Annotated in this window: 50 protein-coding genes (2 of these 50 cut by a window edge); 34 read left to right on the top strand and 16 right to left on the bottom strand. The window is 53.1% G+C overall.

Translation table 11 applies throughout. The features are described 5' to 3' along the window. The 3 genes in view from thiB to thiQ are tightly spaced (each overlapping or abutting the next) and all read left to right on the top strand, a layout consistent with a single transcriptional unit that may run on beyond the window. Positions 1-885: the 3' portion of a thiamine ABC transporter substrate binding subunit gene (gene thiB, locus D6029_RS11280; RefSeq protein ID WP_120064848.1), read on the top strand. 99 nt of this gene lie to the left of the window's left edge; only the last 885 of its 984 coding nucleotides appear in the window; its start codon lies beyond the left edge, outside the window; the stop codon is at positions 883-885. Further along, the gene (thiP, locus tag D6029_RS11275; protein ID WP_120064847.1) at positions 861-2471 is read left to right on the top strand and encodes a thiamine/thiamine pyrophosphate ABC transporter permease ThiP; all 1611 of its coding nucleotides are present in this window, start codon (positions 861-863) and stop codon (positions 2469-2471) included. The genes thiB and thiP overlap by 25 nt, the downstream gene beginning before the upstream one ends. Continuing rightward, on the top strand, positions 2455-3159 hold the full coding sequence (gene thiQ / locus D6029_RS11270) for a thiamine ABC transporter ATP-binding protein ThiQ (protein WP_120064846.1): 705 nt from the start codon (positions 2455-2457) through the stop codon (positions 3157-3159). Before thiP ends, thiQ begins: the two co-directional genes overlap by 17 nt. Here the strand turns inward: thiQ and D6029_RS11265 are convergent. Both D6029_RS11265 and araC read right to left on the bottom strand, forming a co-directional pair. After that, complete coding sequence (locus D6029_RS11265; RefSeq protein ID WP_120064845.1) at positions 3143-3916, bottom strand: DedA family protein; 774 nt, start codon at positions 3914-3916, stop codon at positions 3143-3145. The two genes, thiQ and D6029_RS11265, sit on opposite strands and share 17 nt — an antisense overlap. A gap of 216 nt (positions 3917-4132) precedes the next feature. Continuing rightward, positions 4133-4978 carry an arabinose operon transcriptional regulator AraC gene (gene araC / locus D6029_RS11260; RefSeq protein WP_120064844.1) on the bottom strand — a complete coding sequence of 282 codons (846 nt, stop codon included), beginning with the start codon at positions 4976-4978 and terminating at the stop codon, positions 4133-4135. Between the two features lie 341 nt (positions 4979-5319). On the opposite strand from araC, the gene araB reads away from it, so the two are divergent. From araB to rluA, 6 genes are all read left to right on the top strand, one after another. Continuing rightward, entirely contained in the window at positions 5320-7026 is a 1707-nt protein-coding gene (gene araB / locus D6029_RS11250; RefSeq protein ID WP_120064842.1) for a ribulokinase, read from the top strand. A gap of 10 nt (positions 7027-7036) precedes the next feature. Then, positions 7037-8539 (top strand): L-arabinose isomerase, encoded by a 1503-nt coding sequence (gene araA / locus D6029_RS11245; RefSeq protein WP_120064841.1) that lies wholly within the window; start codon positions 7037-7039, stop codon positions 8537-8539. 106 nt (positions 8540-8645) lie between these two features. Further along, on the top strand, positions 8646-9341 hold the full coding sequence (gene araD, locus D6029_RS11240; RefSeq protein WP_120064840.1) for an L-ribulose-5-phosphate 4-epimerase: 696 nt from the start codon (positions 8646-8648) through the stop codon (positions 9339-9341). Between the two features lie 75 nt (positions 9342-9416). Then, positions 9417-11777 (top strand): DNA polymerase II, encoded by a 2361-nt coding sequence (gene polB / locus D6029_RS11235; RefSeq protein WP_120064839.1) that lies wholly within the window; start codon positions 9417-9419, stop codon positions 11775-11777. 144 nt (positions 11778-11921) lie between these two features. Continuing rightward, positions 11922-14828: an RNA polymerase-associated protein RapA gene (gene rapA / locus D6029_RS11230; RefSeq protein WP_120064838.1), complete on the top strand. Its 2907-nt coding sequence runs from the start codon at positions 11922-11924 to the stop codon at positions 14826-14828. A 137-nt stretch (positions 14829-14965) separates the two neighbouring features. After that, complete coding sequence (gene rluA / locus D6029_RS11225; protein ID WP_120064837.1) at positions 14966-15625, top strand: bifunctional tRNA pseudouridine(32) synthase/23S rRNA pseudouridine(746) synthase RluA; 660 nt, start codon at positions 14966-14968, stop codon at positions 15623-15625. Positions 15626-15718: 93 nt separating this feature from the next. On the opposite strand, the gene djlA is transcribed toward rluA, so the two are convergent. Beyond that, positions 15719-16528: a co-chaperone DjlA gene (gene djlA, locus D6029_RS11220; protein ID WP_120064836.1), complete on the bottom strand. Its 810-nt coding sequence runs from the start codon at positions 16526-16528 to the stop codon at positions 15719-15721. 183 nt (positions 16529-16711) lie between these two features. Here djlA and lptD point away from each other — a divergent pair, with 183 nt between their 5' ends. The 6 genes from lptD to apaH are packed head-to-tail and all read left to right on the top strand — an operon-like array spanning position 16712 to position 23464. Further along, positions 16712-19075 (top strand): LPS assembly protein LptD, encoded by a 2364-nt coding sequence (gene lptD / locus D6029_RS11215; RefSeq protein WP_120064835.1) that lies wholly within the window; start codon positions 16712-16714, stop codon positions 19073-19075. A 54-nt stretch (positions 19076-19129) separates the two neighbouring features. Beyond that, positions 19130-20422, top strand: a complete 1293-nt coding sequence (gene surA / locus D6029_RS11210; RefSeq protein WP_120064834.1) for a peptidylprolyl isomerase SurA — start codon at positions 19130-19132, stop codon at positions 20420-20422. Continuing rightward, entirely contained in the window at positions 20415-21404 is a 990-nt protein-coding gene (gene pdxA / locus D6029_RS11205) for a 4-hydroxythreonine-4-phosphate dehydrogenase PdxA (protein ID WP_120064833.1), read from the top strand. Before surA ends, pdxA begins: the two co-directional genes overlap by 8 nt. Then, positions 21401-22228 carry a 16S rRNA (adenine(1518)-N(6)/adenine(1519)-N(6))-dimethyltransferase RsmA gene (gene rsmA, locus D6029_RS11200; protein ID WP_034498450.1) on the top strand — a complete coding sequence of 276 codons (828 nt, stop codon included), beginning with the start codon at positions 21401-21403 and terminating at the stop codon, positions 22226-22228. Before pdxA ends, rsmA begins: the two co-directional genes overlap by 4 nt. 2 nt (positions 22229-22230) lie before the next feature. Next, positions 22231-22608: a Co2+/Mg2+ efflux protein ApaG gene (gene apaG, locus D6029_RS11195; protein ID WP_034498452.1), complete on the top strand. Its 378-nt coding sequence runs from the start codon at positions 22231-22233 to the stop codon at positions 22606-22608. 4 nt (positions 22609-22612) lie between these two features. Then, positions 22613-23464 (top strand): bis(5'-nucleosyl)-tetraphosphatase (symmetrical) ApaH, encoded by an 852-nt coding sequence (gene apaH / locus D6029_RS11190; RefSeq protein WP_120064832.1) that lies wholly within the window; start codon positions 22613-22615, stop codon positions 23462-23464. A gap of 43 nt (positions 23465-23507) precedes the next feature. On the opposite strand, the gene folA is transcribed toward apaH, so the two are convergent. After that, the gene (gene folA, locus D6029_RS11185; RefSeq protein WP_120064831.1) at positions 23508-23987 is read right to left on the bottom strand and encodes a type 3 dihydrofolate reductase; all 480 of its coding nucleotides are present in this window, start codon (positions 23985-23987) and stop codon (positions 23508-23510) included. Positions 23988-24270: 283 nt separating this feature from the next. Here folA and D6029_RS11180 point away from each other — a divergent pair, with 283 nt between their 5' ends. Further along, on the top strand, positions 24271-24885 hold the full coding sequence (locus tag D6029_RS11180) for a LysE family transporter (RefSeq protein ID WP_120064830.1): 615 nt from the start codon (positions 24271-24273) through the stop codon (positions 24883-24885). Between the two features lie 99 nt (positions 24886-24984). Here the strand turns inward: D6029_RS11180 and kefC are convergent, their stop codons facing one another. From kefC to D6029_RS11145, 7 genes are all read right to left on the bottom strand, one after another. Further along, on the bottom strand, positions 24985-26841 hold the full coding sequence (gene kefC, locus D6029_RS11175; RefSeq protein WP_120064829.1) for a glutathione-regulated potassium-efflux system protein KefC: 1857 nt from the start codon (positions 26839-26841) through the stop codon (positions 24985-24987). Beyond that, complete coding sequence (gene kefF / locus D6029_RS11170; RefSeq protein ID WP_120064828.1) at positions 26834-27364, bottom strand: glutathione-regulated potassium-efflux system oxidoreductase KefF; 531 nt, start codon at positions 27362-27364, stop codon at positions 26834-26836. Before kefF ends, kefC begins: the two co-directional genes overlap by 8 nt. Before the next feature lie 104 nt (positions 27365-27468). Next, complete coding sequence (locus D6029_RS11165; RefSeq protein WP_120064827.1) at positions 27469-27702, bottom strand: YgdI/YgdR family lipoprotein; 234 nt, start codon at positions 27700-27702, stop codon at positions 27469-27471. Between the two features lie 163 nt (positions 27703-27865). Then, a complete protein-coding gene (gene carB / locus D6029_RS11160; protein ID WP_120064826.1) occupies positions 27866-31090 on the bottom strand; it encodes a carbamoyl-phosphate synthase large subunit in 3225 nt (1074 codons plus the stop codon). 18 nt (positions 31091-31108) lie between these two features. Continuing rightward, entirely contained in the window at positions 31109-32269 is a 1161-nt protein-coding gene (gene carA, locus D6029_RS11155; RefSeq protein ID WP_120064825.1) for a glutamine-hydrolyzing carbamoyl-phosphate synthase small subunit, read from the bottom strand. 467 nt (positions 32270-32736) lie between these two features. Continuing rightward, positions 32737-33558 carry a 4-hydroxy-tetrahydrodipicolinate reductase gene (dapB, locus tag D6029_RS11150; protein ID WP_120064824.1) on the bottom strand — a complete coding sequence of 274 codons (822 nt, stop codon included), beginning with the start codon at positions 33556-33558 and terminating at the stop codon, positions 32737-32739. A gap of 150 nt (positions 33559-33708) precedes the next feature. After that, positions 33709-34776: a LacI family DNA-binding transcriptional regulator gene (locus tag D6029_RS11145; RefSeq protein WP_120064823.1), complete on the bottom strand. Its 1068-nt coding sequence runs from the start codon at positions 34774-34776 to the stop codon at positions 33709-33711. A 202-nt stretch (positions 34777-34978) separates the two neighbouring features. On the opposite strand from D6029_RS11145, the gene D6029_RS11140 reads away from it, so the two are divergent. From D6029_RS11140 to D6029_RS11125, 4 genes are read left to right on the top strand one after another with little or no spacing between them, the layout of a single operon-like run. Beyond that, positions 34979-36154, top strand: coding sequence for a Gfo/Idh/MocA family protein (locus tag D6029_RS11140; RefSeq protein WP_120064822.1), 1176 nt, complete (start codon positions 34979-34981; stop codon positions 36152-36154). Between the two features lie 2 nt (positions 36155-36156). Continuing rightward, complete coding sequence (locus tag D6029_RS11135) at positions 36157-37224, top strand: Gfo/Idh/MocA family protein (RefSeq protein ID WP_120064821.1); 1068 nt, start codon at positions 36157-36159, stop codon at positions 37222-37224. A 2-nt stretch (positions 37225-37226) separates the two neighbouring features. Then, the gene (locus D6029_RS11130) at positions 37227-38243 is read left to right on the top strand and encodes a Gfo/Idh/MocA family protein (RefSeq protein WP_120064820.1); all 1017 of its coding nucleotides are present in this window, start codon (positions 37227-37229) and stop codon (positions 38241-38243) included. A gap of 47 nt (positions 38244-38290) precedes the next feature. Continuing rightward, on the top strand, positions 38291-39832 hold the full coding sequence (locus D6029_RS11125) for an MFS transporter (protein WP_120064819.1): 1542 nt from the start codon (positions 38291-38293) through the stop codon (positions 39830-39832). Here the strand turns inward: D6029_RS11125 and D6029_RS11120 are convergent. Beyond that, positions 39824-40840, bottom strand: a complete 1017-nt coding sequence (locus D6029_RS11120) for a LacI family DNA-binding transcriptional regulator (protein WP_120064818.1) — start codon at positions 40838-40840, stop codon at positions 39824-39826. The two genes, D6029_RS11125 and D6029_RS11120, sit on opposite strands and share 9 nt — an antisense overlap. A 198-nt stretch (positions 40841-41038) precedes the next feature. Between D6029_RS11120 and D6029_RS11115 the strand changes: the two genes are divergently transcribed. The 5 genes from D6029_RS11115 to D6029_RS11095 are packed head-to-tail and all read left to right on the top strand — an operon-like array spanning position 41039 to position 45346. Next, positions 41039-42787 (top strand): class I mannose-6-phosphate isomerase, encoded by a 1749-nt coding sequence (locus D6029_RS11115; protein WP_120064817.1) that lies wholly within the window; start codon positions 41039-41041, stop codon positions 42785-42787. Between the two features lie 2 nt (positions 42788-42789). Next, positions 42790-43218, top strand: a complete 429-nt coding sequence (locus tag D6029_RS11110) for a PTS sugar transporter subunit IIA (protein WP_120064816.1) — start codon at positions 42790-42792, stop codon at positions 43216-43218. A gap of 9 nt (positions 43219-43227) precedes the next feature. Beyond that, complete coding sequence (locus tag D6029_RS11105) at positions 43228-43722, top strand: PTS sugar transporter subunit IIB (protein ID WP_120064815.1); 495 nt, start codon at positions 43228-43230, stop codon at positions 43720-43722. A gap of 11 nt (positions 43723-43733) precedes the next feature. Beyond that, positions 43734-44531: a PTS mannose/fructose/sorbose/N-acetylgalactosamine transporter subunit IIC gene (locus D6029_RS11100; protein WP_120064814.1), complete on the top strand. Its 798-nt coding sequence runs from the start codon at positions 43734-43736 to the stop codon at positions 44529-44531. Beyond that, the gene (locus D6029_RS11095; RefSeq protein WP_120064813.1) at positions 44531-45346 is read left to right on the top strand and encodes a PTS system mannose/fructose/sorbose family transporter subunit IID; all 816 of its coding nucleotides are present in this window, start codon (positions 44531-44533) and stop codon (positions 45344-45346) included. Before D6029_RS11100 ends, D6029_RS11095 begins: the two co-directional genes overlap by 1 nt. A gap of 207 nt (positions 45347-45553) precedes the next feature. Here the strand turns inward: D6029_RS11095 and D6029_RS11090 are convergent, their stop codons facing one another. The 3 genes from D6029_RS11090 to rihC all read right to left on the bottom strand — a co-directional run bounded on the left by D6029_RS11090 (position 45554) and on the right by rihC (position 47914). Further along, entirely contained in the window at positions 45554-46336 is a 783-nt protein-coding gene (locus D6029_RS11090; protein WP_120064812.1) for a glucose-6-phosphate isomerase family protein, read from the bottom strand. Beyond that, positions 46329-46892, bottom strand: a complete 564-nt coding sequence (locus D6029_RS11085; RefSeq protein ID WP_120064811.1) for a glucose-6-phosphate isomerase family protein — start codon at positions 46890-46892, stop codon at positions 46329-46331. The genes D6029_RS11090 and D6029_RS11085 overlap by 8 nt, the downstream gene beginning before the upstream one ends. 104 nt (positions 46893-46996) lie before the next feature. Beyond that, positions 46997-47914 (bottom strand): ribonucleoside hydrolase RihC, encoded by a 918-nt coding sequence (gene rihC / locus D6029_RS11080; protein ID WP_120064810.1) that lies wholly within the window; start codon positions 47912-47914, stop codon positions 46997-46999. Positions 47915-47998: 84 nt separating this feature from the next. Between rihC and D6029_RS11075 the strand changes: the two genes are divergently transcribed. The 9 genes from D6029_RS11075 to D6029_RS11035 all read left to right on the top strand — a co-directional run bounded on the left by D6029_RS11075 (position 47999) and on the right by D6029_RS11035 (position 57563). Continuing rightward, positions 47999-48730 (top strand): FadR/GntR family transcriptional regulator, encoded by a 732-nt coding sequence (locus tag D6029_RS11075; RefSeq protein ID WP_120064809.1) that lies wholly within the window; start codon positions 47999-48001, stop codon positions 48728-48730. Positions 48731-48827: 97 nt separating this feature from the next. Further along, entirely contained in the window at positions 48828-49730 is a 903-nt protein-coding gene (locus D6029_RS11070; RefSeq protein WP_120064808.1) for a 2-dehydro-3-deoxygalactonokinase, read from the top strand. Then, positions 49727-50374, top strand: coding sequence for a 2-dehydro-3-deoxy-6-phosphogalactonate aldolase (locus tag D6029_RS11065; protein WP_120064807.1), 648 nt, complete (start codon positions 49727-49729; stop codon positions 50372-50374). The genes D6029_RS11070 and D6029_RS11065 overlap by 4 nt, the downstream gene beginning before the upstream one ends. A gap of 3 nt (positions 50375-50377) precedes the next feature. Then, a complete protein-coding gene (locus D6029_RS11060; RefSeq protein WP_120064806.1) occupies positions 50378-51247 on the top strand; it encodes an SMP-30/gluconolactonase/LRE family protein in 870 nt (289 codons plus the stop codon). Between the two features lie 26 nt (positions 51248-51273). Beyond that, positions 51274-52698, top strand: a complete 1425-nt coding sequence (locus tag D6029_RS11055) for a sugar porter family MFS transporter (protein ID WP_120064805.1) — start codon at positions 51274-51276, stop codon at positions 52696-52698. A gap of 47 nt (positions 52699-52745) precedes the next feature. Next, positions 52746-54152, top strand: coding sequence for an MFS transporter (locus tag D6029_RS11050; protein WP_418230259.1), 1407 nt, complete (start codon positions 52746-52748; stop codon positions 54150-54152). 23 nt (positions 54153-54175) lie between these two features. Continuing rightward, positions 54176-55882, top strand: coding sequence for a dihydroxy-acid dehydratase (gene ilvD / locus D6029_RS11045; protein WP_120064803.1), 1707 nt, complete (start codon positions 54176-54178; stop codon positions 55880-55882). After that, positions 55882-56784, top strand: coding sequence for a dihydrodipicolinate synthase family protein (locus tag D6029_RS11040; protein ID WP_120064802.1), 903 nt, complete (start codon positions 55882-55884; stop codon positions 56782-56784). The genes ilvD and D6029_RS11040 overlap by 1 nt, the downstream gene beginning before the upstream one ends. Beyond that, on the top strand, positions 56781-57563 hold the full coding sequence (locus tag D6029_RS11035) for an SDR family NAD(P)-dependent oxidoreductase (RefSeq protein WP_120064801.1): 783 nt from the start codon (positions 56781-56783) through the stop codon (positions 57561-57563). Before D6029_RS11040 ends, D6029_RS11035 begins: the two co-directional genes overlap by 4 nt. A 53-nt stretch (positions 57564-57616) precedes the next feature. On the opposite strand, the gene ispH is transcribed toward D6029_RS11035, so the two are convergent. Beyond that, positions 57617-57671: the final stretch of a 4-hydroxy-3-methylbut-2-enyl diphosphate reductase gene (gene ispH, locus D6029_RS11030; protein WP_120064800.1), read on the bottom strand. It continues 896 nt past the right edge of the window; 55 of the gene's 951 nt are visible here — the last part of the coding sequence; the start codon falls outside the window, past its right edge; it ends in the stop codon at positions 57617-57619.

Below are 57671 nucleotides of genomic sequence, written 5' to 3'. Positions count from 1 at the left end.
TGGGGCCCTGGCCCGGCGGTGAAAAAAGCCTTTGAAGCAGACTGCAATTGCGAGCTGAAATTCGTCGCCCTCGAAGATGGCGTTTCGCTGCTAAACCGCCTGCGCATGGAAGGGAAAAACACCAAGGCCGACGTGGTTCTGGGGCTGGATAACAACCTGCTGGAAGCGGCTGCGCAAACCAAACTGTTCGCGCCATCAAACGTTGAAACCAGCGCTTTGAAAATTCCTGGCGGCTGGAACAACAATACTTTCGTGCCGTTCGACTACGGCTATTTCGCCTTTGTATACGACAAAAACAAGCTGAAAAACCCGCCGAAAAGCCTGAAAGAACTGGTTGAAAGCGACCAGAAATGGAAAGTGATTTATCAGGATCCGCGCACCAGCACGCCGGGTTTAGGCTTGCTGTTGTGGATGCAAAAAGTCTACGGCGACAAAACCCCTGAAGCCTGGGCGAAACTGGCGAAGAAAACCGTCACCGTCACTAAAGGCTGGTCTGAGGCTTACGGCCTGTTCCTCAAAGGCGAAGGTGATTTGGTGATGAGTTACACCACCTCTCCGGCTTATCACATCATCGAAGAGAAGAAAGACAACTACGCGGCGGCGAATTTCAGCGAAGGCCATTATTTACAAGTCGAAGTAGCGGGCCGCCTGGCGTCCAGCAAGCAGCCGGAACTAGCAGAAAAGTTCATGAAATTCATCACCTCGCCGGGCTTCCAGAACACCATCCCGACCGGCAACTGGATGTATCCAGTTACTGACGTGAAATTACCAGAAGGCTTTAATGGTCTGGTGAAACCGCAAACCACGCTGGAATACAGCGCACAAGATGTCTCGAAACAACGCGCCAACTGGATTAGTGAATGGCAACGCGCCGTCAGCCGCTGATTCCCGGCTGGCTGATTCCAGGGCTATGCGCCGCTACGTTGGTAGTGACAGTAGCCCTGGCAGCTTTTATTGCGCTGTGGTTTAACGCGCCGCAAACGGATATCCGCGCCCTCGCGCAGGATAGCTATTTGTGGCACGTGCTGCGATTCTCGTTCTGGCAGGCGTTTCTTTCGGCGGCCCTTTCGGTCTTCCCGGCGATTTTTCTCGCCCGCGCCCTTTACCGCCGCCGCTTCCCTGGGCGGCTTGCGCTGTTACGGCTGTGCGCCATGACGCTGGTGTTGCCGGTGCTCGTTGCGGTGTTCGGGATTCTGACGGTTTACGGGCGCGAAGGCTGGCTGGCCTCGCTTTGCGCGTGGTTGGGAATCGACTGGAGTTTCTCGCCTTACGGCCTAAAAGGCATTTTATTAGCCCACGTCTTTTTTAACCTGCCGATGGCGACACGCTTGCTGCTTCAGGCGCTGGAAAATATCCCCAGCGAGCAACGCCAGGTCGCCGCGCAACTGGGCATGCAGGGCTGGAACTTCTTTCGTTTTGTGGAGTGGCCGTGGCTACGCCGCCAGATTCTCCCCGCTGCCGCGCTGATTTTTATGCTCTGTTTCGCAAGCTTTGCCACGGTGCTTTCACTGGGCGGCGGGCCGCAGGCGACGACCATCGAGCTGGCAATTTTCCAGGCCCTGAGTTACGACTACGATCCCGCTCGCGCGGCATTGCTCGCCATGGTGCAAATGGTTTGCTGTTTAGGCCTGGTGTTGATGAGCCAACGCCTTAGCAAAGCAATTCCGGTGGGCATCAGCCATATGCAAGGCTGGCGCGACCCGCAGGATAATCCGCGTCGCAAACTGTGCGACGGGCTGTTAATTTCACTGGCGTTGTTGCTGTTACTGCCGCCGCTTTTGGCGGTCATCATTGATGGCATCAATAGTGGTTTTGGCGCGGTACTGTCGCAGCCCATTCTCTGGCAGGCATTATTCACTTCATTAAGAATTGCCGTTGGGGCAGGTTTTATCTGCGTGGTGATCACGGTGATGTTGCTATGGAGCTCGCGTGAACTGCGGCTGCGCAATCGCGCTTTTGCAGGCCAGGCGCTGGAACTGAGCGGCATGTTAATTCTGGCAATGCCGGGCATCGTGCTGGCGACCGGATTTTTCCTGCTGCTTAATAACACGGTCGGTTTGCCGCAAACGGCGGACGGCATCGTGATTTTCACCAATGCGCTGATGGCGATTCCTTACGCGCTGAAAGTGCTGGAAAACCCCATGCTGGACGTGGCGGAACGCTATAACAAACTGTGTCAGTCGCTGAATATCAGCGGCTTTAATCGCCTGCGCTTTATTGAATTGCGAGCGCTGAAACGCCCGTTAGCGCAGGCGCTGGCATTTGCCTGCGTGCTGTCGATTGGCGATTTTGGCGTCGTGGCGCTGTTTGGCAATGAAGATTTCCGCACGCTGCCGTTTTATCTCTATCAACAAATTGGTTCCTATCGCAGCCAGGACGGAGCCGTAACCGCGCTTATCCTGCTGATTCTGTGTTTTGCTTTATTCACTTTGATTGAAAAACTTCCGGGACGCCATGCTAACGCTGACTGATGTAACCTGGCTTTATCACCATTTGCCAATGCGTTTTTCGATGAAGATTAACGCCGGAGAACGCGTTGCGGTGCTGGGGCCGAGCGGTGCGGGGAAAAGTACGCTGCTCAGTTTGATTGCCGGTTTTCTGACGCCAGCCAGCGGGCAGATTACGCTGCATGGCGAAGATCATACGCGTACTGCGCCAGCCCAGCGCCCGGTGTCGATGCTGTTCCAGGAGAACAATCTTTTTAACCATCTGACGGTGCGTCAGAACATTGGCCTGGGGTTAAATCCAGGACTCAAACTTAGCGCGACCCAACAACAACGGCTGGCGACCATTGCCAGCCAGATGGCGATTAGCGATTTGCTCGACCGCCTGCCTTCACAGCTTTCCGGCGGCCAGCGCCAGCGCGTTGCCCTCGCCCGTTGTCTGGTACGCGAACAACCGATTTTGCTGCTCGATGAACCGTTTTCCGCACTCGACCCGGCGCTGCGCCAGGAAATGCTGCAACTGCTTGATGACCTGTGCCGCCAGCAACAACTGACGCTGCTGATGGTTTCACACAGTATTGAAGATGCGGCGCGGATTGCCGAAAGAAGCCTGGTGGTGGTCGATGGCCGCATCGCCTGGGATGGCGACACGACCACTTTATTGAGCGGGGAAGCGAGTGCCTCAGCTCTGTTAGGAATTAATGGTGCCCGGTGAGCACTTTCCACAAAATTTCGCGGTAAATCGGCATTAACGGGTGCATTTGAATCGCGACAAAACTGCCAATCGCCAGCACCGCCATAGTTGGCGCTAACCAATGCAAACGTCCACGCGGCAAATACTTCGTCAGGCTGTCGGTGCCTGATTTGCCGCTGCGCCACCAGCGCCAGCACAACCACGCCGCTAGCCAGATAACCAGCGCCACCGCAAGCAGCAGCCACTTAAAGCTGCCACTTTGCATATCCGCCGGGATATCAATCGCCGCACCCGCCAGAATCCCCGGCAAGAAATAGATCGGCGGCCAGAACACGCAGCCAATAATATTGGGGATGATAAATTTCGAAATGGGCAGGTCTAACATGCCCGCGACCATCGGCACCAGCGGGCGCGTCGGGCCAACAAAACGGCCTACCAAAATGGTGAACATGCTGTGCTGATGCAGCGCGTGCTCGGTTTTATCCAGCAGCGCTTTGTTCTTTTTCATGAATGACCAGCGATGCAGCGGCCCTTTGAAACGGCCACCCAGCCAGAACGAAATCCAGTCGCCCAACAAACAACCAACAATCCCCGCCGCCCAGGCGTGATAAAAACCGACCTGACCGCCACCAATCAACGCGCCAAGCCCTGCCATCATGACTGTACCAGGAAGGATTAGCCCGACCAGCGCGAGTGATTCCAGAAAGGCCACCAGCATCACCGCGAAAAGTGAATACGCCACTGACTGAGTAATAAAGTGTTCCAGCAAAGCTTCCATAAAGCATCCGTCGAGAAACGAGTGGGCGATTCTCCTGAGTGATGAGAGTAACGTCAAGACATCAATTGTATGAATATCCCCTTCATACTTCACGCTGTAGATGCGTTGACTGCACCCGCTCGCCCCAGTCACATAGTTTGCTATGCTCCTGAGGACTTACGGCCTGGTCGCCTTTCTACAACGCGAATTATTTTGGGGATAGATAAATAGTAGTACCTACTCGCAGCCCGCGCGGAACTCACTCGGGCTGGCACCGGTGCACTTCTTGAAAACCCTGGAAAAATAGAGCTGGTCTTCAAACCCCACGTTGCGCCCAACGCTGGCGATCGGCATCCGCGTGGTGCTCAATAACAGTTTTGCCTGGAGAATGCGTTGGTCTTCACGCCAGCTCAAAACGCTGACGCCAAGCTGCTGGCGAAACAGATGCGACAAGCGCGAAGGCGATAAACAGACATGCTGCGCGACACTGGCAATATCAAACTGGTTATCGGCCAGATGATCGCTGATGTACTGGCAGGCATCGCGCACACGGTTGTCGAGCGGCGGGTTGAGCGAGGCGTTTAATACTTCCATGCGCCGTAATAAAAGCTGCTCTAACAGATTGATTGCCAACAATTCTGCATAACGCCCTTCCGCCTGACCTGCCTCAATAATCTGCCCAAACAGCTGAGAAAAGTTTTGCTGGTGCGCGTCATCCGGACGGAAAAAACCCGTGTGGGCGAAGATCGGATCCCAGTTCAGCCACTCTTGCCAGTAAGCTCGCGGGCGGAAGTAAACCCACTGGTGATACCACTCTTTGCTGTCTGGCGAACGCCCGTAGTGATGCACTTCACCCGGCGGAAATAACAGAATATCCCCAGGACGGCAGATGTAGTTTTTCCCCTGATTGTTGATCACCCCTTCTCCGCGCACCGTTAAATTGAGGATGTAGCCTTTCATCCCAAGCGGCCTGTCGATGAAAAAATCCAGCGGACCTTCGGCCTCGATGGGCGTTAATCCGGCAACCAGATGGGCATTAAATGAATACCCTGGTAACAGGGGATCGTTTTGCAACTCAGGCATCAGCAAGCTCGCTATTCAGTTGGTACATCAGGAACAATTTGTCCATATCCACGTCATTCATCATCAGAACGCTATCGTCGAAACAATAAACAGCCCTGATTTCATCATAAAGCCGCAATTTACCTGCACCTATGCTTTTCACCTGACATTGGTAAGGTTTCAGTGAGATAACCAAAGTGTTTATAAAAGTAGCAGAAATGTCCACATCGATTATTTGCGGGGCGTCACACTTCTCAACGGCACAGCAATTTTCTCCATAACTACAGCGAATACGACCTGACGGTTTTCCGGCATAAAAACTAATGTCATTTCCATAGATAACCAGGTCAGGGAGTTAAAAAATGTCGATTGCGCTGGGCCTCGATTTTGGCAGTGATTCAGTTCGCGCTTTAGCCGTTGATTGCGAAAACGGTGCGGAACTGGCCACGAGTGTGGAATGGTATCCGCGCTGGCAAGAAGGCCAATATTGTGACGCCCCAAACAACCAGTTTCGCCATCATCCTCGCGATTACATTGAATCTATGGAACGTGCGGTAAAAACGGTTCTCGCCGAACTGACGGCTGAACAACGCGCCCGAGTTTGTGGCATTGGCGTCGACAGCACCGGCTCCACTCCCGCCCCGATTGACGCCAACGGCAACGTCCTCGCGCTCAATCCAGAATTTGCCGACAACCCGAATGCCATGTTCGTGTTGTGGAAAGATCACACCGCCGTCGAAGAAGCCGAAGCCATTACGCGCCTGTGCCATACGCCTGGGAAAAGCGATTATTCCCGCTACATTGGCGGCATTTATTCCAGCGAATGGTTCTGGGCAAAAATCCTGCATGTGACTCGCGCCGATCCCAAAGTGGCGCAGGCAGCTGCATCGTGGATTGAGCTGTGTGACTGGGTTCCCGCGCTGCTTTCTGGCACCACTCGTCCGCAAGATATCCGCCGTGGCCGTTGCAGCGCCGGGCATAAATCCCTGTGGCATGAAAGCTGGGGCGGCCTGCCTCCGGCCAGTTTCTTTGATGAGCTGGATCCGGTGATTAACCAGAATCTGGCTTACCCAATGTTTACCGAAACCTGGACGGCAGACATTCCGGTGGGGAATCTGTCTGCCGAATGGTCTGAACGCCTTGGCCTACCACAAAGCGTGGTGATTTCTGGCGGCGCGTTCGACTGCCATATGGGCGCGGTGGGTGCAGGGGCGCAACCCAACACGCTGGTGAAAGTCATCGGCACGTCGACCTGCGATATTTTGATTGCCGACAAACCGACCGTCGGCGAGCGCGCGGTAAAAGGCATTTGTGGGCAAGTCGACGGCAGCGTCGTGCCCGATTTTATCGGCCTCGAAGCCGGGCAATCGGCCTTTGGCGATATCTACGCCTGGTTTGGACGCGTACTGGGCTGGCCGCTGGAACAACTCGCGCAACAGCACCCGGAACTGCGCGAACAAATCAACGCCAGCAAAAAACAATTGCTGCCCGCACTGACCGAAGCCTGGGCAAAAAATCCTTCTCTTGAACATCTCCCGGTGGTGCTCGACTGGTTTAACGGCCGCCGCACACCGAATGCGAACCAACGCTTGAAAGGCGTGATCACCGACTTGAACCTGGCTACCGATGCACCTGCGTTGTTCGGCGGGCTGATTGCCGCCACCGCCTTTGGTGCGCGCGCGATTATGGAATGTTTTACCGAACAAGGGATCCCAGTCACCAACGTGATGGCGCTCGGCGGCATTGCGCGTAAATCGCCAGTGATTATGCAGGTGTGCTGCGATGTACTGAATCGCCCGTTACAGATTGTGGCATCCGATCAGTGCTGCGCATTAGGTGCGGCCATTTTTGCGGCGGTTGCCGCAGGAAAACACCCAAATATTTCAACGGCGCAGCAAGCGATGGCGAGCCAAATCGAAAGCACTTTGCAACCAATTTCTCAACGCGCCGAGCGCTTCGAGCAGCTTTACCGCCGTTACCAGCAATGGGCGGTTAGCGCGGAACAACATTATCTCCCTTCAGCCCCTGCCGCGACCTCTCGCGCAGCCCAGGCCACAGTGACCCATTAAGGACAAAACGATGAACATTTTTGAACAATATGAAGTGTGGTTTGTAATCGGCAGCCAGCATCTGTACGGCGCAGAAACGCTGCGCCAGGTGAATCAACATGCCGAGCAGGTGGTGAACGCACTCAATAAAGAAGCCAAACTGCCGTGCAAACTGGTGCTGAAACCGCTGGGAACCACGCCGGACGAAATCACCGCGATTTGCCGCGATGCCAGCTATAACGACAAATGTGCCGGGATGGTGGTGTGGCTGCACACCTTCTCGCCAGCCAAAATGTGGATCAACGGCCTGAGCATCCTGACCAAACCACTGCTGCAATTCCACACGCAATTTAATGCGCAGATCCCGTGGGGCAGCATTGATATGGACTTTATGAACCTGAACCAGACCGCGCACGGCGGCCGCGAGTTCGGTTTCATCGGCGCACGTATGCGCCAGCAACACACCGTTGTGACCGGGCACTGGCAAGATCCGCAAGCGCATCAGCGCATTGGTTCATGGATGCGCCAGGCGGTGTCTAAACAAGATACCCGTCAGCTGAAAGTGGTGCGTTTCGGCGACAACATGCGTGAAGTGGCGGTGACTGATGGCGATAAAGTCGCTGCGCAGATGAAGTTTGGTTTTGCGGTAAACACTTACGCCGTGGGCGATCTGGTGCAAGTGGTTAACGCCGTGAGCGATGGCGACGTGAATGCGCTGATCGACGAATACGAGAGCAGCTATCGCCTGACCGCCGCCGCGCAGATTAATGGCGATAAGCGCCAGAACGTGATTGATGCCGCGCGGATCGAACTGGGAATGAAGCAGTTCCTTGAGCAAGGCGGATTTAATGCTTTCACCACTACATTTGAAGACCTGCACGGCCTGAAACAACTTCCGGGTCTGGCAGTGCAACGCCTGATGCAGCAAGGCTACGGCTTTGCGGGCGAAGGCGACTGGAAAACCGCCGCCCTGCTGCGCATTATGAAGGTGATGTCGACGGGCCTTACGGGCGGCACCTCCTTTATGGAGGATTACACCTACCACTTCGAGAACGGCAACGACATGGTGCTTGGCTCCCACATGCTGGAAGTTTGCCCATCGATCGCCATAGCCGAGAAACCGATTCTGGATGTGCAACATCTGGGGATTGGCGGCAAAGACGATCCTGCGCGTTTGATCTTCTCAACCCAAACCGGCCCAGCACTTAATGCGAGTCTTATCGATCTGGGCGATCGTTTCCGCCTGCTGGTGAACTGCGTCGATACCGTCGAAGCACCGCATCAATTGCCAAAACTGCCGGTCGCCAATGCCTTGTGGAAAGCCCAACCGGATCTGCCAACCGCATCCGAAGCGTGGATTCTGGCAGGCGGCGCGCACCACACGGTGTTTAGCCAGTCCCTGAACCTTGACGATATGCGCCTGTTCAGCGAACTGCACGGCATTGAATTAACAGTGATTGATAACGACACCCGCCTGCCTGCGTTTAAAGATTCTCTTCGCTGGAACGAGGTTTATTACAGCTTTAAACGTTAATTCGGAGAAAGCGGTGGATGACGCTTGCGCTTATCCACCCTACAACGGCTTTCGTAGGTCGGATAAGCGCAAGCGCCATCCGACGTTAATTTGAGCGAGGTTTTATATGTTAGAAGATCTCAAACGCCAGGTGCTGGAAGCCAATCTCGCGCTGCCGAAACATAACCTGGTGACGCTCACCTGGGGCAACGTCAGCGCCGTCGATCGCGAGCGCGGTGTGCTGATCATCAAACCGTCGGGCGTCGATTACAGCGTGATGACGGCGGAAGATATGGTGGTGGTGAGCCTGGAAACCGGCGAAGTGGTGGAAGGCAATAAAAAACCGTCTTCCGATACGCCAACGCACCGCTTGCTGTACCTGCAATTCCCGCATATCGGCGGCATCGTTCACACCCATTCGCGCCACGCGACAATTTGGGCACAAGCCGGGAAATCGATCCCTGCAACCGGAACCACTCACGCAGACTACTTCTACGGCCCCATCCCTTGCACCCGCAAAATGACCGATGAAGAGATCAATGGCGATTACGAATGGCAAACTGGCGAAGTAATTGTGAAAACTTTTGCTGAACGTGGAATCGACGCCGCACAAATGCCCGGTGTACTGGTGCATTCCCACGGCCCCTTCGCCTGGGGAAAAGATCCGGTCGATGCGGTACACAATGCCATTGTGTTAGAAGAAGTGGCCTATATGGGCATATTCTGCCGCCAACTTTCGCCTGAATTACCGGATATGCAACAGACGCTGTTGGATAAACATTATTTGCGTAAACATGGTGCGAAGGCTTATTACGGGCAGTAAACACTGTACATAAAAGCAGTAAACCTGCATGAAGTGGTCTATAATCAGACCACTTTTCTTTTATGAGAATGCAGCGTGTCACAAGCTCGTCAGGGTTTCTTACTCACGCGTCACTGGCGAGATACCCCGCTCGGAACTGAAGTTGAATTTTGGCTGGCAACAGACGATGGCCCGATTAAGGTGCGTCTGCCGCGCCAGGAATCCGTCGCGTTTATACCGCAGTCACAACAGGCCGAAGCTGCACGTCTGCTGGCCGGCGAAAGCCAGTATCGCCTCACGCCATTGCCGCTCAAAGATTTCCATCGCCAGCCCGTTTGCGGCCTTTATTGCCGTCAGCATCGCCAACTTATGCGGATTGAAAAGCTGCTGCGTGATGGCGGTATTAAGGTTTACGAAGCCGATATTCGCCCACCAGAGCGCTTTTTAATGGAGCGCTTTATTACCGCCCCGGTGTGGTTTAGCGGCGAGCAGCGCAACAACTTGATGGTTGAAACGAAGCTGAAACCCGCGCCGGATTACCGCCCGCCGTTGAAATGGGTATCGCTGGATATCGAAACCACTCGCCATGGCGAACTGTATTGCATCGGCCTCGAAGGTTGCGGGCAGCGCATCGTTTATATGCTTGGCCCGGAAAATGGCGATGCCCGCGGGCTGGATTTTACGCTGGAATATGTTGCCAGCCGTCCTTTGCTTATCGAAAAACTGAATCAGTGGTTTGCTGAACACGATCCCGATGTGTTGATTGGCTGGAACGTGGTGCAGTTCGACCTGCGCGTGCTGCAAAAAATGGCCGAACGCTATCAGGTGCCGCTGCGGCTGGGACGTGAAAACAGTCTGCTGGAATGGCGCGAGCACGGTTTCAAAAAGGGTGTTTTCTTTGCGCAGGCGGCGGGGCGCGTGATCATCGATGGCATCGAAGCACTGCGATCTGCATTCTGGAATTTCTCATCTTTCTCGCTGGAATCTGTTTCTCAGGAACTGCTTGGAGAAGGCAAATCCATCGATAATCCGTGGCAGCGTATGGACGAAATTGACCGCCGTTTTGCCGAAGATAAACCCGCATTAGCGAAATACAATCTGAAAGACTGCGAGCTGGTGACGCGAATTTTCCACAAAACCGAGCTGATGCCGTTTCTGCTTGAGCGCGCGACAGTCAACGGTTTGCCACTGGATAAACACGGTGGTTCTGTTGCCGCATTTGGGCACCTTTATATTCCGCGTATGCATCGTGCCGGTTACGTAGCGCCGAATCTCGGAGAAGTGCCGCCGCAGGCGAGTCCTGGCGGATACGTGATGGACTCGCGTCCGGGATTGTATGACTCGGTGTTAGTTCTGGATTACAAAAGCCTTTATCCGTCGATTATCCGCACGTTTCTCATCGACCCGGTTGGGCTGGTCGAAGGAATGGCGCAGCCCAACGCTGAACATTCCGTTGAGGGTTTTCTGGGTGCGCATTTCTCAAGAACCACGCACTGTTTACCGGAGATCGTTGGGCAAATTTGGTCGGGTCGCGATGAAGCCAAACGACACGGTAATAAGCCGCTTTCGCAGGCGCTGAAGATCATTATGAATGCTTTTTATGGCGTGCTGGGCACCAGCGCGTGTCGTTTCTTTGATCCGCGCCTTGCTTCGTCGATCACTATGCGCGGGCATCAGATCATGCTGCAAACCAAAGCGTTGATCGAATCTCAGGGTTATGACGTGATTTATGGCGACACGGATTCCACTTTTGTCTGGCTCAAAAAGGCCCATTCAGAGGAAGATGCCGCACGCATCGGCAAGCAGTTGATGAACCATGTGAATGCGTGGTGGAAAACGCATTTGCAGGAGACTCAGCAACTCGACAGCAAGCTTGAACTGGAGTTTGAGTCGCATTTTTGTCGCTTCCTGATGCCGACGATTCGCGGCACCGTTGAAGGATCCAAAAAGCGGTATGCGGGAATGATCCAGGAAAATGACAAGCAACGCATGGTGTTTAAAGGGCTGGAAACCGTGCGCACGGATTGGACGCCGCTGGCTCAGGAGTTCCAGAAAACCCTTTATTTGCGCGTGTTCCGCAACGAGCCGTATCAGGATTACATCCGTGAAACTATCGCCAGCCTGATGGCGGGCGAACTTGATGATCAGCTGATTTACCGTAAACGCCTGCGCCGTCCGCTCAGTGAATATCAGAAAAACGTGCCGCCACATGTGCGTGCTGCACGTCTGGCTGATGAACATAATCAACGGCTTGGGCGTGCGCCGCAGTACCAGAACCGTGGAACCATTAAGTATGTGATTACCACCAACGGGCCAGAGCCGGTGGATTATCAGGAGTCGCCGCTGGATTACGATCATTACCTGACACGCCAGCTTCAACCTGTCGCTGAAGGAATTTTACCTTTCCTTGAGGATGACTTTGCTACACTGATGACAGGGCAATTAGGGCTATTTTGACGGTGACGAATCATTCGTGTTCCAGTACCATAGCGCCCTCTTAAATCATCCTTAAATCTACTTTTGAACTACCGCCCCCCTTTGCGCGCGGTCGTTTTACTATTGCCTGCAAATCTTAGTAACTGATAATAGAGCCGAAATCTTATGCCTTTTACACTTGGTCAACGTTGGATCAGCGATACCGAAAGCGAACTGGGACTGGGAACTGTGGTCGCTTTAGACCCACGAATGGTAACCCTGCTCTACCCTGCCACCGGTGAAAATCGTCTGTATTCCCGAAGTGACTCGCCTATCACGCGCGTGATGTTTAACCCGGGTGATACCGTCACCAGCCATGAAGGCTGGCAACTCAAAGTTGATGAAGTTAAAGAAGAAAACGGCTTACTTGCCTACATCGGTACCCGTCTTGATACCGAAGAAGCCGGTACGGTGCTGCGCGAAGTGTTCCTCGACAGCAAACTGGTGTTCAGCAAGCCGCAAGACCGCCTTTTTGCCGGGCAAATCGACCGCATGGATCGTTTCGCCCTGCGCTATCGTTCCCGCGTTTACCAGAGCGAACAGTATCGCCAACCGTGGAGCGGCCTGCGCGGTATGCGCACAAGCCTGATCCCGCACCAGCTGAATATCGCCCACGATGTCGGTCGTCGTCATGCGCCACGCGTGTTGCTGGCGGACGAAGTGGGTTTAGGTAAAACCATCGAAGCCGGGATGATTTTGCACCAGCAATTGCTGGCTGGCAGCGCTGAACGAGTGCTGATCGTGGTGCCGGAAACCCTGCAACACCAGTGGCTGGTTGAAATGCTGCGCCGCTTTAACCTGCGTTTCTCTCTGTTTGATGACGAGCGTTATGCCGAAGCCCAGCACGACAGCGATAACCCATTCGAAACAGAACAACTGGTTATCTGTTCGCTGGATTTCGTGCGCCGCAGCAAGCAACGCCTTGAGCACCTGTGCGAAGCCGAATGGGATTTGCTGGTGGTCGATGAAGCACACCATTTAGTGTGGAGCGAAAACGCGCCAAGCCGTGAATATCAGGCCATTGAACAACTTGCCGAGCATGTTCCGGGCATCCTGCTGTTGACCGCTACGCCTGAACAGCTGGGTATGGAAAGCCACTTCGCACGTTTGCGTTTGCTGGACCCGAGCCGTTTCCACGATTTCGAGCAATTTGTGGAAGAACAACAACATTACCGCCCGGTAGCTGATGCCGTTTCTTTATTACTGGCCGGCAATCACCTGAACAACGATCAGCTCAACATGCTCAGCGAACTGATTGGCGAGCAGGATATTGAGCCACTTCTGCAAACGGCAAACAGCAACCGCGAAGGCAGCGATGCGGCGCGTCAGGAACTGGTTTCCATGTTGATGGATCGCCACGGCACCAGCCGCGTGTTGTTCCGAAACACGCGTAATGGCGTTAAAGGTTTCCCGAAACGCGAGCTGCACACCATCCGTCTGCCACTGCCGATGCAGTATCAAACGGCGATTAAAGTGTCCGGCATTATGGCGGCGCGTAAATCTGTTGAAGAACGCGCGCGCGACATGCTGTATCCAGAACAGATTTATCAGGAATTTGAAGGCGATAGCGGCACCTGGTGGAACTTCGACCCGCGTGTTGAGTGGCTGATGGGCTATCTCACCAGCCATCGCTCGCAGAAGGTACTGGTGATTTGTGCGAAAGCCACCACCGCCTTGCAGCTTGAGCAAGTGCTGCGTGAACGCGAAGGTATTCGTGCTGCGGTGTTCCATGAGGGTATGTCGATTATCGAGCGTGACCGTGCTGCGGCCTGGTTTGCCGAAGAAGACACCGGTGCGCAAGTCTTGCTGTGTTCTGAAATTGGTTCCGAAGGCCGTAACTTCCAGTTCGCCAGCCAATTGGTAATGTTCGATTTGCCGTTTAACCCGGATTTGTTGGAACAACGTATTGGCCGTCTGGACCGTATCGGCCAGGCTCACGATATTCAGATTCACGTTCCTTACCTGGAAAAAACCGCGCAATCCGTGTTGGTGGATTGGTTCCACAAAGGTCTGGATGCTTTCGAGCATACTTGCCCAACCGGCCGCACGATTTACGACAGCGTTTATCCGCAACTGGTTGAGTATCTGGCCGCGCCGGAAAATACCGACGGTTTTGATGCACTGATCAAACAGTGCCGCGAACAGCACGATGCGCTCAAAATTCAGCTCGAACAGGGCCGTGACCGCCTGCTGGAAATCCACTCCAACGGCGGTGAAAAATCACAGGCGCTGGCTGAAGCGATTTCCGAGCAGGATAACGACACCAATCTGGTCAGTTTCGCGCTGAACTTGTTTGATATCGTCGGCATTAATCAGGATGACCGTGGCGACAACATGGTGGTGCTGACGCCTGGTGATCACATGCTGGTGCCTGATTTCCCTGGCCTGCCTGAAGATGGCTGCACCATTACGTTTGAGCGTGATGTGGCGTTGTCGCGTGAAGATGCGCAGTTCGTGACCTGGGAACACCCGATTATCCGTAATGGCCTGGATTTGATTCTTTCCAGTGACATCGGTAGTTGTGCGCTGTCTTTGTTGAAAAACAAAGCGCTGCCAGTGGGTACGCTGTTGCTTGAGCTGGTGTATGTGGTTGAAGCGAAAGCGCCAAAACAACTGCAACTTAACCGCTTCCTGCCGCCAACGCCGGTTCGTATGTTGGTCGACAAAAACGGCACTAACCTCGCCGCGCAAGTTGAGTTTGAAAGCTTTAACCGCCAGCTCAGCACGGTGAATCGCCATACCGGCAGCAAGCTGGTAAATGCGGTGCAGCAAGATGTCCACGCTATTTTGCAATTGGCCGAAGAGAAAGTGGAAGCCGCTGCGCAGGTGTTGATTAAAGCGGCGCGTGAAGAAGCGGATGAGAAGCTGAGTTCTGAGCTTTCCCGCCTCGAAGCGCTGAAAGCGGTGAACCCAAACATCCGTGATGACGAACTCGAAGCCATTGAAAGTAACCGTGAGCAAGTCATGGAAAGCCTCTCGCAGGCGAACTGGCGACTGGATGCGCTGCGTTTGATTGTGGTGACGCATCAGTAATTTCCAAACCGCTTTACTCAAATCATTCGAGTTGCAGCAAGGCGGCAAGAGAGAGAATCCCCAGGAGCTTACTAAAGTAAGTGACTGGGGTGAACGAAAGCAGCCAACGCCGCTGTAGCTTGAAGGATGCAGAGTAAATGATTATGGAACCCTACAACCCGCCAACCGATCCTTGGCTAATCGTCCTTTATCAGGATGAACACATCATGGTCGTCAACAAGCCTTCGGGCCTGCTGTCAGTCCCTGGCCGCCTGGATGAGCACAAAGACAGCGTGATGACGCGCATTCAGCGTGATTTCCCGCAGGCGGAATCGGTGCATCGTCTGGATATGGCGACCAGCGGCGTGATTGCCGTAGCGCTGACGAAAGCGGCAGAGCGAGAGCTGAAACGCCAGTTTCGTGAACGTGAGCCGAAGAAGCAGTATGTGGCGCGGATTTGGGGTCATCCACAACCGGAAGAAGGTCTGGTGGATTTACCACTGATTTGTGACTGGCCAAACCGGCCTAAACAGAAAGTGTGTTATGAAACCGGCAAAGCGGCGCAAACGGAATATCAGGTGCTGGAGTATGCGGCGGATAACACCGCCCGCGTGCTGCTAAAACCGATTACCGGGCGTTCGCATCAGTTACGTGTGCATATGCTGGCGATGGGTCATCCGATTTTAGGCGATCGTTTTTACGCATCACCCGAAGCGTTAACGATGGCGCCCCGTTTGCAGCTTCATGCGGAAATGCTGACGATTACTCACCCGGAGTATGGAACGCCGATGACGTTTCGCGCTCCGGCTGATTTCTAAATCCCCTCACCCCGACCCTCTCCCACAGGAGAGGGAGAAAACCGGACAATTCCCTCTCCTTTGGGGAGAGGGTTAGGGTGAGGGTCTCTTTTCTTACTTAAAACCTTTCGCCGTCTTAATCAGGTCATAGGCTTTCTGGATTTCCTGCGCCTTCTGCTTGGCCATTTCCATCATTTCTGGCGGTAGACCTTTGGCAACCAGTTTATCCGGGTGATGCTCGCTCATTAATTTGCGATACGCACGTTTAATAGCTGTGGCATCGTCACTACTTTTAACGCCTAACACGTTGCAGGCATCTTCAAGCGTTGGCCCACGTTGTTGCTGGAAACCGCCGCCCTGTGACTGATTGTATCCGCCACCAAACTGCTGGCCGCCTTCCATCATGCGCAAGAACTGGTCGAACTGCATGCGCGAAATGCCCAGCTCTTCGGCAATCACATACAGCACTTCTCGTTCGTTCGGATGCAAAGAACCATCGGCAAATGCGGCCTGAATCTGAATTTCAAGAAACATCCGAATCAGGTCAAAACGCCCGAAGCACACGCTTCTGAGCTGGCGCATTTTTTCACGCAGCGGGTAACCATTTTCTTTGCCCACACGGAATGCATGCTGTGCCGCGCTGCGTGCATCGCCGTGTAATTGCATGCGATCCATTAACAGCGAGGCTATCTGGATATCCGCTTCGGTCACGCGCCCTTTTGACTTGGTCAAATGGCCCATCACTTCAAATGTGGTGCTAAAAAAGAGTGACTGGCGCTGTTGTTGGTTAGAAAACCAGGATTGACGACGGCTACGCACCTTATCGATGGCATGACCAATCAGTAACCCAAATACCACACCCCAGAAGCCACCACCCATAATAAGTGCTATTGCGACACCGAGTACTTTTCCCCAATACTGCATATACTCCCCAAATCGTCATGCCGTCGGCTAGAATTTGCTTTATCATACCCGTCATTGATAGCGGTGCCTAACGGCAGACTGCTAAACGGACAGGATTAACACTAGCGCTGTGGTGATGAGTAAGTTAGTCTCTGACCGTTTGCCGACGCTAAGCCATTGATGATGGAACAACGAATAACACGTATGAAAAAACGTATTCCCACCTTGCTGGCCACTTTGATTGGCGCAGCGCTATATAGTCAACAAGGTATGGCTGCCGATCTTGCGTCGCAGTGTATGCTTGGTGTGCCAAGTTACAATCGCCCATTAATTGAAGGCGACACCAACAACCTGCCTGTCACTATAAATGCCGATCACGCAAAAGGAAATTATCCTGACGACGCGGTGTTCAGTGGCAATGTCGATATTCAGCAAGGCAATAGCCGCCTGCAATCCGACGAAGTCCTCCTACATCAGAAACAGGTCGAGGGTCAGCCTGATCCTGTTCGCACCGTTGATGCGGTTGGCAACGTTCATTACGACGATAATCAGGTCATTCTGAAAGGCCCAAAAGCCTGGTCGAATCTGAATACCAAAGATACCAACGTCTGGAAAGGTGACTACCAAATGGTAGACCGCCAGGGGCGTGGTACAGCCGATCTGATGAAACAGCGCGGGAATAATCGTTATACCATTCTGGAAAATGGCACATTTACTTCCTGCTTACCGGGTTCCAATACCTGGAGCGTTGTGGGGAGTGAAGTGATTCAGGATAGAGAAGAAGAACTCGCTGAAATCTGGAATGCTCGTTTTAAAATCGGGCCGGTTCCGGTGTTCTACAGTCCCTATTTGCAGTTACCGATTGGCGATAAACGCCGTTCAGGTTTCCTTATTCCCAATGCGAAATACAGTTCGAACAATGGTCTTGAGTTCAGTCTGCCGTATTACTGGAACATCGCACCGAACTTTGATGCCACTATCACTCCGCATTACATGGAAGAACGTGGCACACAGTGGCAGAACGAATTCCGTTATCTGACCAAAGCGGGTGCGGGTATCATGGAATTCGATTACCTGCTGTCAGATAAAGAATACAAAGACGACGTTGCTAAAAACCCAAGCGGTGATGAGCGACGTTGGTTGTTCTACTGGAATCATAGTGGCGTGATGGATCAGGTGTGGCGTTTTAATATCGACTACACCAAAGTCAGCGATCCCAATTATTTCAATGACTTCACTTCCCAATACGGTACCAGTACTGACGGCTACGCCACGCAGAAATTTAGCGTGGGTTACGCTGTAGAAAACTTTGACGCCACGCTTTCGACCAAACAGTTCCAGATATTTGATACCCAACGTAATAGTGGTGCAAATTCTTACAGCGCCCAACCCCAGTTGGATATGAACTATTATCAAAATGATGTCGGTCCGTTTGATACACGTGTTTATGGCCAGGCCGTTAAGTTTACTAACTTTAACAACAATATGCCTGAAGCGACGCGTCTGCACGTTGAGCCGGTTATTAGTCTGCCATTGTCCAACGGCTGGGCGAGCCTGAATACCGAAGCCAAATTTATGGCGACGCATTATCAGCAAGACAACCTCGAAAAATACGAAAAAAATGTCAACCCTAACAGCAAGTTAGAAGAAACCGTCAATCGCACCCTTCCGCAATTCAAAATGGACGGAAAGCTTATTTTCGACCGTTCGATGGATTCAGCGATGGGTTGGGAACAAACGCTGGAACCGCGCGTTCAGTATCTTTATGTACCGTACCGTGATCAAAGCAACATCAACAACTACGATTCGGCACTGTTACAATCTGACTACACTGGCTTGTTCCGCGATCGGACTTACGGTGGTCTTGACCGTATAGCCTCCGCCAATCAGGTGACAACCGGCCTCACCACTCGCATTTATGATGATGCGGCGGTTGAACGTTTTAATGCTTCTGTGGGTCAAATCTACTACTTCACTAAGTCTCGTACTGGTGATGAAAGTATCAATAGTGAAAAAGTCGACGAAACAGGTTCAGTGGTTTGGGCAGGCGACACCTATTGGCGTATGACTGACCGTTGGGGTTTACGTGGTGGGCTGCAATACGATACTCGTCTGGATAACGTAGCGACCGGTAACGGTGTTATCGAATATCGCAAAGATAACGATCGTTTAGTGCAATTTAACTACCGTTACGCAAGCCCTGAATACATTGGTGCGACCATCACGAACATTAACATCAATGCGCCACAGTATGAAAACGGCATCTCCCAGGTTGGGATGACCGCGAGTTGGCCTGTAGTTGACCGTTGGTCTGTGGTCGGTGCGTATTACTACGACACCAAGGCGCAGCAAACCGCTGACTCCATGCTGGCAGTGCAGTACAGCTCTTGCTGTTATGCGATTCGTGTAGGTTACGAGCGTAAAATTAACGGCTGGGAAAACAACGAAAGCAAATACGATAACGTAATTGGCTTTAACATCGAGTTACGTGGCCTGAGTTCCAACTACGGCCTGGGCACTCAGCAGATGTTGCGTTCTAACATTCTGCCTTATCAGAGCTCGATGTAATTCACTTTGACTAGAAATCGCAGTCCGCTTTGCGGCTAAGTAAATGGAAAAAGTATGAAGAATTGGAGAACGCTGCTTCTCGGTATCGTCTTTGCGGCGAATACCTCTTTCGCGGCCCCACAGGTGGTCGATAAAGTTGCAGCCGTAGTGAATAACGGTGTGGTACTGGAAAGCGACGTTGACGGCATGATGCAGTCAGTGAAACAAGGCGCGCAACAAGCCGGGCAACAGCTTCCTGACGACGCCACTTTGCGTCATCAAATTTTGGAACGTCTGATCATGGATCAAATCATGTTGCAGATGGGCCAGAAAATGGGCGTTAAAGTGTCCGATGAGCAAGTTGATAAAGCGATTGCTGATATCGCGGCACAAAACAAAATGAGCATGGACCAGATGCGCAGTCGTCTGGCCTATGACGGCGTTAACTACAATACTTACCGTGCTCAAATCCGCAAAGAGATGACGATTTCGGAAGTGCGTAATAACGAAGTGCGTCGTCGCGTCTCTATTCTGCCGCAAGAAGTTGATTCTCTTGCGCAGCAAGTGGGTAGCCAGAACGACAGCAGCACCGAGCTGAACTTAAGCCACATTCTGATTCCATTGCCAGAAAACCCATCATCTACTCAGGTCGATGATGCGGAAAAACAAGCGCGAGATATCGTCGCTCAGGCGCAAAGTGGTGGAGACTTCGGCAAACTGGCTATTACCTACTCCGCTGACCAACAAGCGCTGAAAGGCGGCCAAATGGGTTGGGGTCGTATTCAGGAACTGCCGTCTATTTTCGCACAAGCTTTAAGCACCGCGAAGAAAGGTGATGTTATCGGCCCAATTCGTTCAGGCGTCGGTTTCCACATTCTGAAAGTGAACGACCTGCGTGGTCAGAGCCAGAGCATTTCTGTGACTGAAGTTCATGCGCGTCACATCTTGCTGAAATCGTCACCTATTATGAATGACGATCAGGCTCGCGCTAAATTGAACCAGATTGCAGCGGATATTAAGAGCGGCAAAACCACCTTTGCTGCGGCAGCAAAATCCTTCTCTGAAGATCCAGGTTCAGCGAACCAGGGCGGCGATTTGGGTTGGGCGGCGACGGATATCTACGATCCTGCGTTCCGCGATGCTCTGTCAAAAATGCATAAAGGCGAGATGAGCGCACCTGTTCACTCCTCCTTCGGCTGGCATTTGATTGAACTTATGGATACTCGCAACGTTGATAAAACCGATGCTGCGCAGAAAGATCGTGCGTATCGCATGCTGTTCAACCGTAAGTTCTCTGAAGAAGCACAAACCTGGATGCAGGAACAACGTGCCTCTGCCTACGTAAAAGTTATCGGTAGCAATGGCTAATACCCATCGCGTGGTCATCACTCCCGGCGAACCCGCCGGGATTGGCCCCGACCTGGTCATCGCGCTGGCAAGCCGCGACTGGCCCGTAGAAATGGTTGTCGCGGCTTCGCCTGAACTCCTCCAGGAACGTGCTGCCTTACTCGGCCTTCCTCTCCAGATTAAAACTTACCAGCCTGGCACTCCCGCAAGCCCGCAAGTTGCCGGCACGCTCACCGTTCTTCCCATCGAATTACGCGCTCCAGTCGTCCCAGGACAACTGGATGTGAGAAACAGTGCCTATGTCGTTGAGATGCTGGCGCGTGCCTGTGACGGCTGTATTAACGGCGAATTTGCCGCACTGATTACCGGGCCAGTACACAAAGGCATTATTAACGATGCCGGTATCCCGTTTATCGGCCATACCGAGTTCTTTGAAGAGCGGTCGCACAGCGAAAAAGTCGTGATGATGCTGGCAACGGAAGAATTGCGCGTGGCGCTTGCAACGACGCATCTGCCGTTGAAAGCGATTTCTGACGCAATAACGCCAGAATTATTACGCCAGATAATCACCATCCTGTATCATGACCTGCAAACCAAGTTTGGTATCGCCGAGCCGCACGTGTTGGTTTGTGGCCTGAACCCCCATGCCGGGGAAGGTGGCCACATGGGCACGGAAGAAATTGATACCATCATTCCAGTACTGAATGAAATGCGCGCTAAAGGGGTGAAACTCTCTGGCCCGCTTCCGGCAGATACGCTGTTCCAGCCTAAATATCTCGATAATGCCGACGCAGTACTGGCGATGTACCACGATCAGGGCTTGCCGGTACTCAAATACCAGGGCTTTGGTCGCGCGGTGAATATCACGCTAGGCTTACCTTTTATCCGCACTTCGGTTGACCATGGCACCGCGCTAGAACTAGCCGGTCAGGGGAAAGCCGAGGTCGGCAGTTTTATTACGGCGCTTAATCTCGCCATCAAAATGATTGTTAATACTCAATGAATACTCGTGTCCACCAGGGCCATTTAGCCCGTAAACGTTTTGGACAAAACTTCCTTAATGACCAGTTCGTTATCGACAGTATTGTCTCTGCTATTAATCCACTAAAAGGCCAGGCGATGGTTGAAATCGGCCCCGGCCTCGGCGCATTAACCGAGCCTGTGGGTGAACGCCTGGATGAAATGACCGTCATCGAACTGGACCGCGATCTTGCAGCGCGCCTGCAAACGCATCCGTTCCTGGCACCAAAGCTGACGATTTATCAGCAAGATGCCATGACCATGGATTTTGGAGAGCTGTCGCAAAAAATCGGTCAGCCGTTGCGCGTATTTGGCAACCTGCCGTATAACATCTCCACGCCATTGATGTTCCATCTCTTTAGCTATACTGATGCCATTGCAGACATGCACTTTATGCTGCAAAAAGAGGTGGTAAACCGTTTAGTTGCTGGCCCGAACTGTAAAGCATATGGTCGTTTATCAGTGATGGCGCAGTATTATTGCAACGTGATCCCAGTGCTTGAAGTGCCGCCAACGGCCTTCACGCCAGCACCAAAGGTTGATTCAGCCGTTGTGCGTCTGGTTCCACACGCGGTCATTCCAAACCCTGTAAAAGAGCTACGTGTATTAAGCCGCATCACTACTGAAGCCTTTAATAAACGTCGCAAAACGATCCGTAACAGCCTGGGCCATCTGTTCAGCCCTGAAGTGATGGCTGAGCTTGGAATCGACGCAACCCTGCGTGCTGAGAACATCTCAGTCGCACAGTATTGCCAACTGGCAAACTATTTGGCTGAGCATCCACAGCAGCAGCCGAAGGAGAGTTAACGATGTTGAATTCGCCCCGCGTATGCATTCAGGTACAAAGCGTCTATATCGAATCACAGTCCTCACCTGAGAACGAACGTTTCGTCTTTGCTTATACCGTCACCATCCGTAACCTGGGGCGAACACCGGTGCAATTGCTTGGCCGTTACTGGCTTATCACCAACGGCAACGGCCATGAAACTGAAGTTCAGGGCGAGGGCGTGATAGGCGTCCAGCCGCATATTGAACCGGGCAACGAATACAGCTACACCAGCGGTGCCGTCCTTGAAACACCGCTTGGCACGATGCAAGGCCATTACGAAATGGTCGACTCTCAGGGCGATGCGTTCCGCGTCGCTATTCCCGTATTCCGTCTGGCTATTCCAGCCTTCATTCACTGATACGATGTCTACATACCTGATTGGCGACGTTCACGGTTGCTACGATGAACTGATAGCCCTACTGCAACAGGTTGAGTTTACGCCTGGCAAAGATACTTTATGGCTTACGGGCGATCTCGTCGCGCGTGGGCCAGGCTCGCTTGAAGTGCTGCGCTACGTGCGCAGTCTTGGCGACAGCGTGCGAATTGTGCTCGGCAATCACGATCTCCATCTTCTTGCGGTTTATGCCGGCATCAGCCGCAATAAACCGAAGGATCGCGTTTCACAATTACTGGAAGCGCCAGATGCCGACGAATTGCTGAACTGGTTGCGTCGCCAACCTCTGATTCAGGTTGATGAAGAGAAAAAACTGGTGATGGCACACGCCGGGATTACCCCGCAGTGGGATTTAACCACCGCAATGGCCTGCGCTCGTGATGTCGAAGCCGTATTATCCAGCGACAGCTATCCGCTGTTCCTCGACGCAATGTATGGCGATATGCCAAACAATTGGTCGCCAGAACTCTCCGGGTTAGCCCGTCTGCGTTTCATTACTAACTCTTTGACTCGTATGCGTTATTGCTTCCCGAACGGGCAACTGGATATGTACTGCAAAGACACGCCAGAAAGCGCACCTGCGCCGCTGAAACCGTGGTTTGCCATTCCTGGCCCCGTCACTGCTGAGTATTCCGTTATCTTCGGGCACTGGGCATCACTGGAAGGCAAAGGTACGCCTGAAGGGATTTACGGGCTGGATACCGGCTGCTGCTGGGGCGGTGAACTCACCTGCCTGCGCTGGGAAGATAAAACGTACTTTGTTCAGCCATCGAATCGTCAACAGGATGTTGGCGGTGGTGAAACGGCTATCGCTTCATAATAAAAACCCGGTAATTAACCGGGTTTTTTCATTCTTCAACGCCTTAACGACGTTCCAGAACCTCAAAACAATAACCGTGTGAGTTATTCTCATCGGCATCGTGGAATTCGCTAAACGTTGACTGCCACTCGTCCGGATCGTAATCCGGGAAGTGTGTGTCACCTTCCACTTCCGCATCAATGTGCGTCAGGTACAGGCGCTGAGCTTTCGGCAGGAACTGTTCGTAAATACGCCCGCCGCCAATCACCATAATCTCTTCCGCATCGCCACAGGCTTTAATCGCGTCTTCGATAGATGAAACCCACTCAACGCGGTCATCGGTGCCGGGCTTGCTGCTAATAACGATGTTCTTACGACCAGGCAGCGGACGACCGATGGATTCCCAGGTCAAACGCCCCATAACGACAGGCTTATTCAACGTATTACGTTTAAACCAGGCCAGATCGGCAGGTATTTCCCAGGGCATGGCGTTTTCCATGCCAATTACACGATCTACCGCTAATGCAGCAATCAGACTGATCATTCTATTAACCCAAGGGTGGTGAAAAAATTGCCGCCACTATACGGAAAGCGCATTCTTTCGTCGACTGTCCGCAAGCTTGTCGGTGAGAATATTTTTGTTCTGCGACTGTAAAGGCGTAACGCATTACTTCCTGATTGAGCAGGAACAATGAGTTAGCGTAAAAGCGTCAGAAGTAACGTAAAAGGTGACGTAAAAAATTCTTCACTGCACTTCGCCACCCACTATAAGTTTACGCAATAGCTGCGGTATAGTTCACGTTTCTTTGTCTGCACCGGATTACACCATGTTAGAAACCACGCTTTTTGTCGCCACCATTGCCACTTTGGGGATGCTTTCTCCGGGGCCTGATTTCTTCCTGGTTATTAAAAATGCGGCCCGTTATCCACGCGCTGCGGCGATGATGACGTCATTAGGTGTTATCAGCGGAGTCGCCACGCACATGACTTACTGTGTCGCGGGTTTAGCGGTGGTGATTACCACGACTCCGTGGTTGTTTGATGTCCTCAAATACGCCGGTGCGGCTTATCTGATTTGGATTGGTTTGCACGCGCTATTTGCTCGCGGCGGCAGCAAAATGGATGTCAGTCAGGTTGAACGCCAGCAAACCACACTCAAAAAAGCCTTCTTACAAGGCTATCTTTGCAACCTGCTGAACCCGAAAGCGACACTCTTTTTCCTTTCTGTTTTCACACAAGTTTTAAACGTGAATTCCGGCACTATGGAAAAGCTTTGGTACGCAGGCGTGATCCTGATGTTGTCAGTGGTCTGGTGGCCGGTATTAGTGGTGCTGATTCAAAGCGAACCGGTGCGTCGCGGCCTTGCTAAAGCACAGAAAATTGTCGATAAACTGCTGGGCGGAATGTTGATTGCGCTCGGGATTAAAGTGGCGTTGAGCTGATTTTATAAGGTGGATAAGCCGAAGGCGTCATCCACCATTTGCGCCGGAATAGTCGGATGACGCTGCCGCTTATCCGACCTACGAAAGAGAGCTTTTTCGTTATTCCGGTTTCACCGGCGGTTCATCGGCTAATTTCCCCGAATGAATCCCCTCTTCTGTTCCCTGCCAGCCGTGGCGCTGAATCACATTCAGATGCGAACGGTCTTCGTTAATGACCTCAGTCAGCATCGCACTAGTGCGTTTAAACACGTCAGCACGCGCCGACCAGTCCGCCGCCGGAACCATCTCTTCGACCATTTGCATATTGTAACGGCGGAAGTGATCGGCTCGTTCCCGGGCTTCGTAACTTCCCTCGCCGAGGAATTCCAGCGCTCGCCGCCCTACTTTCAGCGATCCTTCAAAGGTTTCACGCTCGGGTTGCTCAACACCAAGCTGGCGCAGACGGATAAAGTGGTCAAGGTCACGCGCGCGGGCAATCACTTTCAGATGCGGGAAATGCTCCTTCACCAGTTCCGCTAACTGCATATTGGCATCGGGATCGTCGATGGCGTTGATCAAAACCTCAGCTTTTGCCGCTCCGGCAGATTCCAGCAAATCCACACGCGTCGCATCGCCGTAAAACACTTTAGTACCAAACTTACGCAGCGTTTCAATGTGGTCCGGGTCGTGGTCAAGAACCACCATTTTTACCCCGCTGGTCAGCAACAAACGCCCGGCGATTTGCCCGAAACGCCCGAAGCCCGCGATGATCACGCGTGGCTGTTCTTCGTCGATTTCATCCGCTTCACGTGCCTGCTCTTTGCCGGATTTTTCCAGGCGATTGAGTAACACCAGCAGCAATGGCGTTGCCGCCATAGACAGCGCGACGGCTAGCGTCAGCGATTTTGCCCAACTGTCGTCCAGCACCTCAGCCATTCGCGCGGTGCCAAAAATCACAAAGGCAAATTCACTGCCCTGCCCGAGCAGAACGGCAAACCAGCGCCGCTGTTTACGCGGCACGTTGAGCGGTTTTGCCACCAGCCACAGCGTAATAATTTTAATCGCCAGGAAGCCGAATAGCAGCGCGACAATTCGTAGTGGGTTTTCCAGCAGCGTGCCGAAGTCTATCGACATGCCCACGCCGATGAAAAACAGCCCCAGCAGCAAACCCTTAAACGGTTCGATATCGCTTTCCAGCGCGTGGCGGTATTCGGAACTCGCCAGCAAAACCCCCGCCAGAAACGCGCCCATCGCCATCGAAAGTCCGGCCTCTTCGAGCAATAAACCGAAGCCAAACACCATAAATAAGGCCATGGCACTGAATACTTCACGCAGGCCGGAACGCGCTACAAAGCGCAGCAGCGGGCGAGTCACATAGCGCCCAAGTAATATTACAATCGCCAATGCGCCCACCACTTTCAGCGCCGAAATAGAAAACGCGGCAAACGTGGTGGTTGCGCCACTGGTAGCGAGTAACGGAATCATTGCCACCAGCGGAATGGCAGCGATATCCTGGAATAACAGCACGGCAAACGCACTGCGGCCCATTTGCGAAAGCGTCAGGTTACGTTCATTCATCGCCTGCATCGCAATGGCGGTGGAAGACAGCGCCAGCGTCAGCCCGATTAGCGCAGCCACTTGCCAGCGCAAACCTAAGAACATGCAGAACAAACCGAGCAACAGCCCGCACGCCACCATTTGCAACGCGCCGCCACCAAACACCGACGCACGTAGCGTCCACAAGCGGCGTGGGTCAAGTTCAAGGCCGATAACGAACAGCATCAGCACCACGCCGATTTCCGCAAAGTGCAGAATAGTTTCGGCATCGGTCACCAGCCTGAATCCCCACGGCCCGATAATGCACCCGGCAATCAGGTAGCCGAGCACCGATCCCAAGCCGAGCCTGACCGCAATCGGCACAATGATCGCCGCGGAGCCGAGGTAAATCAGCGCCTGAATCATGGTATGGCTATCCATGGTTTGCCTCCAGCCACTCGATCAAGCGTTGTTTATATTGTTCGGCCTGCACTTCAAGGGTGTTTTCGTCACAGACAAACGTGAAATGGATGGTGAAATGCGGCAGCCAGTTCATGCCGCAATACAGTGCCGTCGCCTGTAAAGGCTGCCCGAGCACATCAAAACCGGGATGGTCGCCAAGATCAAAATGGTGATCGCCACCGCCGGTCGTCACCGCCCACATCACCTGTTTTCCGCGCAGCGCCGTTCCGCCGTGACCGTACGCCCAGCCGTGAGCCAGTACCTTATCGATCCACAGTTTCATTAATGGCGGCATGCTGTACCACTGCATAGGATGCTGCCAGATAACCAAATCAGCGCGGTTTAATGCCTGCTGTTCAGCGGCAATATCAATGTTGAAATCGGGGTAAAGCTCATAGAGGGAGCGCACTTCTACATCGGGTAGAAGTGATGCTTGTTCGAGCATTTTCTTGTTGGCATGGGAGTGTTGCGGATAGGGGTGCGCATAAATAATTAAGATCATCAATTAGCCTGTTGTTTTACTGCTCTCTTTTCTCAAAGAGTGTAGTCAGTAATTCAACAGGCTAATAGTCATAATTCTTGACGGGCTAAGTGGGAAAACCTGAATTAGTTATCCAGTTCGCCCATAGATTTGACCTGATCGCGGTTAATCTGCTCGGTCTTGCCCGTTTCAGCATTTTTGTATGAAACCAGGCCCGTGTCGTCATCTACCTGCGGCTTGCCGTCGGTCACAATGGTTTTGCCATCGCTGGTTTTTACCGCCTGATTAGACGAACAGCCTGCAACAGTCATCAGCGTTGCAGCAGCGAATATGGACGCCAGCAGAATTTTGTTTTGCATGTGGTTCTCCCTGTTTGTAGTCATTTCTCATCTTCAGACTAAAAACTTTAGCAGGAATTTCCGGCCTCGCTGGCAAATACAGAACACTCTGAAGTGTCGCTCTCCAGGAACAATAAGCGAAAAAAAACCCGCCGCAGCGGGTTTTAAAAGTATCGAGATGCGATTACTTGGTGATTTGCGCGTGCATTTCCTGAACGGAAATCACTTTTTCAGTCGCGTCAGCATTGAGTGCCATCGCGGTCGCAAAACCACCGTTCAACGTGGTGTCGTAATGCACTTTGTATTGCAGTGCGCTACGGCGAATCAGCTTGGAATCTTCAATCGCCTGGCGGCCTGCCGTGGTGTTGATGATGTAGGTGTATTCGCCATTCTTGATACGGTCCTGAATGTGCGGACGACCTTCATGCACCTTGTTCACCAGGCGCGGGTTAATGCCCGCTTCGCCCAGCACCACCGCAGTACCGTGAGTCGCATCCAGATCGAAGCCCTGTTTCAGCAGCTTGGCGGCCAAATCGACAACACGTTTTTTGTCGCCTTCGCGAACGGAAAGCAGCGCACGGCCTGGTTTACGCATCGTGGACTGGCTGCCCAGCATCGCTTTAGAGAACGCTTCTGCGAAGGTGCGGCCCACGCCCATCACTTCACCGGTAGAGCGCATTTCTGGCCCTAACAGTGGGTCAACGCCTGGGAACTTGTTGAACGGCAGCACCACTTCTTTCACCGAGTAGTATGGTGGAATGATTTCTTTGGTCATGCCCTGCTGAACCAGCGTTTGCCCAACCATCACACGTGCCGCGACTTTCGCCAGCGCCATGCCGGTGGCTTTGGAGACAAACGGTACGGTACGCGCCGCTCGCGGGTTCACTTCAATCAAGTAGACTTCGTTATCTTTCACCGCAAACTGCACGTTCATCAGGCCGCGAACTTGCAGCTCGAAAGCCAGTTTCTGCACCTGTTGGCGCATCACGTCCTGGATTTCCTGGCTCAGCGTGTAAGCTGGCAGAGAACATGCGGAGTCACCGGAGTGAACGCCTGCTTGTTCGATGTGCTCCATGATGCCGCCAATCAGCACGGTTTCGCCGTCGCAAATCGCGTCAACGTCCACTTCTACCGCATCGTCGAGGAAGCGGTCGAGCAGCACTGGCGCATCGTTGGAAACGCTAACCGCGGTCTGGAAGTAACGGCGCAAATCGATTTCGTCATAAACGATTTCCATTGCGCGGCCACCCAGAACGTAGGATGGGCGAACCACCAGCGGGTAGCCGATGTGTGCCGCTTTCTCTACCGCCATTTCGATGGTAGTCACAGTGGCGTTGGCTGGCTGTTTCAGTTTCAGGCGGTCAACCGCGTGCTGGAAACGCTCACGGTCTTCTGCGCGGTCGATAGCGTCCGGGCTGGTGCCGATAATTGGCACACCAGCGGCTTCGAGTTCACGCGCCAGTTTCAGTGGAGTCTGGCCGCCGTACTGCACGATGACGCCTTTTGGCTTCTCAACGCGCACGATTTCCAGCACGTCTTCAAGCGTTACCGGCTCGAAGTACAGGCGGTCGGAAGTGTCGTAATCGGTGGACACGGTTTCCGGGTTACAGTTAACCATGATGGTTTCGTAACCGTCTTCGCGCAGTGCCAGAGAAGCATGTACGCAGCAGTAGTCGAATTCGATACCCTGGCCGATACGGTTCGGGCCACCGCCCAACACCATGATTTTGTCACGGTCGTTGTTCGGGTTCGCTTCGCACTCGTCTTCATAAGTGGAGTACATGTAGGCGGTGTCGGTTGAGAATTCCGCCGCACAGGTATCAACGCGCTTATAAACCGGGTGTAGCTTATATTGCTCACGCAGTTTGCGAATTTCAGACTCACGAACGCCAGCCAGTTTCGCCAGGCGCGCATCGGCAAAGCCTTTGCGCTTGAGCATACGCAGGAAGTCGTAGTCCAGGCCGGTTATGCCGATTTCTTCAACTTTCTCTTCCAGGCGCACCAGCTCTTCGATTTGTACCAGGAACCAGCGGTCGATGTTGGTCAGGTTGAACACGCCGTCAACGGACAGACCCGCGCGGAATGCGTCAGCCACATACCAGATTCGCTCCGCGCCAGCGTCTTTCAGTTCGCGGCGGATTTTGGTCAGCGCTTCCGGGTCGTCCAGATTCACTTTCGGGTCAAAACCGGTCGCGCCCACTTCCAGGCCGCGCAACGCTTTTTGCAGAGATTCCTGCTGCGTGCGACCAATCGCCATCACTTCGCCAACAGATTTCATCTGTGTGGTCAGGCGGTCGTTCGCGCCAACGAATTTTTCGAAGTTAAAGCGTGGGATTTTTGTCACAACGTAGTCGATAGACGGTTCGAACGACGCTGGCGTTTTGCCGCCGGTGATGTCGTTCATCAGTTCATCGAGGGTGTAGCCGACTGCCAGTTTCGCCGCCACTTTCGCAATCGGGAAGCCGGTCGCTTTAGAAGCCAGCGCAGATGAACGCGATACGCGCGGGTTCATCTCGATAACAATTAAACGGCCTGTTTTCGGGTTCACCGAGAACTGCACGTTGGAACCGCCGGTTTCGACGCCGATTTCACGCAGCACCGCCATCGAGGCGTTACGCATGATTTGGTATTCTTTGTCGGTCAGCGTTTGCGCTGGCGCAACGGTGATGGAGTCACCGGTGTGAATGCCCATCGGGTCAAGGTTTTCGATAGAGCAGACGATGATGCAGTTGTCGTTTTTATCACGCACCACTTCCATTTCGTACTCTTTCCAGCCAATCAGCGATTCGTCAATCAGCAGCTCTTTGGTTGGCGAAAGATCCAGACCACGCTCGCAGATTTCTTCGAATTCTTCACGGTTGTAAGCGATACCGCCGCCCGTGCCGCCCATGGTAAATGAAGGACGAATGATGCACGGATAACCAACGTCAGCGGCAACCGCCAGCGCTTCTTCCATATTGTGAGCAATGCCGGAGCGCGCAGTATCAAGGCCGATTTTTTTCATCGCCACGTCGAAACGGCGGCGGTCTTCGGCTTTATCAATCGCATCGGCTGTCGCACCAATCATGGTGACGCCAAACTCAGCCAGCACGCCCTGACGTTCCAGTTCCAGCGCACAGTTCAGCGCAGTCTGGCCGCCCATAGTTGGCAGAACCGCATCCGGGCGCTCTTTCTCAATGATTTTGCGGACCACTTCCCAGTGAATCGGCTCGATGTAAGTCGCATCGGCCATTTCCGGGTCGGTCATAATCGTTGCCGGGTTGGAGTTCACCAGCACAACACGGTAACCCTCTTCACGCAGCGCTTTACACGCCTGCGCACCGGAGTAGTCGAACTCACACGCCTGGCCGATAACAATTGGGCCTGCGCCGAGGATCAGGATGCTTTTTATATCTGTACGTTTTGGCATTTTCTTAGCTCCTGATACTTACTTGCTATTAAGAGTGGCGGTAGAACGGTATTGCTTAATCAATTCGATAAAGTGGTCAAACAGCGGCGCGGCATCGTGCGGGCCTGGGCTGGCTTCTGGGTGCCCCTGGAAGCTGAAGGCCGCTTTATCCGTGCGATGGATGCCTTGCAGCGTGCCATCGAACAGTGACTTGTGCGTCACGCGCAGGTTCGCTGGAAGCGTTTCTTCCTCTACCGCAAAACCGTGGTTCTGCGCGGTAATCATTACGCAATCGCGGTCCAAATCTTTAACCGGGTGGTTGCCGCCGTGGTGACCAAACTTCATCTTCACGGTTTTCGCGCCGCTCGCCAGAGCCAGCAACTGGTGGCCCAGACAAATCCCGAATACCGGCACGTCAGTTTCCAGGAAGGATTTGATGGCGCTGATCGCGTAGTCACATGGCGCCGGGTCACCAGGGCCGTTCGACAGGAAGATACCGTCTGGATTTAGCTTCAGCACATCTTCAGCGGAAGTTTGCGCAGGAACCACCGTCAGGCGGCAGCCGCGATCCACCAGCATACGCAGGATGTTGCGCTTCACGCCGTAATCGTAGGCCACGACATGGAACGGTAAATCTTCTTCTTTGGCCGCTTCTGGCAGTTCGCCTTCAAGCGTCCAACTCCCCTGCTGCCAGGAGTAAGCTTCCTGAGTGGTCACTTCTTTCGCCAGATCCATGCCGTTCAGGCCTGGGAAGGCTTTCGCTTTTTCCAGCGCCAGTGCTGCGTCCAGGTTATCACCGGCAATAATGCAGCCGTTCTGTGCACCTTTCTCACGCAGAATTCGGGTCAGCTTACGAGTATCGATATCGGCGATGGCCACAATGTTATGGCGCTTGAGGTAGGAAGAAAGGTCTTCGGTATTGCGGTAGTTGCTGGCAATCAGTGGTAGGTCACGGATAACGAGGCCTTGCGCATGTACCTGGGAGGATTCTTCATCAGCAGCGTTGGTGCCGACATTTCCGATATGAGGATAAGTAAGAGTGACAATCTGGCGGGAGTAGGAAGGATCAGTGAGGATTTCTTGATAACCGGTCAAAGAGGTGTTGAAAACGACTTCCCCAATGGCCGAACCCGATGCCCCAATGGCCCGACCGTGGAATTGGGTTCCGTCTTCCAGAACCAATATTGCTGACTTAATCAAAACGCCCTCCAGGGAATAAACAGTCAATTTATTTGCATATTAATTCAAAACGAATTCAGGAATCAATGCAAAACAGCCTGTCATTTGGATTTTTGACAAACGGCGGCATTCTAGTGAGAGGCCGGGCAAAAGTCTACCATAAGAGCAACTTTTTATGTGTTTTTTAGCACTCTGGGTGGAAAAATAGGAATTGAGCGTTGAAATCAACAGCTAACTAATAGTGCGTAACCGATTGCGGGGCGGGATGAATGCGAAACTGATGCTCACGAGCATCAAAAGTAGACCAAGTGGTCAAAATTAACAGAAAAGATACAATAATCAGGCTAAAGATTGGGAATTATGAAGGCTACAAAACAAATGATGGACAAAGACCTTAAAATAACAACAAATAAAAAGGGCAATAAAATATTGCCCTGACAATCAAAACATTACGATTGTAATAACCACATCACGATGGGTAATAATATTTACAAACTGTTGAGATCCAGCACGTCTCGCATATCATAAAGACCGTTTTTCTTTGATTTCAACCATAATGCCGATCTAACCGCGCCATTGGCAAAAGTCATGCGACTAGAAGCTTTATGGCTGATTTCAATACGCTCGCCGATGTCTGCAAACATCGCCGTATGTTCACCAATAATGTCGCCCGCACGCACTGTGGCAAAGCCAATAGTGCCTGGAACGCGCTCGCCGGTGTACCCTTCGCGGGAATAAACGGCGCACTCTTTCAAATCTTTGTCCATTGCGTGAGCGATAGCTTCACCCATCGCCAGCGCGGTGCCTGACGGCGCATCGACTTTATGACGGTGATGCGCTTCGATGATTTCGATATCGGTATAATCGCCCATCACCTTGGCCGCTTTCTCCAGCAGCTTGAGCATCACATTCACGCCAACGCTAAAGTTGGCGGCAAAAACAATCGGCACCTCACGCGATGCGTCAGTAATCGCCTGCTTGCCCGCATCGTCAAAACCGGTGGTGCCAATCACCATGCCTTTGCCGTGCTGGCGGCAGAATGCCAGGTGGTTCAGAGTGCCTTCCGGGCGCGTGAAATCGATAAACACATCGAAATCATTCACCACCGCATCGAGGCTGTCGCTAACGACAACGCCGGTTTTCGCCACACCCGCTAATTCGCCTGCGTCGCTTCCCACTAAGGATGAACCCGTGCGCTCAAGCGCTGCACCCAGTGTTACGCCATCCAGCTGCAATGCTGCCTGAATCAGTTGTCGCCCCATGCGACCACCCGCACCCGCGATTGCTACGCGGACTTGTGACTCATCCATATTCACTCTCTTTTATTAATTTAATCTGTAACTATAACGTTCTCAGGTTAACCAGCCCTGCTCAGGCTCGCCACTTGAAAACACCGATAATTAGAAATTTATGACAAAACGGCGGAATTATCAGTAAAAGCCATTAATCCCATGATTCTTTTATGGGATTGAATGCGTCTGATACAACTCCCTGCGCCGCCAGTTCACGTCTGCCACCGAATTGCCCAACTCAATGGAACCCTGGAGCAATAAATTAAACCGGGAGCTGATGTTGCGCGTTAAGCGGCTTTGCAGGATACAAACCGCTTCAATACCCAACTCGCGACACGGCTGAAAAGCGGCGGTTAATCCCATCGATTTTATTTCGTCCATTTCATGGGAATAAGCACAACTCATCACGGAAATATCTTCTGGCATCAGCAGCTGGCGGTTTTTCAGCTCACTGAGCACGGCGCGTGCAATCGCTCCGCCGCCGCATAAAATGGCCGACGGCAGCTGATCTCTGGAACGCTGCTCGAGATATTTTATAAAATTCACCCGCGCTTCTGTCTCGCCGTAGCCTTTCGTCACCAGCAAATGCTCGGACTCATCAAAAGCAAGATGGTGATCCTGGCAGGCTCGTTTAAAGCCTTCGAGCCGTTGGATCATGGTTTCCCGGCGCAAATCGGTAAATAAAAGTACCTGTCGATGGCCTTTTTCTAACAGATGTTTTGCCGCGCTATAACCGATGGAAGCATGATCGGGCGAAACACAATCAAGGCGCATCTTTTTATCGCGGCCATTAATTGTCACGACGGGTTTATTACTTTCTGCGGCCAGGCGATACAAAGACTCATCATCAATGCCAATGATTATTACGCCATCGACCTCTTCCTGATTAACGTGTTTCATAAATAAAGCGGTGTCCGCTTCGTTAATATCCAGCGCACATTTTTTTACGTGAATATCGTAATGTGAAACTTCGGAAATAATTCCCTGAATCACTTCGTAATAATAACGATCGCCATTAGGCGTGAAAGCCGCCGCCGGAGCACAAACTAATAATGAATTCATCAGCAAACGGCTGGCGGGGATATCGCGCAAAATACCCATATGACGAGCGTGGTAAAAAACCTTTTCTTTTGCCTGCGGGCTGACATTATTTTTACCCGCCAGCACTCGGGATACCGTGCTTGGCGAAAGCCCTGTCAGCCCGGCTATCTCTTTGATTTTCAGCTTCCCCGTCATTTTGTGATCGATGCCTCATTAGCGTTTTGACATTATTTTCATGACTAACTCTTTCTCATCACAAGCATTTTTGTTTCATCGCCACGGCATTATTTATGTCGTGCAATTCCTGTCATAAATAGCGGTTGTATGCAAAAAAAACCATAACTATGCTCTCAAAAAATGATTGTTACTGAATATTTTCTCTATAAGTGAGATCACAATGCAAAGAATTGCCATTATTGGAACCGGTAATATTTCCCACAATCATATTCAGGGCTATCTTGAATTTCCTGACCGCTGCCAGATTGTCGCCCTTGTTGATATCTACCCGGAGAAAGCCGAAGAGAAGAAAAAGCATTACGGGCTGGTGAATGCAAAAGTCTACAGCAACCATCAGGATATTCTTAACGACCCATCCATTGATGTATTTGATATCTGCACCCCGCCATATGTTCACGCGGCTATTTCTATTGATGCGCTCAATGCGGGCAAGCATGTGCTGTGTGAAAAGCCCATGGCGGCTTCGCTCCAGGAATGCGATGCGATGATTAACGCCGCTAAATCAAGCGGAAAAACGCTGTCGATCATCGCCCAGAACCGCTTTACCGATGCTTTCTGGCGTTTGAAAAAAGTGCTCGAAAGCAACCAAATCGGCAAGATTTGCCACGCGCAGGTGGATTCATTCTGGTGGCGTGGCCATTCCTATTACGACCTGTGGTGGCGCGGAACCTGGGAAAAAGAAGGCGGCGGCTGCACGCTCAACCATGCGGTGCACCATATCGACGCTATTCAGTGGATGCTCGGCTTCCCGACAGAAGTGGTCGCCATCACCACCAACGTTTCCCATGACAACGCCGAAGTCGAAGACCTCAGCGCCGCGATTTTCAAATATGACACGGGCGCATTGACGCAACTGACCGCCTCCGTCGTGCATCACGGCGAAGACCAAAAAATCGTGATTCAGGGAGAGAAAGCCCGTATTTCTGCACCGTGGGATAAATTCGCCAGCATCGCCGCACCCAATGGTTTCCCGATAGAAGCCCGCGATACCTCGCTGGAAAACCAGCTTGAAGATAGTTACCAGACTATCCCGCGCCTGAACTGGACGCTGCATACCGGGCAAATCGACAACTTCCTGCACGCACTGCAAACCGGCACCGCGCCGTTAGTGGATGGCCCGCAAGGTAAACGTTCGCTGGAACTCATCACCGCAATCTATAAATCAGCCATCACCCGCAGCATTGTTTCGCTGCCGATTAGCGCAAGCGACCCGTATTACCAGACCGGCGGCTTAGTGAAAATGGCACCGCATTTCTTTGAAAAATCGGCCTCGGTGGAAAATTTTGCTAATGAAGACGCAATCCCATTGGGCAAAGATATGGATAAAGGGGCATAAACATGAGCATCAAAGACGGGATGAATTACGCGCCAAAAGGCAAACCACAGCCGGTGGTGCAGCCGGGTGATTTTGTGTTTGCCGCCGCCGCACTCGATCACGGTCATATCTATGGCATGTGCAACGGCCTGATTGAAGCTGGCGCGACGCTGAAATGGGTTTACGACCCCGATCCGCAGAAAATCGAACAATTTCTTAAGCAATACCCGCAGGCAAAAGTCGCGCCATCGCTTGACGCGATTCTGCAAGATGAGAGCGTCAAACTGGTTGCCGGAGCGGCGATTCCAGACGAACGTTGCGCGCTTGGCCTGAAAGTCATGGACGCGGGGAAAGACTATTTCACCGATAAAGCGCCGCTGACCACACTGGAACAACTGGCTGCGGCCAAAGCAAAAGTCACCGCAACGGGGCGCAAATATGCGGTCTACTACAGCGAAAGATTGCACGTAGAAAGTGCAGTTTTTGCCGCGCAATTAGTGCGTGACGGCGCAATCGGGCAAGTGATTCAAACACTGGGGATGGGGCCACACCGCGAAGGAACAGGCCGCCCGGACTGGTTCTATTATAAGAAGCGCTTCGGCGGCATCCTGTGTGATATCGGCAGCCATCAAATTGAACAATTCCTGTATTACACCGGCAACAGCGAAGCACACGTTGTCGCGGCGCAAACCAATAACTTCGCCCATCCGCAATATCCAGAATTTGAAGATTTCGGCGATGCGATGCTCAAAGGCGAGAACGGTGCCAGCGGCTATTTCCGCTGCGACTGGTTCACACCAACCGGGCTGAGCAGTTGGGGCGACGGGCGTCTGACGCTGCTCGGCACCGACGGTTATATCGAAATCCGTAAATATGTCGATATCACTCGTGGCGAACAGGACGTGGTGTATCTGGTGAATAAAGAAGGCGAATTCCGCTATCCGGTTGCCGGGAAAGTGGGCTTCCCGTTCTTTGGCGAGCTGATTCTGGATTGCCTGAACCGCACCGAAAATGCGATGACCCAGGCGCACGCATTCAAAGCCGCCGAGCTGTGTGTGCGGGCGCAAATGCTGGCAAACGGAGTGCAATAACGATGAAGACGACACAGGCCGCGGTCGTCGGGTGTGGAGCGATCCACACCTTGCACGTCGAGGCCATTCAAGCGAATCCAGCCTGCCAGCTACGGGCCATTGTCGATACAGATTCAGTAAAAGGCCACGCACTTGCCGAACGGTACAGCTGCCGTTATTACGCCGATTACCGCGAAATGTTATGCGATGCCGAGATTGATGTGGTGCATATTTGCACCCCGCATTTCGCCCACAAAGAGATGATTATTGCCGCCCTCGCCGCCGGGAAACACGTGTTCACGGAAAAGCCGGTGGCGCTCAATCCCGGTGAAGTGAAGGAGATTAAAAACGCGCTGGCGAGCGCAACCACTCAGCTCGGCGTCTGTTATCAGAACCGCCTGAACCCGAGCAGCCAGAAGATAAAAGCGTTGATAGAAAGCCACGCATACGGAAAAGTGTTGAGCATCAAAGCGGTACTAACCTGGAACCGCCCTCACGACTATTATGCGCAAAGCCCGTGGCGCGGGCGTTTTGCCACCGAAGGCGGCAGCCTGTTAATCAATCAGGCGATTCATACGCTGGATTTAATGCAGTGGTTTGCCGGAGGCGTGAACGCGCTCAAAGGCGTGGTGGAAAGCAGCTTTTTAAGTGCTGCAACGGAGGCCGAAGACACCGCCATCGCCAATATGGAATTAGCCAACGGCACGCGGGGGATTTTTTACGCCACCAACTGCAATACTACGGACTCGCCGCTTTTGCTGGAAATCCATTGCGAACGTGGCTTGCTACAACTGCATCACAATCATTTGTGGGTAATTGCCGGAGAACATAAAGAGTTACTCGCCAGTGATGAATTACCGGACGCAGCTCAAAAGTGTTATTGGGGAAGCAGCCACCAGCAGGCGATTCATAATTTTTATCATTCTTTAGAAAGCCTCGATAACCGTTATTACGTCGATATTCATCAGGCTGAAATTTCATTGCGTATGGTTGAAGCTATTTATCAGTCATCTATTACCAGAAACTGGATAGATATTTAAAATAATCGCTTTCCTTTTCATCCTACATATAAAAAGAAAGGAATAATATGAAACCTACACAACGCAGAGTTGGCTACGGAACAGCCATAGGATATGGTGTTACCGATTTATTTGGCGGCGGGGCATTTGCCATTATTGGCACCTGGCTGTTATTTTTCTACACCACTTATTGTGGATTATCGGTATTAGAAGCCGGTTCGATATTTGCTATTGCGCGAGTTATTGATGCGGTATTAAGCCCGATTATGGGTTATATCACCGATAACTTCGCCAACACCTGGCTGGGCAGACGTTTCGGCCGCCGTCGTTTCTTCTTAATACTCAGCGCCCCGCTGATGTTTTTGTACGCCCTGTTGTGGGTCACGGATATGGGCTACTGGTATTATCTCGGCACCTATCTTTCTATTGAATTGCTTTCGGCAATGGTGCTGGTTCCCTGGGAAACACTGGCCGCCGAAATGACCAACCGCTACACCGAACGTGCCAAATTATCTGGTGTGCGCATGATTTGTTCGCAACTTGGCGGCTTTCTCGCGGTGTCGGTGCCGGGCGTGATTATGCAGTTCACCGGCAAAGATAACCCGATGACGTACACCTACACCGGCCTGCTGTTCTCGGCTATTTTTTGCATTGCGGTGTTCACCACCTGGATGTGTACCTGGGAGGCGAAAGATGTGCGCGAAGAGTTTGAACCCGAACCGGAAGGTGCCAATAGCGGCAATCTTTGGCACCATCTAAAAAGCCTGGTATTAGATCTGCTGTCCTCATTTAAAATTAAAATGTTCCGTCAGCATATTATTATCTATATTGCGTCATTTACCGCGATGGACGTTTTCGGCTCGGTATTTACCTATTATGTGGTTTACGGATTACATCAGGATGCCGCTGCCGTTTCAGGTTATTTAAGCGTGGCGGCTTTTGTTTCTGTTCCGGGAACATTCGTATTCATGATGTTACTGAGTAAATTAAACTTCACGCCATCGGGTGCACTACGGTTATCTTATAGTTGTATTTTCGCCGTATTAGCTTTCTTGTTTTATGCTTACATCAATAATATCAATGTCTCGGTCGTATTATTCTCCGCTGTCTTTGTGGTATTGGGTGTTTCACGTGCCGGGCTCTATTTTATCCCGTGGAATATTTACAGCTTTATTCCTGATGTCGATGAAATCGTCACTAAAAAACGCCGCGAGGGGATCTTTGCTGGCGTGATGGTCTTAACCCGCAAAAGCACCGTGGCACTGGCGATTATGTTGATTGGCGTGGTGCTTGAAGAAAGCGGCTTTGTAAAAGGCCAGGGCGAGCAACCTATCGAAGCGTTACACGCCATTGTTGGGCTGATGGTCTTTGCCACTGCGGCTTTGCTGTCCATCAGCTTCTGGATGACGTTCAAATTCAAACTGACCCGCGAATCCCACAAAACGCTGATTAAAGAAGTGGCACGCCTGAAACTGGGCGGGAATCTCGCAGACTGCGATATGGAAACCCGCAAAGTGATTAAAGATCTGACCGGCTACGAGTACGACAAAGTCTGGGGCAACACGCCAGGGCGCAAAGCCCCGGCTAGCCTAACGCCAGAATCACCGTAACGAACCAAAACCGCATGACTCCCGCACGACTAAAGTTGGCGGGAGAATAATGCGTTTTGGCGGTTCGTCATTGCCCTGAATGCGGCTGAACAATAACTCCCCGGCCTTGCGGCCAATCTCTTTCGCGGCCACCGAAACGGTGGTCAGCGCAGGCTGCACCAACGACGCTTCAGTAATATCGTCGAACCCTACCAGCGCAAAATCCACGCCCGGCTGGCGTCCCATTTTACGCAGCGTCTGCATCACGCCCAACGCCACAATGTCCTGATAACAAACCGCTGCGGTGATTTCCGGGTACTGACGGAATAACTCTTCCGCCACGCGTGCGCCATCGCTCTGGCTGGCGAGGGACGAAACCACCCATTCGCTTTTAGGTTGAATGCGATGCTCGAGCAATTTACTGCTGTAGCCGCCAATGCGCTGGGCGCGGCTAATGGAATTTTCACTGCCGCCGATAAACGCGATGTGCGTATGGCCGAGGCGGAGCAAGTGCTGCGTCGCCAGTTGCGTGCCCAAAAAGTTATCGGTGCCGACGAAATCAAAATCCACGTCATCCATCGGCCGCACCACCATAATCGCCGGAATGTTGCGCCGCTTTAGGGTTTCGAAAAACAGCGGCGGCGTTTCTCGGGCCGCACATAACACCATGCCGCAGGCGTTATTGCGCATCAGCGAATCAACAAATTTCTGCTGACGCTCGCCGGATTCTTCACTGTTTGCCAGGAATAACAGCAAGTCGTGGCGCTCCATTTCCTGGCTCAATCCGGCGGTCATTTCACCGTAAAACGGGTTGGTAATATCGTGAAGCAACAAGCCCACCTGGTTGCTGGTGCGGTTGCGTAAATTGGCCGCCGTCTGGTTATAAACGTAGCCGAGATCGTCCAGCGCTTTCAGCACTCGCTGGCGAGTGGCATCAGAAATTCGCCCTCGATTGCGTAATACCATGGAAACGGTAGCCGTCGAAACTTCAGCCTGTTTTGCAACCTGGGCCAGGGTAACAGTGCTCATTGGCACTCCTCAAAATTTAGCGATTCCACTCAGATTAATCGAATAACCAAAAAATTGCATATTCCCGTGTGAAACCCATCACAGATAACTCAGCTTACGGCCACTGCTTGCCAAAAATGGCGGGTTAATCGCGTTTACCACCCTGTTCAAAATGGGTTAATCGATTAATCTTAATTTATCGAAAACAGGGAGAATACTATGCATCCGGCATCTTACGACAAGTATCCCGAAGTCAACGTCACGGGGTTTGACCATCAGGCATGGCGTGGATGGCCTGCCATAAAACAGGCTGTCAGCGAGAAACTATTGCACGCGGGTAAAACCGTGCTGGTGATTGATTGCTACCCCGGCGTTCAGCTCGACGAACTGCATTCGCAACTCATCAGCCATCTCAATCCTTCACGGGTGATTAACGCCGAATCTGCACGGTTGAGCGAGCAACATCTGCATGATTTGCTGGCCCACAACCTGACGGACGACCGCGTGTTTGGCGTGCTTTCCTGTCACGAGTTAAACGAATTCTTCTGCGCGGAAAAACTGGCGGCGTTGCAACAAGAAGTCGCTGAAACCACGCACGGCCTGATGGTGGTTTACGGCCCAGGCGCGGCGCTGGTTCACGAAGGTGATGTGCTGGTTTATGCCGACCTCGCCCGCTGGGAAATCCAGCAGCGTTTTCGCCGTGGCGAACTGGGCAATTGGGGTGCGAACAACGAGAGCGAAGATATTCTGCGCCGCTACAAACGCGCTTTCTTCATTGAATGGCGCGTGTTTGACCGCCATAAAACGCCACTTCTCAAGCGTGCGGATTTCTTGCTCGACACCAATAACCCTGAACAACCGGCGATGGTAAGCGGCGATGCGCTGCGCCATGCGCTTGAACAAACCACGCAACAACCGTTCCGCGTGGTGCCATTCTTCGACCCCGGCGTTTGGGGCGGGCAATGGATGAAAGACAAGTTTGATCTCGATCCCTCAAAGCCAAATTACGCATGGTGTTTTGACTGTGTGCCCGAGGAGAACAGCCTGTTACTGCGTTTTGGTGATGTGCGGATCGAGATCCCCTCGCAAGATCTGGTGTTGCTGTACCCTCGCCCGCTGCTGGGCGAGCGCGTTCATGCGCGTTTTGGTGCCGAATTCCCGATCCGTTTTGACTTCCTCGACACCATCGGCGGGCAGAATCTCAGCTTCCAGGTGCATCCGATAACCGAATACATCCAGCAGCATTTCGGCATGCATTACACCCAGGATGAAAGCTATTACCTGTTGGAAGCCGAGCAGGGTGCGGAAGTTTATCTCGGTACTAAAACGGGTATCGATCCCCAGGAGATGCTCGACGATTTGGCGGCGGCGCAACGCGGCGAGAAAGCCTTTAATGACGAGAAATTCGTTAATCGTTTCCCGGCGCGTAAACATGATCACTTCCTGATTCCGGCGGGCACCGTGCACTGTTCAGGATCGGGCGCGATGGTGCTGGAAATCAGCGCCACGCCGTATATCTTCACCTTTAAATTATGGGACTGGGGCCGTCTGGGTCTGGACGGTTTACCGCGCCCGGTGCATCTGGAACACGGCGCGCAGGTGATTGACTGGCAGCGCGATACCCAATGGGTTAGCGAGCATCTGGTTAACCATTTTGAGCCGATTGCCGAAGGCGATGGCTGGCGCGAAGAGCGCACCGGCCTGCACGAACGCGAGTTTATTGAAACGCGTCGCCACTGGTTTACAAAGCCCATCACGCACCACACTAATGGCGGCGTCAACGTGCTGAACCTGGTCGAAGGCAGTGAGGCGCTGGTGGAAAGCCCGAGCGGCGCATTCGAGCCGTTCGTGGTGCATTACGCCGAAACCTTCATCATTCCTGCCGCCGTCGGGGAGTACCGAATTTCACCACACGGCAGCAACAAAAATCAGCCACTCGCCACCATGAAAGCCTGGGTAAGGGGATAACTATGATCAACGTGATTCTGGCAACACACGGCACACTCGCAGACGCCTTATTGGCAAGCTCGCGCATGGTTTACGGCGAGTTGCCGCATGTTTTCCCGGTGATGCTCACTCAAAACAAAGGCATCAATAGTTTTGGCGATGAGTTTGCGGCGGTGCTGAAGCAGGCCAGTAAAGGGGCCGATGGCGTGGTGGTGCTGTGTGATTTGCAAAGCGGCACGCCGTGGAATATCGCCTGCCATTACGCGTTCAACCCGGATACGCAACCGCCAGTCACCGTGCTCGCCGGGGTGAACTTCCCGATGTTGCTGCTCAGCGATGAGATAAAAGATCTCACCGATGTTGAGCAAGCCACCGCGCAATTACTGGCAAATACGCAGGACACGCTGGTGCAGGCGGCCCTGGCAGAAACAGCGCAATCCGACGATTTCTAAGGGGCAACGATGAGCATTTCATTTGTACGAATCGACGATCGCGTGATCCACGGCCAGCTCGTAACCCGCTGGGCGAAAGAGCTGCCGTGCGATGGGATTATCGCCATCGACGATGCTGTCGCCGCCGATCCTTTACTTTCTTCCGTGATGAAAGGGGCGGTGCAGGATATTAAAGTCTGGTTATTTGACACCGCCACCGCGATTGAAAAACTGCCCAAAATCATCGCCAGCGAGAAGCATTACTTCGTGATTGGCAAATCGCCGGTGACGCTAAAACGCATCGAAGAAGCGGGCATCAGCCTGCAAAACAGCAATAAAAAAATCAATGTCGGCCCGATGAGCGCACGGGCCACAACCACCACGATTGGCCCTAATCAGTCTGTAAACCCGGAAGAGGTCGCCGCATTCGACTACCTCACGCAGCGCGGGCATCAGATTGAATTTCGTCTGGTGCCTGATGCCAGCAGCTATAGCTGGCAGGACGCTCGCCAAAAACTCAAATAAAGGAGTGCATTATGGCTTTCGAAGCGGCTTTGATTGGCATTCTCTGTTACCTCGGTGCGTTAAGCAGCCCATGGCTGCTGGGGCTGACCGGCGGCTGGTATTTGATTACCCGCCCGTTGGTTTCAGGGATGCTGGTAGGTTTTATTCTCGGCGATGTGCAAACCGGGATTATCATCGGCGTGGCGGTTCAGGCCGTGTATATCGCGATGGTGACCCCCGGTGGTTCGATGCCTGCCGACCTCAACTTTGTGGCGTTTCCGGCCATCGCGCTGGGTATTTTGTCCAATAAAGGGCCAGAGGTTGCCGTGGCGCTGGCCGCCACCATCGGGATTGCAGGCACGGTTTTATTCAACGCGATGATGGTGCTGAACTCGTGGTGGAACCACCGCGCCGATATTGCCCTTGAGAAAGGCGACGAACGCGGCGTGTATCTCAACAGCGCTATCTGGCCGCAAGCGACCAATTTCCTGATGCGTTTTATTCCGACGTTTATCGCGGTTTACTTCGGCGCGCAGTACATCAATGCCTTTATGGACAGCCTGCCGCATATCGTCCTTTCGACGATGAACGTGCTCGGCGGCATTTTGCCTGCGGTGGGTATCGCGATTCTGCTAAAGCAAATCATCAAAAATTACAGCATGTTGATTTACTTCCTGGTGGGGTTTATCTGCATCGTTTTCCTGAAACTGAACATGGTGGCGCTGGTGATCGTTGGGGCGCTGCTGGCGCTCATTCACTACAACTACAAACCCGAGCCGCAGGCTGAACGTGTGGCCTCAAACACGACTGATGATGAGGATGAATTCTGATGGAAGAACGTAAACTCACTCGCCAGGATTTGCGCCGCTGCTGGCGGAGCTGGATGATGTACAACCTGTCGTCCATGAGCTTTGAGCGCCTCGAGTCATTCGGTTTTTGCCTGAGCATGTTGCCGGTGGCGAAGAAGCTGTATCCCGATCCCGAACAACGCAAAGAGATGCTCAAACGCCACGCCTCGTTCTACAACACCGAGCCGCAACTGGGCGCGATTGTGAACGGCATGGTGCTGGGGCTGGAAGAGAAACGCGCCAACGGCGAACCGATTGACGGTGAGACGATTAACACCCTGAAAGTCGGGTTGATGGGGCCGGTTGCGGGCATCGGCGATTCGATGATTCCGGGTATGCTGATCCCGATTTTGCTCAGTATCGGCATGGCGCTGGCGGCGGGCGGCAATATTCTCGGGCCACTGTTTTATTGCGTAGCCTGGCTGGCGATTATCATTCCCGGCTCGTGGTTCCTGTTCCTGAAAGGCTACCGCATGGGATCGACATCCGTTGAGATGCTGGTCAGCAGCAAATCGACGCGCCTGCGTGAAGCGCTGTCGTTGCTCGGCGTTTTCGTTATGGGCGGTGTTGCGGCAAGTTACGTGAAGCTGGGAACGGGGCTGGAGTTTGTCACCAAAGACGGCGTGAATATTCATGTGCAGCAGATGCTGGACGGGATTTTCCCTAATCTGCTGCCGCTGTTGGTGGTGATCGGCACCTGGTATTTGATGGCGAAGCGCGGCGTTTCCCCGGTGAAAGCGATGCTGCTGTTGCTGGTTCTGGCGGCGGTGGGAGTGGCTGTGGGGTTATTTTCTTAGTTGTATGCCCTCACCCCGACCCTCTCCCCCAGGAGAGGGAGAAAACCGAGTTAATTCCCCTCTCCCTCAGGAGAGGGAGAAAACCGAGCCAATTCCCTCTCCCCCAGGAGAGGGAGAAAACCGAACCAATTCCCTCTCCCTCAGGAGAGGGCGAAAACCGAACCAATTCCCCTCTCCCTCAGGGAGAGGGCCAGGGTGAGGGTTGTTTTAAGGATGGAATCCCACCCACTTCTGCCCTACTATTCCCGGCTTCGAAATAAACTGAAACCGCGCCGGATCCTCAACAAACTGCTGATACAGCGGCTCATCGGTAATCCCAAACTCGGTATATTTTCGCGGTGACGTGACCTGCAAACGCCCCGGCATATAACTGCGGTTATGCTGCCAGGCAATGTGCTCATCCTGCAATAGCGGATACCACGCCAGCCCTTTGTACGCACGCACCGCGTCGTATTCAAAACCATATTCCCGGTCGCACCACGCGCCAAACGTCAGCGGTTCATCTGGCGAGGCAGAAATCGTGGCATGTGCCCAACCCGGCGGCACCAGCACTTTATCACCCGGCCCCGCGCACACCGCAAAACAGCGCCCCGGATCGTCAGCGACATATTCCTGCATATAGATAATCGCTTTGCCCTGCCAGATTTCATATAGCTCTGGCGGCGACCAGCCGCTGTGGCTGCTGATGCGATGAATATGGCCCTGGCTGCGGATCGGTTCGTCGCCTAATCGGCCCGAGGCGTAAGTCACCACGCCAAACAACAACATCCGTTTTTTAAGCTCTTCGCGATCCTGCAAACGCGCGACGTCCATCACGATCGCATACACATCTTCCGGCCCGCTACATTGCGGATCGCGAAGAGAAGCGCGGATCTGATCGAGTTTACGGATCTCCGGCACCGGCCCGATCACTTCCTCACCGTAGCTAAAACCCATCGGCTGATGATGAACCGCCATATCGAGGCCAAATTTCAGATGTGGTTCAGCCATTTTGCACCTCTTTGGCCTGGATTTTCCCTTCGCGCAAAAAGACGCGTTGTTTAAAACCTTGCGCCAGAGAAGCGTAATCATGCCCGGCAATCGTCGGCCAGACGGCAAGTGCTGAAAGCACCTCCGAACCGGTGTTAATCAAGCGGTGGGCGGTATTGCCGGGAATAATATGCACTGAACCTGGCGACACTTGCTCAAGCCGTGCTTCGCCCTGTTCGCTTTGCAGCAATAACAATCCGCTGCCGCGCAGGCCAAAATAGACTTCTCCCTGCTCGCGCCGCTGATGGAAATGGCCGCGAGTCATATAAAACTCATCGCCCACGCGCCCTGGATTGAGATGCGTGGTGCCGACAAAAAGCTCGCCTTCTCCCTGTGGAGATTGCAGCATTTCAACCTGATAAATTGGCGTGTCGGCGGGTAACGCTCGCCATGCGGCGTCGTCCTGGAACACGCCGACCAGATCGCCGCTGCGTGTCGTTTTGGTAATGATATTTTCAGCCGTGAAATGGCCGTTAAGGAATGCCACACCCGGTGGCACGATGACAGGTACATTCATTTTATTTCTCCGGCCCAAGGAGAACTGCTTAATCAGCATAGCAAGGTTAATCGATTAACCCCATTATCAGGCCGAAGAAAATCGATCTGCGTCGCGTTTAATATTTAAGGGGCTAACGCCAGGACTTCAGCCACCCATTTCTGGAAACCCGCAACGTCAAGATCCAGCGCCACATGCGCGTTTGGCTCGCGCTGATAACGCCCTTCGATGTCCACAACCGTAGTGCCTGCGGTAAATTCACCGTGGGTTTCTACCGCCACAAAACAGTGTTTAGTCTGGAACAGTTCAGGTTTCACTAGCCAGGCGATGGCACATAGATCGTGCATTCTCAAGCCCGTCGCCATGCTGCCGCTGCGGTAGTGGCTGAATAGCGCATGAAGCATTTTCCCGGTTTGGTTGAGCTCAGAAAGCGTTGCCAGATATTCCGGGCTGAGCACGGCCTGATTAGTCACATCAAGGCCGCACATCACAATTTCCAGCCCGCTTTCAAATACGCGAGCGCCCGCTTCCGGATCGATGGCGAGATTAAATTCCGCATTTGGCGTGAAGTTACCGCGCCCTGCCGATCCGCCCATGATCACCAGGCGTTTGATCTTCGCTTTGCAATCCGGGTATTGGGTAAGCAGCAGCGCGATGTTAGTCAGTGGGCCGATAGCCACCAGCGTGACGGGTTCTACGCTGGCAGTTAAACATTCATAAATCGCCTGAAACGCGGGTTTATCCAGCGGCTGGCGTTGGTGCTCAACGAAGGCGTAACCTTCCATGCCCGATTCGCCGTGAACATATGCGGCATCGCGCAGTTTGCGCACCAGCGGTGTGGCGGCACCTTGCGCTACCGGAACATCCCGCTGCCAGAAGTGCATGAGCTGCAATGCGTTGCGCGTGGTTTTCTCCACGCTGACGTTTCCGGCGACCGTCGTCACCAATTTTAAATCAAGCTGTGGGGCAAAAAGTGCAGCGGCAATCGCCACGGCGTCGTCGATGCCAGGATCGGTGTCGAGAATGATTGGTGTTTTTCTCATAAGTTGCTCTCTATTAGGTACATACGGCGCGATTAGCTTACTATGTAGCTCATTTCCATGTTCGAACTCCGTCGAGAAAGTGCAATGAAACTCCCACAGGCAAACATTTCAGAATCCGTCACCCAGCATCTTGCGCGGCGAATTATGCACGGCGATCTCGCGCCGGGTCTGTCTTTGCCAGGCGAGAACGAATTGGCCGTGGAGTATGAAGTTTCCCGAACTTCTGTACGTAATGCGCTACAGGTTCTTGCCGCGAAGGGACTCATTTCGATTCAGGCCAAAAAGCGCAGCACGGTGAACAGCCGCGAGCAGTGGAGTTTGTTGGATATCGACGTGTTGGGCTGGCTGGCTGAGGGCGAGCTTGATCTCAAATTGGTTGAGCAATTGATCGTTACGCGCCTGATTTTCGAGCCAAATGTTGCGACACTTGCCGCATTAAATGCCACCGGACACGATCTGGCGGCCATGGAAGATGCACTCCAGCTAATGCGCAAAGGCCAGCTTGATGCACAACGATCGCTGTTTGAAGAAGGCGATATGGCCTTTCACCATGCGCTGTTACGCGCCACACATAATCCCTTTCTGTTAGCTCTCGGCAACGCCCTTTCCGCCGCTATGGCGCTGTCATTCAAGCAAACGCTGGAAAAAGACGTGCGCCAGACCAAGGCCGCCGTCGATGAACACTTCTTGTTGTTTGATGCCATTCGCCTGAAACAAGTCGAAAAAGCCCGCCAACAAATGCGCAGCATTCTGCTTAATGCCGCTAAAAAACGCATCTGGCAGGATCGCCCGGAAATGTTCGACCACATTATTTGATCCTTACCTGACGTAATTTCGATCTTCCTCACACACTGTGATGTTTTTTTGTTCTAGCATTCTTGTATTACAAGATTACATGGTTTGTATTACTTGGATGAAAAATCATTGGATTGCTATCGATTGGGGAACCACCAACTTCCGGGCATTTTTGATGCAAGGATCGCTGCAAGTTTCCCGCATAAATCAGGCCTGCGGGCTGTTGTCTGTGGAGAAGGGTCAATTTGCCCAAACGCTGCAAACGCTGCTGGAAAGCTGGCTTGAGCAGTACGGAAACTTGCCGATTGTGATGGCAGGAATGGTCGGTTCGCAGCAAGGCTGGCATGAAGTGCCATACGCGCCACTGCCGTGTAACGCCGCTGATTTGGCATCCGGCACACTGGCCTTCACCACTTCATGGGGCAGCCCGGCGTGGATTATTCCCGGCGCAAATGGGATCAGTCAGTTTTCCCAGCCAGACGTGATGCGCGGTGAAGAAGTCCAATTGTTGGGCCTCGCGGCACTGCACCCCGCGAACCAGCATGTTGCGTTGCTGCCGGGAACTCACAGTAAACACGCGCAAATGCAGCACGGTGAAATCACCTCTTTTTCCACCTTTATGACCGGCGAAGTTTTCTCGCTGCTTACTCAACATTCCATTCTTGGCCGTGCGCTACCGGAACAACTCGAAGACGAACAAGCCTTCTTGCTCGGCGTTAAAACCGCCAGCCAGGGTGCGCCATTTACCCATTTGATCTTCTCAGCCCGTACCCGCCGCCTGGCGGGCGAACTGAGTGAAACCAGCATTCACAGCTATCTGTCAGGTTTAACCATCGGTTACGAATTGCAAACGCTACCGGTTCAGCAACACGCGTGGGTCGTTGGCAGCCCGGCATTAACGGCGCGTTATCAGCTTGCGGCTGGCCAGATGAACCTCAGCCTTTCTCAGGCCAACGGCGATGACTGCTTTATTCACGGCCTGTGGCACCTCTTTTGCCAGCTTCAAGGAACTCCATCATGAACCCGGAAAATTTCATCAGTCAGTGGCAACAAGAGCCGTTACCGCTGGTGGCGATTCTGCGCGGCATTACGCCAAAAGATGCCCGCGAGGCGGCAGAAATCCTGCTCGATTGCGGTTTTCGCTACCTTGAGGTGCCGCTCAATAGCCCGTCACCGCTCGAGTCTATTGCTTTGATGCGTAAAACGGTGGGCGAGCGCGGCTACGTGGGCGCGGGAACCGTGCTAACCGTTGAACAAGTTGATGCCGTCGCCGAATGCGGCGGGCAATTGATTATTTCGCCAAATTGCTGCCCCGATGTTATCCGCCACACCCGCCAGCTCGGGCTTGTCAGCCTGCCGGGAATTATGACGCCGAGCGAAGCGTTCAGCGCGATTGCCGCCGGGGCCAGCGCGTTGAAATTATTCCCCGCAGAACAGATCACCCCCGCGATCACCAAAGCCTTCCGCGCCGTCGTCCCTCGTGAAATCGCGATGTTACCGGTTGGTGGCATTCAGCCAGATGCCGCGCAAATGCGTAGCTACATTCAAGCGGGTGCCAATGGCTTTGGCCTTGGCGGCGGGCTGTATCAGGCGGGGATGAGCATGATTTTGCTGCGTGAACGCGCGCAGGCTTATCAACGCGCTTGGCATGAGTGTGCGGAGTAAATCATGAATCAGGTATCTGGCGAAAATTTCGAAGTGATTGGCAGCTATCGCGCACAGTTAGGTGAAACTCCAGTGTGGTGTTGCCGCAGTGGTTCACTGCTGTGGGTCGATATTCTGCAAAATCGTCTGCTGCGCTACTGGCCGAATCAGGCGCAGCGTATAGAAATTCGCCCGATGCCTGTTTTCACCAGCGCCGTGTTGCTGACCTCCACGCTCGATACATTCCTGGTCGTAAGTCAGAGCGGTATCTCGCTATATGACTATCAAAATCAGCAGGTTCGCGATTTTTGTCGGTGGCCGGACGATGCGACCGGAACGCGCCCTAACGAATCCGCCATTGCCCCGGATGGATCATTGTGGTTCAGCACGATGGATCCCACCGCTCGAGAGGCTATCGGAAGCTGGTATCGAGTCAGTGCTTCAGCACCGACGCCCCAACGCCTGTTGGGGAATTTATGGGTCCCCAATACCCTGGTGTGGACTGACAAAAACATCTGGTTTGCCGATTCACTACGCCACCGATTTTACCGTGCGACTTCGCAAGAAGATGGCCTGTGCATTGAACAGGAATATCCCGTCGACGGCATCCCGGATGGTTCCACGCTGACTGGCGATGGCAAACTGATCAACGCTTGCTGGGGAAGTTCGTGCCTGACGCGTTTCCAGCTAAACCACCAGCAAATGACCAAAACCGGCCAGATAACGCTCCCCGTGAGCCAGCCCAGCAGTTGCACTTTTGGCGGCCCGAATTTGTCCGATCTCTACATCACTTCTGCACGAGATGGACTTGCCCGACCCGCGGCCCTGGATGGCGCGGTTTTAAAAATAACAACAACACTTGCAGGCACACCCGCCCGCGAATTCAGGCTCTAAAAATCCATCACCTTTAAGGCGTAATTATGAGCACTATTTCTCACCCTACACATACGAATCGGCAGACGATCCTCGTCTGTTTCCTCGCCGCACTTGCCGGGCTGTTGTTTGGCCTGGATATGGGCGTCATCGCGGGCGCACTGCCCTTTATTGCTAATGAATTTAATCTCAGTAGCCATCATCAGGAAGTTGTCGTCAGCATCATGATGTTAGGCGCGGCACTTGGCGCGTTGTGCAGCGGCCCCATGTCTTCAAGCCTTGGGCGCAAGAAAAGCCTGCTGTTGGGAGCGGTGCTGTTTATCATCGGCTCCATCGGCTGCGCCGTGGCGCATAGCATGGAAGTCCTCGCGGTATCACGTTTTATCCTTGGCCTGGCCGTCGGCGTTGCTTCTTTCACTGCCCCGCTGTACCTGTCAGAAATCGCGCCAGAGCGTATTCGCGGCAGCATGATTTCGCTTTATCAGTTGATGATCACCATCGGGATTCTGGCGGCGTTTTTATCTGACACTGCCCTGAGTGAAGGCGGCCACTGGCGCTGGATGCTCGGTGTTATTACCTTCCCAGCCATCGTTCTTTTTATCGGCGTGCTGACGCTCCCGGAAAGCCCGCGCTGGCTGGCAATGAAAGACAAGCATGAGCTTGCCGGAAAAGTGCTGAAACTGCTGCGTAACTCCGATAAAGAAGCGCAGGACGAGCTGAATCAAATCCGCGAAAGCGTGAAAATGAAGCAGCGCGGTTTGCAGCTTTTTCGTCACAACGCGCACTTTCGCCGCTCCACTTATCTCGGCGTGTTACTCCAGTTTATGCAGCAGTTCACCGGTATGACGGTGATCATGTACTACGCGCCGAAGATCTTCGAAATTGCCGGTTTCGCCACCACCCGTGAGCAAATGTGGGGCACGGTGATCGCCGGTTTAACCAACGTGCTGGCGACGTTTATTGCCATTGCACTCGTCGACCGTTGGGGGCGTAAACCTATCCTGAAGCTCGGTTTTTCAGGGATGGCGGTTTGCATGGGGATTCTCGGCTACATGTTCCACAGCGGGATTTCTAACCCGACCGAGCAGTACGCCGCCGTTATCGTGCTGCTGATTTTCATCACCGGTTTTGCCATGAGCGCAGGCCCGCTGATTTGGGTGCTGTGTTCTGAAATCCAGCCGCTTGCTGGCCGCGATTTTGGCGTGACCTGCTCCACTATGGCGAACTGGATAGCCAATATGATTATTGGCGCGACGTTCCTGACGCTTATCGACACCATCGGCAGCTCCGGCACGTTCTGGCTTTATGGCGTGCTGAACGTGGTTTGTATTGTGCTGACCCTCCTGTTTGTCCCTGAGACTAAAAACATTTCCCTGGAACATATCGAACGCAATTTGATGTGCGGCAATCCTCTACGCCATATCGGGCAGCCGCCACAAGGCAAAACCGGTAAGGCCATCACAACAGAATAAAACAACAACAGGCCTGAGGCTGGAACTCAGGCCCCCTACCTCTGGAGATGACTATGAGTAACTTAATCGAGAGAAAATCAGCGGATTCCACCGCTGAATCACGGGTCTACAGCAAGATTACCCGGCGACTGATTCCGTTTTTAATTCTGTGTTACTTCTTTGCCTATCTCGACCGCGTGAACGTGGGGTTCGCCAAACTGCATATGCAGGATGCGCTGAGTTTTAGCGACACGGTTTACGGCCTTGGCGCAGGGATTTTCTTCATCGGCTATTTCCTGTTTGAGATGCCGAGCAACTTGTTGATGCAGAAGTTTGGGCCGCGTTTCTGGATTGCCCGAATCATGGTGACCTGGGCGGTACTTTCCGCAGGCATGATGTTCGTGACCACGCCGACCCAATTTTACGTCGTACGCTTTTTACTCGGCGTGGCGGAAGCGGGCTTCTTCCCTGGCATCGTGTTTTATCTCACGCTGTGGTTCCCGTCGTGGCGCTCCGCCCGCACGCTCGGACTGTTTATTCTTGTCACGCCGCTGTCGACGATTATCGGCAGCCCACTTTCCGGCCTGATCCTGAAAATGTTTGAAGGTGTCGGCAGCCTGCATAACTGGCAGTGGCTGTTTTTGGTCGAAGCGATTCCTTCGTTTGTGCTGGCGTTTGTGGTGCTGCGTTATCTCGATAACGATGTGAAATCAGCCAAATGGCTGACCGATGCCGAAAAACAGGTGGTTGTCGACGACCTGGCAAAAGATGCCGCCAACCGTGCGCGTGCCAATAAAGGCAAAGTGGATAGCAGCCTGAAAGGGATGCTGAAAAACGGCTACGTCTGGCTGCTGGCACTGGTGTTTTTCAGCTTCAACATCGGCTACTACGGCATTAATTTCTGGCTGCCATCGATCATTAAAAGCTCAGGCGTTAACGACGATTTCTATATCGGCCTGCTGGCAGCGCTGCCGTATGTCTTCGGCGCGGCATTTATGGTGTGGAACAGTCGCCATTCTGACCTCAAGCAAGAACGCCGTTGGCATATCGCGATTCCGGCGCTAATTGGCTGTATTGGCCTGACATTAAGCGCGTATTGCAGCGGTTCCACCTTCTGGATGATGGCGTGGATTTGCGTGGCGATGTCCGGCACGTTGGCATTAATTCCTACCTATATCAGCCTGCCCGGCGCATTGCTTTCTGGCACCGCAGCGGCTGCGGGTATCGCGTTTGTGAACTCCATCGGCAACCTGGCCGGTTTCTTCGGCCCAACGGTTCTCGGCTGGCTGAAAGACACCACCGGGCGCACCGACGTGGGTTTGTACATTTTGGCGGGCTTCCTGCTGCTTTGCGTGCCGCTGATCCTCACCCTGCCCGCACGCCTGGCAAACCCTAAAAAAATGACCGTTGAACCTGAATACAGCGATGCGCAGCCTGATGCTGCTCATCATATCAATGCGGCTAGCCGCCGTTAACGAACAAAAAAGAGATTGTGATTATGAGTGGATGTGGCGGATGTGCCAGCTGTGGCACGCATTTCAACCCGATCCTCGAAGGTGACGACGGCGCACTGAAACGTGCGCTATATAAATCCATGGGGCATACCGATGAGCAACTGCGCAAGCCAGTGATTGCGGTGGTAAACAGTTACACCAATGCCACGGCGGGGCATGCCAACCTGAACGAACTGACGGCAAAAGTGCTGGAAGGCATCGACGAAGCAGGCGGCGTCGGCATGGTGTTCGGCACCATCGCACCGTGTGACGGCATCGCCGAAGGGCATCTAGGAATGCGCTATATCCTTGCCGCCCGCGAAGTGATTACCGCATCAATCGAAGTGATGATGCGCGCCCACCGTTTCGACGGCATGGTGCTGCTCGGTTCGTGCGACAAAATCGTTCCGGCGATGTTGATGGCAGCAGCGCGTTTAGATATCCCAGCGATTATGGTCAACGGCGGGCCGATGTATCCCGCGGAATATAAAGGCAAACACTGGGATGGCAATATCGTGACCGAAGCCATCGGCTGGAAGATGCGCGGTGAAATCAGCGAGGAAGAGTTCGCGCACATAGAAAATATTGCCGAGCCTGGCCCTGGCTCCTGCACCATGTACGGTACGGCGAACACCATGTGCTGTATCGGTGAGGTGCTCGGCATGAGTTTGCCGGGCAGCAGCACGCTACCTGCGGTTTCAAAAGAGCGCCGTGATTGCGCGGTAGAAACCGGTCGCCAGGCCGTGGAACTGGTTATGAGCGGCGTGAATGCGCGCCAGATTATTACTAAAGAATCCATTCATAACGCGATGGTTTATCTGCTGGCAACGGGCGGCTCGACTAACGCAATTCTGCATCTCCAGGCGATTTACTACGAAGCCGAACTCGGCCATTTGCCGCTGTCGGCATTTGATGAACTCAGCCACAAAGTGCCGCTGGTCGCCTCGCTGTATCCGGCTTCCGAACACGACATGATCGACTTCTGGGAAGCGGGCGGCGTGCAGGCGGTGGAAGTTGAAATCAGCAAATTAATGCACCTCGACGCGCTGACCGTTGCCGGTAAAACCAAAGCTCAATTACTTGCCAAAGGCAAACGTAGCTGTCGCCCGGAAGTGATTCATACGCTGGCAATTCCAGTGCGCAATGAAGCGGGTGTCGCGGTGTTGCATGGCAATCTTTCGCCACTTGGATGCGTAGTGAAACCTGCTGCGGTGCCGGAAAACCTGATGGTGTTCCGTGGCCCGGCGGTGGTGTTTAACAGCGAGCAGGAATCTGTGGCGGCGATTATGTCCGGCCAGATTCAACCGGGCAGCGTGCTGGTTCTGCGCTACGAAGGGCCGAAAGGCGGGCCGGGTATGCCGGAAATGTATAAGCCAATGAAATCGCTGGAAGGCATGGGGCTTTCTGATACCTGCGCACTGATTACCGACGGGCGTTTTTCGGGTTCCAACCGCGGGCTGTTCGTCGGCCATATTTCCCCGGAAGCGGTAGATGGCGGAGAGCTTGGGCTAGTGGAAAATGGCGATGAAATCTCGATTGATATCCCGTCCCGCACGCTGACGCTGCATGTCGCGGAAACCGTTCTGGCAACGCGCCGTGAAAACTGGCAGCCGGTGAACAAAGAAGTGCCGCGTGGTTTCCTGCGTTTGTATCGCCGTTGGGCATTGCCTGCCGCGCAAGGCGCGGTGCTGACTGACCGGGAGGAAGATTAATGAACAAGCATTATACGGCGCAGGATATTGGCGGTGTGAATCCGATTACCGCGATGCCTTTTACCTCTGCGGGTGAACTGGATGAACGCAGTTTTGTGCGCCTGCTGGAACACTTGTCTAACAGCGGCGCGCAAGGCACCACGCTATTTGGCATCGCCAGCGAGTTCCCGAAACTGCATGACCAGGAGCGTGACCGACTGGCGCAGATGTTTGTTTCAACTCTCGCAGGAAGCCCACTTTACCGGGCGATGTCGGTCACCGATCACAGCACCGAACTGGCGGTGAAACGTGCGCGTTATTACGCAAAATTAGGTGCCGATGCGCTGATGTTGCTGCCGCCGTTTTTCCTTAGCCCTAATCCACAGGCCATTCAGGAACACATTTTTGCCGTACTGGAAGCGGTCGATATTCCGGTGATGGTGCAATACGCGCCGGGTGAAACGGGTCTGGCGATTTCACCGGAACAGTTGGCAGCGGTCGCCGCTCGCTACCCGCATGCGGTATTCAAAATCGAGTGTAATCCCCCTGTGGAATACACTCGCGAGTTTCTGAAACTCGCGCCCCAGGCAAGCGTGCTCAATGGCTACGCCGGTTTGTATATGCTGCAAATGCTGGCGGCGGGAGGCAAAGGCGTAATGCCGGGTTGCTCGTTTACCGAGGTGTATGTGCGGATTTATCAGCACTGGCAACAGGGTGAGCACACGCAGGCCGAGGCATTGCATCAGGCGCTGCTACCTTATATTCAACGCTGGATGACGCACTGTGAATACATCATTCAGGTTGAGAAAACGATTTTGATGCGGCGTGGAATTATCGCCACCGATTATTGCCGTAAACCTGGCTGGCAATTGACGCCAGAGGATAGTCAGCTTATCGATCATTTCATCAGGGACTTATTATGAAAACCCAACAATCTGCTCGTGTCGTTATTGTGACGGGAACCAGTCAGGGTATCGGCCAGGCTATCGCCAAAACCTTCCTGATGAATGGCGATATTGTTATCGGCTGCGCCTTTTCAGCACTCGAAAATGCGCCAAATGCTCAGAAAATGCTGGCTGAATATCCCGAGCGCTATTTCTATTTTTCCGTCGACGTCACCCAAACCGAATCAATTAAACAATTCGTGGCAGAGGCTGAAAAGCTGTTTGGGCGCATCGATGTGGTGGTGTCCAACGCGGGCAAAAATGTGTTTAAAGGCATTGATTGCGAAGAGAGCGAGTGGGCGCATAACTTTGATCTGAATTTGCGCTCCCACTGGTATCTGGCGAAATGCGCCCGTCCGGCACTGCAAAAAAACAAAGGAACGATCCTGGTGATCACCTCCAATCATGCATTTTCAACCATGCCGGGTTGTGCGCCGTATAACATCAGCAAGCGAGCGTTACTATCGCTGGTGCAAAGTCTGACCATCGAATGGGGGCCGGAAATCCGCACCGTCGGTATCGCGCCAGGTTTTATTGATACTGATGGTAATCAGGCATGGTTTGATTCGCATACCGATGGGAAGATCGCTCGCGAGAAAACTATCAAAAAACATCCCGTTGGGCGTATTGGCCGTTCAGAAGAAGTAGGCGATTTGTGCCTGTTTCTGGCAAGCGATAAAGCCGGTTTTATTGCCGGAACCACCATCGTGATGGACGGCGGGCGCAGCGCGATTATGCAGGACGAGGATGACGTTTAGGTGTAAAAATGGGGAGCCTAAGCTCCCCATTTCATTCATTCCAAAGTGCGAGCTTACTCGACTTCTTTCACATCCACTCGCAGCTCACGCGGCACTTCGAAAACAATG

Origin of the sequence: Buttiauxella izardii (assembly GCF_003601925.1) — a bacterium.
Classification (GTDB): Bacteria; Pseudomonadota; Gammaproteobacteria; order Enterobacterales; family Enterobacteriaceae; genus Buttiauxella; species Buttiauxella izardii.
Note: the sequence above shows the minus strand (reverse complement) of the source record. Positions and strands in the feature narration are given on the sequence as shown.

What these genes read in the sequence shown, in the direction of transcription:
- thiP (WP_120064847.1), top strand. Translation starts at nt 861, where the DNA reads ATGGCAACGCGCCGTCAGCCGCTGATTCCCGGCTGGCTGATTCCAGGG.
- thiQ (WP_120064846.1), top strand. Translation starts at nt 2,455, where the DNA reads ATGCTAACGCTGACTGATGTAACCTGGCTTTATCACCATTTGCCAATG.
- D6029_RS11265 (WP_120064845.1), bottom strand. Translation starts at nt 3,916, where the DNA reads ATGGAAGCTTTGCTGGAACACTTTATTACTCAGTCAGTGGCGTATTCA.
- araC (WP_120064844.1), bottom strand. Translation starts at nt 4,978, where the DNA reads ATGCCTGAGTTGCAAAACGATCCCCTGTTACCAGGGTATTCATTTAAT.
- araB (WP_120064842.1), top strand. Translation starts at nt 5,320, where the DNA reads ATGTCGATTGCGCTGGGCCTCGATTTTGGCAGTGATTCAGTTCGCGCT.
- araA (WP_120064841.1), top strand. Translation starts at nt 7,037, where the DNA reads ATGAACATTTTTGAACAATATGAAGTGTGGTTTGTAATCGGCAGCCAG.
- araD (WP_120064840.1), top strand. Translation starts at nt 8,646, where the DNA reads ATGTTAGAAGATCTCAAACGCCAGGTGCTGGAAGCCAATCTCGCGCTG.
- rapA (WP_120064838.1), top strand. Translation starts at nt 11,922, where the DNA reads ATGCCTTTTACACTTGGTCAACGTTGGATCAGCGATACCGAAAGCGAA.
- rluA (WP_120064837.1), top strand. Translation starts at nt 14,966, where the DNA reads ATGATTATGGAACCCTACAACCCGCCAACCGATCCTTGGCTAATCGTC.
- djlA (WP_120064836.1), bottom strand. Translation starts at nt 16,528, where the DNA reads ATGCAGTATTGGGGAAAAGTACTCGGTGTCGCAATAGCACTTATTATG.
- lptD (WP_120064835.1), top strand. Translation starts at nt 16,712, where the DNA reads ATGAAAAAACGTATTCCCACCTTGCTGGCCACTTTGATTGGCGCAGCG.
- surA (WP_120064834.1), top strand. Translation starts at nt 19,130, where the DNA reads ATGAAGAATTGGAGAACGCTGCTTCTCGGTATCGTCTTTGCGGCGAAT.
- pdxA (WP_120064833.1), top strand. Translation starts at nt 20,415, where the DNA reads ATGGCTAATACCCATCGCGTGGTCATCACTCCCGGCGAACCCGCCGGG.
- rsmA (WP_034498450.1), top strand. Translation starts at nt 21,401, where the DNA reads ATGAATACTCGTGTCCACCAGGGCCATTTAGCCCGTAAACGTTTTGGA.
- apaG (WP_034498452.1), top strand. Translation starts at nt 22,231, where the DNA reads ATGTTGAATTCGCCCCGCGTATGCATTCAGGTACAAAGCGTCTATATC.
- apaH (WP_120064832.1), top strand. Translation starts at nt 22,613, where the DNA reads ATGTCTACATACCTGATTGGCGACGTTCACGGTTGCTACGATGAACTG.
- folA (WP_120064831.1), bottom strand. Translation starts at nt 23,987, where the DNA reads ATGATCAGTCTGATTGCTGCATTAGCGGTAGATCGTGTAATTGGCATG.
- D6029_RS11180 (WP_120064830.1), top strand. Translation starts at nt 24,271, where the DNA reads ATGTTAGAAACCACGCTTTTTGTCGCCACCATTGCCACTTTGGGGATG.
- kefC (WP_120064829.1), bottom strand. Translation starts at nt 26,841, where the DNA reads ATGGATAGCCATACCATGATTCAGGCGCTGATTTACCTCGGCTCCGCG.
- kefF (WP_120064828.1), bottom strand. Translation starts at nt 27,364, where the DNA reads ATGATCTTAATTATTTATGCGCACCCCTATCCGCAACACTCCCATGCC.
- D6029_RS11165 (WP_120064827.1), bottom strand. Translation starts at nt 27,702, where the DNA reads ATGCAAAACAAAATTCTGCTGGCGTCCATATTCGCTGCTGCAACGCTG.
- carB (WP_120064826.1), bottom strand. Translation starts at nt 31,090, where the DNA reads ATGCCAAAACGTACAGATATAAAAAGCATCCTGATCCTCGGCGCAGGC.
- dapB (WP_120064824.1), bottom strand. Translation starts at nt 33,558, where the DNA reads ATGGATGAGTCACAAGTCCGCGTAGCAATCGCGGGTGCGGGTGGTCGC.
- D6029_RS11145 (WP_120064823.1), bottom strand. Translation starts at nt 34,776, where the DNA reads ATGACGGGGAAGCTGAAAATCAAAGAGATAGCCGGGCTGACAGGGCTT.
- D6029_RS11140 (WP_120064822.1), top strand. Translation starts at nt 34,979, where the DNA reads ATGCAAAGAATTGCCATTATTGGAACCGGTAATATTTCCCACAATCAT.
- D6029_RS11135 (WP_120064821.1), top strand. Translation starts at nt 36,157, where the DNA reads ATGAGCATCAAAGACGGGATGAATTACGCGCCAAAAGGCAAACCACAG.
- D6029_RS11130 (WP_120064820.1), top strand. Translation starts at nt 37,227, where the DNA reads ATGAAGACGACACAGGCCGCGGTCGTCGGGTGTGGAGCGATCCACACC.
- D6029_RS11125 (WP_120064819.1), top strand. Translation starts at nt 38,291, where the DNA reads ATGAAACCTACACAACGCAGAGTTGGCTACGGAACAGCCATAGGATAT.
- D6029_RS11120 (WP_120064818.1), bottom strand. Translation starts at nt 40,840, where the DNA reads ATGAGCACTGTTACCCTGGCCCAGGTTGCAAAACAGGCTGAAGTTTCG.
- D6029_RS11115 (WP_120064817.1), top strand. Translation starts at nt 41,039, where the DNA reads ATGCATCCGGCATCTTACGACAAGTATCCCGAAGTCAACGTCACGGGG.
- D6029_RS11110 (WP_120064816.1), top strand. Translation starts at nt 42,790, where the DNA reads ATGATCAACGTGATTCTGGCAACACACGGCACACTCGCAGACGCCTTA.
- D6029_RS11105 (WP_120064815.1), top strand. Translation starts at nt 43,228, where the DNA reads ATGAGCATTTCATTTGTACGAATCGACGATCGCGTGATCCACGGCCAG.
- D6029_RS11100 (WP_120064814.1), top strand. Translation starts at nt 43,734, where the DNA reads ATGGCTTTCGAAGCGGCTTTGATTGGCATTCTCTGTTACCTCGGTGCG.
- D6029_RS11095 (WP_120064813.1), top strand. Translation starts at nt 44,531, where the DNA reads ATGGAAGAACGTAAACTCACTCGCCAGGATTTGCGCCGCTGCTGGCGG.
- D6029_RS11090 (WP_120064812.1), bottom strand. Translation starts at nt 46,336, where the DNA reads ATGGCTGAACCACATCTGAAATTTGGCCTCGATATGGCGGTTCATCAT.
- D6029_RS11085 (WP_120064811.1), bottom strand. Translation starts at nt 46,892, where the DNA reads ATGAATGTACCTGTCATCGTGCCACCGGGTGTGGCATTCCTTAACGGC.
- rihC (WP_120064810.1), bottom strand. Translation starts at nt 47,914, where the DNA reads ATGAGAAAAACACCAATCATTCTCGACACCGATCCTGGCATCGACGAC.
- D6029_RS11075 (WP_120064809.1), top strand. Translation starts at nt 47,999, where the DNA reads ATGAAACTCCCACAGGCAAACATTTCAGAATCCGTCACCCAGCATCTT.
- D6029_RS11070 (WP_120064808.1), top strand. Translation starts at nt 48,828, where the DNA reads ATGAAAAATCATTGGATTGCTATCGATTGGGGAACCACCAACTTCCGG.
- D6029_RS11065 (WP_120064807.1), top strand. Translation starts at nt 49,727, where the DNA reads ATGAACCCGGAAAATTTCATCAGTCAGTGGCAACAAGAGCCGTTACCG.
- D6029_RS11060 (WP_120064806.1), top strand. Translation starts at nt 50,378, where the DNA reads ATGAATCAGGTATCTGGCGAAAATTTCGAAGTGATTGGCAGCTATCGC.
- D6029_RS11055 (WP_120064805.1), top strand. Translation starts at nt 51,274, where the DNA reads ATGAGCACTATTTCTCACCCTACACATACGAATCGGCAGACGATCCTC.
- D6029_RS11050 (WP_418230259.1), top strand. Translation starts at nt 52,746, where the DNA reads ATGACTATGAGTAACTTAATCGAGAGAAAATCAGCGGATTCCACCGCT.
- ilvD (WP_120064803.1), top strand. Translation starts at nt 54,176, where the DNA reads ATGAGTGGATGTGGCGGATGTGCCAGCTGTGGCACGCATTTCAACCCG.
- D6029_RS11040 (WP_120064802.1), top strand. Translation starts at nt 55,882, where the DNA reads ATGAACAAGCATTATACGGCGCAGGATATTGGCGGTGTGAATCCGATT.
- D6029_RS11035 (WP_120064801.1), top strand. Translation starts at nt 56,781, where the DNA reads ATGAAAACCCAACAATCTGCTCGTGTCGTTATTGTGACGGGAACCAGT.